This window comes from Microcoleus sp. SVA1B4 (assembly GCF_036700545.1).
Classification (GTDB): Bacteria; Cyanobacteriota; Cyanobacteriia; order Cyanobacteriales; family Microcoleaceae; genus Microcoleus.
Genome location: NZ_JAUBPB010000001.1, coordinates 57,672 through 115,342, shown reverse-complemented (window position 1 = coordinate 115,342; position 57,671 = coordinate 57,672). Strand labels below are relative to the sequence as shown.

Genomic DNA, 57,671 nt, shown 5'->3' with positions numbered 1-57,671 from the left:
AACACAAGTTCTAAATGTTTGTCTTTTGCCCATACGTAAAGGATGGCGGGTTTAACCCCAGTCAATTGATTGACACTGCTGAGAGTATCTCGAATACTTTGCTGTGTGACTGACTTTTCAGTCACAGTGCCCCCAAAGTAACGTTCAAATTCCCGCCCCTGAGTTCTATCCCTTTGCTGCACTGCGTCGATCGGATTTATTTGCGCGATCGAGTTCGATCGAGAAATCTCAGGAACCCTCACATTCCCGATACCTTCTGACGTTACCGCACTCCCCGGCTTCTGTGGAGTTTTTGCCACGCTGGCGTTTTCTGTCACCGCAGGCGCGGGCAAATTGTCTTTTAACACCGACGGCGATCGCACTACCGGGCCGGCAGCAGTCTGGTTAGACTGCGCCTCAACAGACGCAACAGCAGGTTCTGGCGAGACATTTGCGTTACTGAGCTTTGGCGCAGACACTGGGGGGCCGAGACTCACCTGAGTCACAATTTGTTGAGAATTCTCTGTAGTTTGCAGTTCCACAGTGGTAGTTGGTGCCGGAGTCGGCACGATCGCCAGCGGCCCGATCGCAGTTGAGGAAGTGGCAGTATTCGACTTCGAGTTTCCAGTCCCAACAGTCGCCGCCGTGCAGGTTCCCGACGGGCAAGAGCTTTGCAGCAGCGTCTGTGAACCCGATTGAGCCAGCCCTTCTGTAGAAATGCTGACCTGGGCGGGTTCAGCAGCCGTTCCTGTTCCCGGTGGCCGAAATGCTCCCCCAGCCTCGATCGCCACATCGCCGCCGGTATTGCCACGAGCTTTGATCGAAACAACTTCAACATCTTTCTGGCCAGTAATTTGGCTCGAACCGGCACTTCCCGATTGCGAACTCGAGTTAATCACCCCTGTAACGATCCGGCCCGGCGCGGCAATCGAAATATCTCCCCCGCTTCTGGCACCAAAAGCATCGATATTGCCGGTTTCTACCGCACCGGCGCTGCGAATATTGATAGGGCCCGCCACCCCGGAAGTTGAGCGAGATGAAACCGTACCAGCAGTCAAATTGCCTTGGGTGCTAGTGATATTAATCCCCGCAATCGAGGTAACGTCTCCGACGGCTACAGTACCGCCCATCAGAGAGATCGTGGCGTTATCAGTACCGACGATCGCACCCGTTCCCACGATCGCGCCGGTACCCGACGGCGAGCGAATCGTCATCGGATCTTGAAATGTCACCGCCACTGGCGTTGAATTTGGCGTTGAATTTGGCGTTGGAGAACCAATCGAGATCGCACCGCTACCGTCAGCGCGCCCGATCGTCATCGAAGCAAACCCATTCCGAAAAGTGTTCAATTCAGCAGCAGTCAAGTTCAGAGCTTCTGTATCGCCAGAACCTTGAATTATAATATTTTGACTAGGATCAGCCGGTTGCAGCACCAGATTGCCGTTGCTGGCGATCGAATTTTTGTCACCCGTCAAGTCAATTTCGTTGCCAGTTAAAGTAATATTTCCCGGTGTTTTCGAGCCGCCAGCTTCGATCGCCCCGGCAGTGACTCCATTGCGCCCCGTCAGCGTCACCTTCCCCGCGCGATCGCCCCTCGTGTCGATCGCCCCAGCAGTCACCGTACCCTGTGCAGTAACACTCACATCTCCCGCCGCATTACCTATATCTTCGGGAGGATTGACAGAAGTGTTGATGGTGCGAGCAGTTCCAGTAAGTAGCTGACCGGTTGTGACATTGCCTGCGGTGCTGACGATGCGAATTTCCTGATTGTTGGTAGTGATATTTCCGGTTCTAATATTGCCGTCAGCTTTGAGAGTAATTGAGGCATTGTCGGCCCCTGTCAGGGAACTTGTAGTAGTGATTGTTCCCAAACCCGCCGGCGATTGAATAATTAGCGGATCGTAAAATGTGAAATCGTTAGCAATCAGAATTGAACCGATACCGTTGCTGCGCCCGATCGTAATTCCAGCAAACCCATTTTCCAAACTTCCGAGGTCGTTTGCCGTCAGATTCAAATAAATATTAGTACCGACATCTCCAGAACCGCCGATCGCAATATTTTGACCAGGACTCCAAGGTTGCAGTACCAAAAAGCCAGTACCGCTGACTGAATTTTTGTCACCTTTAAAATTAATTTCATTACCAGTCAAAGTAATGTTTCCCGAACCCCCTGCGATCGAGCTCACTCCCAGAACATTTCGAGCCGTCACAGTGACATTTCCCGTCGCTTCCGGGCCGCTGGCATCAAGTTTTTGCGCCGTTACATTCAGGCCTTCGAGCAAAATATTTCCGCTGCTGCCAGTGCTGGGATTGGATGAAGAAATCTTGTTGGCAACAGTCGAACCCGGACTAATCAAACTAATATTTCCGCCGTTACTTGACAAATTGCCCGCTGTAATTTGACTTCCCGAAATGGTTATAGCACCGCCAGCCGTGCTAATTGTATCGGCCGCATTCATCGAAAAAGCACCCGCACCATTGCCATCCGCATCTGCTCTAAATGTTACCGAACCAGTAGTTGCTTGAAAGCTCAACTGATTGTCCGCCAAATCAGCAATTGTAATATCATTGAGCGCTTCGAGAACCACATTTGCAGTCGCCGACATACTTTCCAAAGCTCTAGCCGAAATTGTCAGCGAAGGCTCAGAATTGTTTTCCTGTCCTGGTAGCGTTCCTGTTGCCAAAATATTATTGTTAGCAATTATTTCCGCATCGCCCGCAGCTTCTGGGGAATCTGTAATGAAAATATTTTCAGGATCTAACAGCAAAGTCCCCAAACCGTTTGTCCCAGAGGTATCAACAGTACCGTTAAAAATCAATCTTTGCTTACCCGAAACTTCCACAAACCCCCCAACACCTGCGGTTCCCGTTGCAGAAACGCCATTGGCGCTGATGCTGCCCAAAAATGCTGTTGTGTTGTCAGCCCAGACAACAACTCTGCCGCCGTTGCCTGATTCAGTTGCGTTGGCTGCGATCGAACTTTTGCCATCCACGTAAGTCATCCCGGCAGTCGGCACAGTTCCCTCGCCTCGGTAATCTCCCCCGATCCGCACCGTTCCGCCACCGTCCGGGCCCGAAGCCTCAATCTTCGCTCCCAATAGCCCTACCTTGTCACCCAACACGTTGACGCTTCCTCCGACGCCCCCCCTGGCAGACACGTCTGCAGCACCCCCTACCAGAGCATTTCCAGCCCCTGCAGGCACTGTTTGGCCGCCTGTGAGCACCACTTCACCTTGAGCGTTCGTAGTTATACCCGTAGCGTGAGCCACGCCGGGGCCAGAGAGCAGCCGAGGTAAACTCAGCCCAGAGAAGGGAACAGCTTCCGAACCCGACACTGCTGCTGCCGGAGAAACTTCTAAACTCAGCAAAAGTCCGTTTTGACTCAACCGCACCAGATTTTCGCCCGGAACAGCCGCCACAGTAATTTGACCGCCTGGGGCTGAAAGTTGTCCTGTACTGATGACCGTACCGCCCAGCAAAGTCAAATTTTGCCCGGTGCCGACAGCCAAGTTACCGGCATTGACAATACTCCCCGGCTGTGGGCCAAAAGCAAAAGCATTGGGCGTTCCGACGAGGGCCGCGAAGTCGTTCGCCCCAGTACCGTTGAACCAACCGTCGTCAAAACCGATACCGCTAGCGGTGGTAGCCAAAAAAGACCCGGACACGTCGAGTCGGGCATTTGTTCCGAAGATAATGCCTGCGGGATTCATCAGCAACAAATTAGAATTGCCGCCACTAACTTGAATTAGACCATTAATTAAGGAAGCATCGCCCCCGACAACACGGCCGAGGATATTTTTAACGCTTGGGTTGGAGATGAAATTGGCAGTTTCGCCCGAATTCAGATTGAACCGAGTAAAACTGTGGAACAAATTTGCTCCGTCTCTGGAGGTAGTGCCGCCCTGAATGTCGTAGCGAGGAGGCGACGCTGTACGTGGGGCGGTGACATTGGTTCCGGTGCCGTCTGGGGCTGGAGTAATAGATTGTGCCGCAGCAATTTGAGATTGGGGATAAATTGCCACGAGTACCCATCCGTTGCTGTTTTCTTTGAGGAAAACCAGGTTGGGGAAAAAATCTAATATCAAAAATCCAGCAATGGGAATTGCTGCCAAAATCGACCGCACAGCACGTTGAGCATTCATAAGTTTGCCTCGGTCTAGACCTTAATTCGAGTTTAAAATTGAGATTTTAGGTAAAAAAGAGTCGATCGCACCCAATGCTGACACTTCCTAACGCGAACTCTCGATCGCAAATCTTAAAATTTAAGTCTAAATTTGATTGTGTCACCAACATAGCAAAGACTGACAGTAAGTGTCGAAACACAGTTCCGTTTAAACGCCTGAAAATTATGAGCGATCGAATTGTCCGTCTGATCGGTTTAACTGGGGGCATCGCCACCGGTAAAACCGCTATATCTAATTATCTGGCCGATGCCTGTGGATTTCCGATTTTAGATGCCGATATTTTTGCCCGCGAAGCTGTGAACCCCGGTTCGCCAATACTTGACTCTATTGTAAAACGATACGGCGCGGGTATTTTGCTCCCGGACGGCAATTTAAATCGGCCAGAGTTGGGAAGTATTATTTTTTGTAACGCAGACGAGCGGCAGTGGTTGGAACAACAGATTCACCCTTACGTGCGCCGCCGATTAGTTGAGGAAACTCAAAGCTACATTGCTGCATCGAGTTTGGTATCCCAAGACACACAGGATTTAGGTACAAAGACTCAAGAAACCGGCTTGTTTCACCAAAAGCTAGAACGAAGTATTGTGGAAAAAAAATCCGGTTTCTGTGCCAAGGCTGACACGTTGACTTTGGTTTTGGTAGTGCCGCTGCTGTTTGAAGCTAACATGACTGACTTGTGTACCGAAATTTGGGTAGTGTACTGTTCACCCGAAGTGCAGTTAGAACGACTAATGCAGCGAGATGGCTTAAGTTACGATCGAGCTAATGCCCGCATTAACGCCCAGTTGCCGCTAGCTCAAAAGTGTCAACAAGCTGATGTTGTTTTGGACAACTCGTCAACCCTCGACTCGCTATTCCAGCAGGTAGATGTGCAAGTCAGTCGCTGTGAGATTTGAGATGTGAGATTGACTCCGCGATAGCGGTTTTAAAACCATGTTTTTTTAATCCCTGCGCGCCAGTTAGTCCATTTTAGAGGTGAGATTTGAGATTGAATCCACGATTTTGCGAAGGGGCTTTTTTCCCTCAACCGCTTTCGACTCCTCCTTGAGAATGGCGCGTCACCGCTCTTGTCACAAAGCCAGATCAGAAAAGATCCGAAAAAATCAAAGATGCACAATTTATTTAAAAATACAAGAGCAACCATTTATGAAGTTAATGTGAAAATTAGGCATTGCCTCCTTTAAGGAATCTCATTCACCAAGATATTTATATGTAATACCAATTCTCCCAACTCTTGCAACAATTATGAGTTTTTGGTTTGTTTACGCTCACGCTTCAGGTAAGGTTCGTCGCTTGGAGATTGTCGCTCTTTTTTAGGATTGGCAGGTGGCGACGCACCCGGAGCGCTACTGTTGCATGAGTTTTGAGAATTAGTATAACGTCCTGATGGCGCGCCTGGGTACTCTCTTGTTGTGTCTGTAATCCCCGGTTGCCACTTCAACTCAATAAATTATCAAGTTAATCATAAAAGTAGTAAAACTTTACAATTGGCGCTTTTTGTTTCTTTCTTGGAAGACTGTTTCCAGAGGATTCCAGAGGCGATACCATTTTAGATTTTAGATTTTAGATTTTAGATTGGGGAATGATTTATAACTACCAGGGCTGGGAACACGGGCATAGAAGAGTAGCATTTTTTTTGTGAACATGGTCTTGAATTCTGCTGGTTGCCCGCAACTAGCAGAGAACTAGAAATTACCAGCGAAAAAGCGAGCTAGATGAGGGATTTAATCCGCTTTTAACCAAAATTCAAAAAAATTGCAGGTGCCGTCACTTACTAATTGATGATTTCACCACAATTATTTTTTTTATCCTGATAGCAGAGTACAGACTGCGTATCAAGAAGGGAAAATACACCCACCAAAATTTATGATGCGCGTTTACTCTTCCATCCTGATGTCAAGCCTGTTACTGAGTGCTGGCGCAGTTAATGCTCAAAGCTTAGAAACTCGATCGACCTTTTTTGCTCAAGACAACTCTGCTCCCGAAATTTTAACCGCCATAGCCGACTCTCAGACCTTTTACGATAAGGAGCCAGATAATAAGCCGCCACAACGAGGAAGCGGGAGATAAAGCCGAAAAAAGCGATAATTGCAGGGAATTAGGGGGAGAATGGGAGAAAAGAAAATTGGGATAAGAAGAGAAAAATTGAATATTTCGAGCCATTAATTGCGGACTTACGTACTGCGTAGCAAAAAACCGATTTTTCAGCAGTATTTGACGAGTCAAGGCATAATTGTTCGCTATTTCGATTTTTTGGCCAAGCGTCCTCAAGATATCAGACACCACCAACGGGCGGGAAATGTTGCACTCAAAAAAAAAGAAAGGTAAAGCGCGAGTAGGAATCTTACGCTTTACCTTTTTTTTTAAACTTTTGCAGATTTAATCTTCTTCCGCAGCTTCGCCACCAACAACGACATCGCGAATCCGCAAACTCGGGCCGCCGCAGCCCACGGGCAAACCGCTTTGCCCTGCCTTGCCGCAGCCCCCGGATTCATCCCAGTAGAAATCGTCGCCGATCGCCTCAATATCAGCTAAAGTGCTGAAAACATTACCCGAAAGAGTAACATCCCGCACCGGATTGTCTAGTTTTCCGTCGCGGATCATCCAAGCTTCGCCGGCACTGAAAGTAAACATTTCGCCGTTAGTCATGCCGCCTTGCCAATTGCGCGCATAAACTCCTTCTTTGATGTCCGAAAATAAGTCAGCAACTGGCGTGTCACCCCGTTCGATCCAAGTATTCGTCATGCGGACGATCGGCGGATAATGATAATTCAAACAGCGAGCATTGCCAGTAGGCGTTTCTCCCAACTTGCCCGCCGTTTCCCGCGAGTGCAGTCGCCCGACTAAAGCGCCGTCTTTAATTAACTGAGTAGTAGTCGCGGGAGTGCCTTCGTCGTCGTAGAAATAGCTGCCCCGGTGTCCCTCTGGCGCTGCACCGTCGAAAATTTGCAAGTTTTCTGGGCCGAACTGGCGGCCGAGGGTCATAATTTCCAAAATGTCGGGATTTTCGTAGGCCATGTCGGCTTCGGAAAGGTGTCCGAAGGCTTCGTGGACGAATAATCCGGTCAAAATTGGGTCGATGACGACGGTGTAGGTGTTGCCTTGGACGGGGGGTAAGGCTAGGGAATCTACGGCTCTCTGGGCGGCGCTGCGAACTTGAACATCGAGATCGGTTAAATCTTCGTAAGCTTTGCGGGAACCAGTGGTTTCGCGGCCGGTTTGTACGGTTTCCCCGCTGCGGGCTGTGGCGGCAAAGCGCATTTCCATGTCTGCCCAACCTTGTTCGAGCATGGTGCCTTCGGAGGTGGCGAGGATGATCCGCTGGGTGCTGTCGCCGTAGCGCACGGAGATTGTGGCGATGCGGGGGTCAATGCTGCGGAGGATGGCCGCGTAACGATCGCACAATTGCTTTTTGTCAATTAGGGGAACCAGACGGGGGTCTGTTCCTGTCAGCGGCAGCAAGCAAATGTCTTGTACTGGGGTGACAGGCGCCAGGATCGTTTCTTCTTCGCCGATCAGTTTGGCCGCGGCGATGGCTTCTTCGATTCTTTCGGCGAGGGTGGAAAGTCGGTTAAAACTGGCAAAGCCCCAACCACCTTTGTGGCAAGCTCTGACTTGGCCGCCAATTGAGACTCCTTCGCTGAGGGTTTCAATTTTTTCGCCCCGCAGCAGGATGTCGGTGCCTTCGGCTTCTTCCAGTCGAATTGCCAGATAATCGACTTGGTGGCGGTAGCGTGCCATTAAGTCTGACAGCAGATTTTTCGAGTCGGCGATCGAGGTGGGCATAAGGAAAGCACGGTGTTTAACTTACTTCATTTTGCACTTTTGTTAGGGCGATCGTCCAAAATATCGCCCCAAGCGCGGAGATTGCGACTTATTGGTACGGTTCTGCCAATATCCTTAGTTGACAAATGTGGATATCCTGTGAGTTAGGAGGAAGGCGCAAGAAATTATGCGGGATTTTTCGATCGTGCTGGTGCTTGACCCGGCCCAAAAACGGATACCGTGCCACGTACTCCTGTCGTGGAAAGATAAAAATTTTAGACCAAAGTTCAATCTCCCAGATTGCATCTGTGGGGTAAATCTAAAATCTAAAATCTAAAATCTAAAATCGACTGACTCCTAACTCCTGAACTTTCCTATACATAAATACTTCACCCTTCATGCCTCCGAAGGTGGGTTTATAACTGTGAATACTTACTTTTTACCGACAATAAGCGAAATTTTAGCCTCCGAAGGCCAAGAAAATGACCTCAGTCTCTTTGATGCTAAGTTGGCGGGAGGAAACAACCGCCATCGGTGTCCTGTAAGCCGTGGGGCTTCTCGGCCCAAAGCCCAACAGGAATGGTACGGGGCGATCGCAGCTTTGAATCAAATGCTCGATCGGCAAAAAGCAGGACAAAAAACAGATGCCGATCGAGCAAATGGTCGATCGACAATCTCCAATTCCTGTCAGGGATTGGTGTTGTCGGGCCCATCTTCGGTTTTGACTCACCCCGCTTTGGCCAACGGCTTTGCCAATTGGATTTTTACCAGTATTCCCGACAACGATGCAGCTTTGTGGTCTTTTCGGGCCAGACAAACTTTAGCTTTAATGCCGGCGGCTGATGTGCAAACCTCAGTACCTGCGACGGCCCCGGCTTTGGCTTTGGCAAGTGGCGATCCCTTAGCCAACGAGCAGTTTTGTTTGGTTTTAACTGCTAGTTTTAGCCTGGTGATGGTTTTGGGTGAAAATTCTGCGGGAATTCCGGCTTTTCTATTTTCTTTCGATCCGCAAGTAGTCGCCAAAGCTTGGGAAGTTTTGCGGCGCAGGGTGACTGAAAGCGAATGTTTGCTTGCCAATTCTGACGGTAGCTTCAATTTACCAGTTAGCAAATTAACTAATAATTCTACTAAATTAGACGCGCTGTTCCAGCAGTTTTTTCCTGTGGAGCCAAATTATCAAACAGTGATGCAGTTCAGCCGCTTGCTGTTGCATAATTTGCCAATTGGGAAAGATGAAGCAGGCAGGATAAAGGATGAAAGAAGTGATGATGGTTTGAACCATAGACATCACAAGTTATCGGCTACAGATATCAACTGCAAATCTCCAATGCCTCTCGCTACTAAAGAGGTGGAATTGCTACAGGCGATCGCCCACGAAGTCCGCACTCCTTTGGCTACTATTCGCACGCTGACTCGATTGCTGCTGAAACGTCCCAAACTCGATCCGGTGGTGGTCAAGCGTTTGGAAATGATTGATGCTGAGTGCACCACTCAGATCGATCGCTTCAGTTTAATTTTCCGCGCCGTGGAATTGGAAATGTCGCAAGCTAAAAATTCTGGCGTGCAGCTAACAGCAATGTCCCTCGGTGAAGTGCTACAAAATAGCATTCCCCGCTGGCAAAAACAGGCGACTGTGCGAAACCACACTTTGGAAGTGATTGTGCCGAAAAAGTTGCCGGCGGTAGTCAGCGATCCGACGATGTTGGATCAGGTTTTAACTAATTTAATTGAGAATTTTACTCGAACTTTGCCTTCCGGGAGTCGCATTCAGGTGGAGGTGACATTGGCGGGCAATCAGTTAAAGTTGCAGTTGGAATCGGAACACCTACCTGAAGGTAATGTCGCCTCGACTTTTGCACAAGCGGCGAATGCTCCTTTGCGATCGATCGGGCCTTTGTTGATGGTGCAGCCGGAGACGGGAAGTTTGAGTTTAAATTTGAGCGTGACTAAGAATTTATTTCGGGCTGCTGGCGGGAAGTTGGTAATTCGCCAGCGACCCCAAAAGGGCGAGGTGATGACGGTATTTTTGCCGCTGCAATAGTGCTTAGTCATTAGTCATTAGTCATTAGTTTTAATCAATGAAAATCTCAATGACAAACTCCGTTCCTTCTCCCAGTGCAGAAATACAACAGTCAATGAGTTTGAGTTGTTTAGTCTCAGGATTAATCAGATATAATCTAGTGCCAATCAGATTCTATCGTCCTATCAATACTTAAAAATACAACAAATTTCACAGCCCACGAACAGCTAACAGTTAACAGTTAACAGTTAACTGTTAACTGTTAACCGAATTCATTTAACCGAATTCATTCTGGCTTTCAAGGCATCTCGCGCTTGTTCTCGATCGTCAAAATGGACTTTTTCGGTGCCCAAAATCTGATAATCTTCGTGTCCTTTCCCTGCAATCAGCACGCCATCTCCCGGTTTAGCGTCCATAATAGCAGTGCGAATTGCAGCGGCTCGATCGCACATCACTATCGGCTTTACTGTGGCGGGAATTCCTGCTAAAACATCCTCCAAAATGCGATCGGGATTTTCCGTGCGCGGATTGTCGGAAGTAACAACAGCTAAATCGGCTAATTCTGCCACAATTTTACCCATGATCGGCCGCTTAGTGCGATCGCGATCGCCACCGCAGCCAAACACGCAAATCATCTTACTCGGAATAAACGGCCGCGACGCCTTCAACAAGTTCTCCAAACTGTCTGGAGTGTGCGCGTAATCGACAATAACGCTAATATCTTGGTCGGGACTAATTTGCACCCGTTCCATCCGTCCCGGAACTCCCGAAAACTGAGATAATTTCTCCACAATTGCGGACAAATCTAAACCCAATTCTAAAACAGCACCAACAGCAGCCAACATATTTGATAAATTGAACTGACCGACTAAAGGCAAAGAAAAAGCTGTTTCACCCTTGGGAGTGTGCAGCATTCCCGTAACTCCATTAGGCTGATACTGCAAATCTGAAGCATACAAATCTGCCGTTTTGTCGCTAGTGCTGTAACTCCAAACTAGGTCAGATTTGAGGGTTTCAACTATCCGCTGCCCGTAGGTATCGTCAATATTAATCACAGCGCGATTTGCGAGGTAATCCGAACCAAACAAAAGCGATTTAGCCTCAAAATAATCTTCCATATCCCGGTGATAATCGAGATGATCTTGAGTCAAATTTGTAAAGACAGCAACTTCAAAACTACACCCCAAAACTCGCTGTTGCGCTAAAGCGTGGGAACTGACTTCCATTACCCCGTGTTTGCATCCGGCGACTACAGCTTCTGCTAATTGCTTTTGCAGGTCAACTGCAAAAGGTGTGGTGTAAAGTGCAGTTTGTTGGAATCCCGGCCAGCGAGTATAAAGCGTACCAAAAATTGCCGTCGGCAACTGCATTTCATTGAGCAAAAATTCGATTAAATGAGTGGTTGTAGTTTTGCCGTTAGTCCCGGTAACGCCGACAAGTTTTAATTTGCTAGCTGGATTGCCGTAAAAAGCAGTGGCTATTTGACCGCAAACTTGAGCCATATCCGCTGCTGCGATGACGCAGGGAACCTCTTCTAGCCCCTTGCTAAGGGGGGAAGGAACCTCTTCTAGCCCCCCCTTAGCAAGGGGGGGTTGGGGGGGTGTCTTCTCGGCTGCTTGGGTGGAAATTATGGCGGCAAGTGCACCAGATTCGATCGCACTTTGCCAAAAATCTCCGCCATCTACCCGAGTTCCCGGCATTCCCAAAAACAAATCGCCCGCCTGACAAGCGTGGGAATTAGTGGATAAACCCTTGACTTCGACATCGAGGGCGGGATGTTGGGCGTCAAAGGAAATGCTGGGAACTGCTGCTAATAATTCTCTCAATTTCATCTGAAAAACTCCTCACTTGGATGTCTTGAATATGACTGGCGGAACACATTGTTTGAGCCACTCTCTACAGGTTTTTGCTGTGGGCGGTGCAAAGCCTAAGTTTTTTTGGTGCGCGGTGTAAAAGCTCTCGCCCTAGAGTAAGCTGCACACCGAGCACCCCGAAGTCAGGATTAAAACCTGAGTTTTTGGGTAAATTGTATTATTGTGACAGATCGATTTGCAAATATTTCTGTAACATTTGCTCCAATTGGGCGACACTACAGCGGGGAGAAGGACGGGGTAACACTTCTTCAGGGGAGAATGCAGCCTCGCCAACAGAATTTGTGGGCTGAGGCTGCACTTTAAACAAAACTGGAACTTCGTACTGATAAGCTTGAAACCAGTCATCGCGTTCGGTAATATCTCGGACTTCGAGTTGAAACTGGAGGCTTTCAATCTGTTCGAGTTTTTCTTGCAACCCTTCGCACAAGTGGCATCCGGGTTTGCTGTACAAAATCAATCGCATCATAACAGTAAGATTAAACTCGATCTTAAATTCTCGAACCTGCGATCGCCATTGGGCTAACTCAACGCGAGTAAGACACAACTCACGGCTTTATTGGTCGCAATGCGCGATCCGATGTTATCTTAGCATTGACGGCAAACCGATTACGGTAATTTGCCATCTCAATGTAAATACAGGTCGATCTATCCATACACTCGGTCAGTAAAAAATGCAAATTACGCCTGAAATTTCTGGGAAAATTAAATTATTACGTCTCCCCCTAATTATTGGGATTGTTACTATTCACTCGTCTATAAATTCTGTGGGATATGCTGACAAATTTTTCCAGACTTTTATTGCGAGCACTTGGGGTGGTTCCTGCGTTTCTTTTTTGTTTGTTATTTCAGGATTTCTTTTTTTCAAAACTTTTAACTTATCGCTAAATTCTTACCAAGAAAAGCTCAAGTCTCGGTTTTGGACTCTCCTGGTTCCCTATTTATTTTGGAACTTAGCTTTATTGGCAATGGTCTTAATTGTCTTGAACATACCGGCAACAAGTTCTATTATTCAAGGTCATTACAAAAAATACATTGAAGACTACAGCTTCGCCAATTTTATAGATTGTTTGACGGGGTACAGAAACGGTTATCCGATCGCATTTCATTTCTGGTATGTCCGGGACTTAATCGCGATGGTGATTCTATCTCCGGTATTTTTACTGGTAGCTAGAAAGATACCCTATCTAGGTTTGGCTTTGTTTGCCGCGCCTTGGTTGCTGAAATTACAACTTGGTTTTATTAAAATCCAGTGGTTGGGGCCACTGTTCTTTTATTTGGGATGTCTGATTGCTGTTCAAAAATTGGATTTAACTTGGATCAATCGACGAAAAAGTTTGATCGTAAGCATATACTTAGCGATGGCTGTTGTGCTGGCAATAATGCAAACATCCGAAATAGAAACTTTCCAACACCTGTTTGAATGCTGCACCAGAGTAGTAGGTACGATGGCGATTTGGTGCGCTGCCGATTTGGTAGGTGGGAAGCTGCAAAAGGTGTGTTTAAATCTTTCGGGTTTGGCATTTTTTGTTTATGCTTCTCACGAACCGACGGTAACAGTTTTGAAGGAAGTTTTTGAGAAATTGTCAAAAACGCCAAATTCGATAACTGTCATGATACACTATTTGTTGATATTGACAATTTCCACTTTACTAACGCTGGCTGCGGGTAGTCTTTTACAAAGGTACACGCCTAAATTTTTCCAAGTGATAACAGGTGCCAGGGGATAATCATACAATTTTAGATTTTAGATTTTAGATTTTAGATTTTAGATTAGGGAGGGATGATTATCATCGTTTCGCTCTTGCCTACAGTAGCATTTTTTGGGGCTACCTAATATCAATTTTAGATTGGGGATTAGAGAGTTTAGATTACTCTCTTTCTGCTCTTCCTCTGTGCCCTCTGCGCCTCTGCGGTAAAAAAATAAATCTAGTTCACCAATGAAAAAGTTAAATTTATTCACACCAACTAATTTTCCAATTAGGATTGACTAATAAATCAAGCTTTAGTATAGTATAGAAATAGCCCTACATAAAGGAGGCAGTATGGACTGCACCGAATACGCAGAAGCCAAGCGAAAAGCAGCCAAAAAAATTAGCGGCGACATTCGAGAACGCTGGAACAATCGCATTGTTCAGCGAGAATTGCACTTGATGGGAGAAGCGGGAGCAGTGCAGTATTTAGCTGATTACGGGCGCGGCATCGGTACGGCAAAAGTTATTGGTTTTGCACTGTGCGCGGAGTCGGAAGGATACCCCGAAATGGCGATCGGCTTTTGGAAAAGAGCGTTTGAATTGGAAACCGGAGAAAAGCCGATCGCCCTCAATCCTCCAAACAATTCTACCACCAATCTTGCTCCTGCTGCAAAATCAACTTCCGCCCCAAAAATAGAGACTGTTAATAACCCCGTAGTTCCCGAATTGCCGCCGCATTTGCAGCCGGGAAGGATTGTCACGATGCAGCCAGTTGACGCGCCGAGTGAACGTTCTTATTACATCGAAAATCCCGATTATTGGGGACAGCCAAAGCGCGACGGCAATCGAGTAGTGGTCATCGCGACGCCAGATAAAGCATACTACCAATCGCGATCGACTAACCTGCGGCAACAGGCATCGGTTGAGATCGATCGCACATTAATCGACACAGCCGCTAAAATTGGCACCTTTATTTTAGACGGCGAACTGTATTACAAAAGCTGTACCGGCAGCGAACACCGCACCGGCGCGCAAGCTGCTACCGTTAATATTGAAAGCGGTTTTCCCACAATCCAGCCCAACGCAATTTATGGCATTTTTAAAAGTTTGTTTTTCAAAGGAAATGATTTAACTCCCGTGGCAGAATCCGAACGAATTGCAGCGGGAGTTGAAGTTGGCGAAATGCTGGCGAATTTATCCCCAGCCTTTGAAGTTGTACCGACATTTCGCACCACCGCCGAAAAACTCGTCCTGGCAAATCAGCAGGAATCTGAAAATAGAGAAGGCGAAGTTTGGGTGTTGCACAACTGCCAATATGTCGGCGGCAAAGATGTTAAGAAATATCCGATGGTGAGGACTAAATACTGTCAAGAACACGATTTATTTATTGTGGGTTTGACGGCGACCAAAGTTGCGGGGCGGCCGTTTAGTGCCGTCAAAGTAGCGCAAGAAATTGATGGCAAATTAGTCCCAGTAGGAACCGTGGGAACCGGGTTTAGCGGGGAGGAAATGCAGGAAATTGCCCGACTCTACGAGGCTAACCCCAAAAGTGTCAAAATTAAAGTGCGATCGCAGGGTTTGACGGAAAGTGGCAAATTATGGCACGCACGATTTCTGGAGTTTTGTTAAATTTGTAGGGAAACGGCACTGCCGTTTCCTTCCCCGAATATGTGAGTTCAAACACATAGTATCAGATAAAATCATCGGAGTAAAAATCAATGGTTATCAGCAAAAATAATTTCTACATTTCTCCAGAAGAGTACCTAGAAGGCGAGCGAGTAAGCCCGATCAAACATGAGTACAGACGCGGACACGTTTATGCAATGACAGGGGCAAAAAAGCCCCATATCATTATTGCTAGTAACTTAGTAAGGCGGCTGGGAAATCATCTTGATGACACCGACTGCATCGTTTTACCATCAGATATAAAAGTCAGACTGGAAGAGGCAAATTGCTATTACTATCCTGATGTAGCGGTGACTTGCGACGAAAGGGATACCTCAACTACTGAAGATTTCATTTTATATCCATCTTTAGTAGTTGAGGTATTGTCGCCCTCAACGGCAGCTTTTGACAGAGGCGATAAATTTGCAGATTACCAAACTTCTCCGAGTTTGCAAGAATACGTACTCATAACTCAATCAGAAATCAAAATTGAGTGTTTTCGCGTCAACGCTGAGGGAAATTGGGTTTCTCAGACTTACCGACAAGGAGAGGAGTTAGAGTTAACGAGTATAGATTTTCGCTGCCCGATCGCACAAGTTTATCAAAAAGTACCCGGCCTCATATTGTGATGTATGAAAAAAAAATTTCTTTGGTTCGTAGTCAGGAATGCAAGTTTTTCTTCTGAGGACTGAAGTCCTCACTAGGAACCGAAACGATAGCTAACAAATAGAAAAAACAATGATTAAAATCTTACACCTTTCAGACATTCACATGGGCAGCGGCTTTTCTCACGGTCGGATTAATCCAGAAACCGGTTTAAATACGCGGCTGGAAGACTTCGCGGCGACGCTGAGCAAATGTATGGATAGAGCAATTTCTGAACCCGTAGATTTAGTTATATTCGGCGGCGATGCTTTCCCGGATTCGACGCCTCCACCGTTTGTTAAAGAGGCTTTTGCTTGCCAATTCAGCCGCTTGGTGGACGCGCAAATTCCGACTGTTTTGCTAGTAGGAAATCACGACCAACATTCCCAGGGACAAGGCGGCGCGAGTTTGGGGATTTATCGGACTTTGGGGATACCTAAGTTTATTGTAGGCGATCGCCTGGACACTCACCTGATTCAAACCCGCAGCGGGCCTGTACAGGTGGTAACATTACCTTGGTTGACGCGATCGACCTTAATGACACGTTCCGAGACTGAAAGCCTGTCTATGGGCGATGTTAACCAATTATTAACCGAAAAACTGACGATCGCAATGGAAGGCGAAATCCGCCGCCTCAACCCCGACATACCAACCGTACTTTTAGCGCACTTAATGGCAGATAAAGCAAGTCTGGGCGCCGAGCGTTTTTTAGCAGTTGGCAAAGGTTTTAACATTCCCGTTTCCATGCTAACTCGCCCTTGTTTTGATTACGTTGCTCTCGGCCACGTACACAAACACCAAAATCTCAATGCTTCCAACAATCCGCCCGTAATTTATCCCGGAAGTATCGAACGAGTTGACTTTAGCGAAGAGAAAGAAGATAAAGGTTTTGTGTTAGTTAATTTGGAACGGGGGAAAGCAGAGTGGGAATTTTGCGCTTTGCCAGTGCGGGTGTTTCAGACGATTAAAGTGAATGTTTCCGAATCGGAAAATCCGCAAGCCGAGTTAGTTAAAGCTATTAGCAAGAAAGAGATACAAGATGCGGTTGTGAGATTAATTTACCAATTGCGATCGGAACAATTAGATTTAATCGACAACGCAGAATTGCACACACTTCTGGGGGAAGCGCACAGCTACACAATCCAGCCGGAATTAGTCAGTCAGTTAGCGAGGCCGCGGTTGCCAGAATTGAATGCTAATAATAGTATAGAACCGTTAGAAGCTTTGAAAACTTATCTGGCAAGTCGCGAAGATTTGAAAGATGTTGCGGAGAGTATGTTAGAGGCGGCGCAGGGTTTGTTGGGCGGCACGGAGGAAGTTTTAGTTGAATTTTAGGTAACTGTCGCCCATCTAATTACAGGAGGATTTTGCTTCCAAATATTGTGGGGTGGGCATCCTGCCCGCCCTAAACATACAATTTAACTCCCAAAAACCTCACCCACCGCCAACCGAGTTCCATTGGCAAAATCCACCCCAGACTGCACCTTTTTCCCCGCTAACTGCACCTCCCGCAACAATAATAAACCATCGCCAGTTTGGACGATCGCCCCCAACCCCTTCACAACCTTAACAACTTCCCCATTTGCGCCCGACAACTGGGCTAAAACAGGCCATTCGCGTTCCAAAACTCTCAAATCCGCTGGCATTTGCAGCCAATATTCCGGCCCGACGGGCACAGTAGCAATCACCTTCAGAGAATTGCCGCGAAAACTGGTTGTGCAATCCGGGAAAAAGCCCCTAACTTGATTGTGAAGGGCGATCGCACTTTTCGACCAATCCAGCACATAATCCGCACTCTTAATCATCGGCGCATAAGTTGCCTCAGCATCATCTTGAACAACAGCTTTAACCTTATCGTCTCTCAATTTCACCAAAGTTTCTATCAACAAATCCGCCCCAACTTCCGCCAACCTATCCGCCAAAGAATCAGCATTATCCAACAGTGAAATACCAGCAAAAGCCTTCAACAGCATCGCCCCAGTATCCATCCCAGCATCCATCAGCATAGTAGTAATTCCTGTTGTCTTTTCCCCGTCAAAAAGACAGCGCTGAATCGGCGCGGCACCGCGATACTTCGGCAAAATTGAACCGTGAACGTTAACGCAAGCCAAACTAGGAATATCGAGTATTTCTTGAGAAAGAATCTGGCCGTAAGCTACCACCACAAACACATCCGCCTGCGCTTCTCGCAACTTAGCAATGGTTTCAGCATCTTTCTTGATTCGTTGCGGCTGCCAAACCGGGAGACTGTGATTTAAAGCCACATCTTTTACAGGTGAAGGCATCAATTGATTCCCTCTTCCCCGGCGTTTGTCCGGCTGAGTCACCACACCCACTACCTCAAATTCTGGATGACTCAGCAAACTGGATAAAGTAGGAACAGCAAAGTCGGGAGTGCCAAAAAAGACAATTTTCATAGATTCTTCGTTATTAGTAAGTAGTCCTCAGTCATTACTCATTAGTCGTCAATTAGGTAATGGCAAAAAACCATAGTATATTATACAGACTATTCAGCGCGTAGCAGCTATGATACAAGCGAGTTTATGAGTATTTTCACTCACCGGGCTCGTGTAATATTTATTGGTCAGCTAAAACAATAATAGTTTGCTTCTAGATTATACACTTCGAGAATTGTTCCGAGTTGTGCGATCGGCAAAAAAAATCTCGATTGATACTCAGGTGCAGCCCAACTCGATCGATCAAAACCAATGAGTTTTATAGACGCAATAACATTTGCATCTATGCTTCCCAAGTTAACTATAACTGTTTTAGTAAAAATTTTCATATAATCTACATTTTTTACTGCTAATTTCAATTTTAGCATATCTACTAGAACAGGAAAATAATTGTCGAATTTTCTGCTAAAACTCAGCCGCAGCTTATTTGCCGACACCGCCGAACAAGAAAACTTTATTCATGCCGTCACTAATCCCCAAGCTTTTAATCCTGCTATTTTGTGGCTGCAACCACAACCAACATAAAACCCATTTAATCTCGAAATTCCAGTTTCTTGGCAACCCCAATTTGTAGATAGACTAGCCTTAGAATCCCAGCCGGGAAAACATTCCTTACATCAAGCAGGACATTACAACTGTCTCGACTTTTCCTCAATTTTCGCCGCCTCCACATTGTTAACAATACCCCAGCCAATCAAACTAATCTTAGATATGTGCGCCGCCCCCGGAGCAAAAAGTATATTTGCTTGGAAAACATTGAACCCAGAACTGCTGTTGTGCAACGAAGCCATAGGTAAACGCATGGGAATGCTTATCTCTAAGGAATGAGAATTAAATAACTTCCACTCTTGAAAGTGGGATGGGCGTCCCGCCCATCCCACAATAACAATTAAAATTGTAAGTTATTTAATTCGCGAGCCTAATTTTAAACGCTGCCAAATTCAACCATCAGCCGCCGCCAACGTCGATTCAAAAATACTTGCCGAAAAGATGCCACAAACGGCTAATTTAGTAATAGTAGATGCTCCTTGTACTCGTCAATCACTCTTAGCAAAAGGAGACAAAGCACCAGGCTGCTTTCATCATGTCACCATCAACAGCAATGCCAATCGCCAAAAAATAATTTTAGCCAATTCTGCTAAAATTGTAGCGCCCCAAAGTTATCTTGCATACATGAGCTGCACTTATTCAACAGCAGAAAATGAACAAGTCAGCGAAGGGCTGTTAAGCAAATTCCCCGAATTTGGGCTAGTCACTGTTCCTCATTTAGAAAAATATCGATCGCACCTGACAGAAATTCCTTGCTATCGGATGTGGCCGCAAGATAGACTAGGAGCAGGAGCTTTCACTGTTTTGTTTCAAAACACCTCCGATGGAGAGAGAAATCAGCTACCAGCAGATTTTCGAGATTTAGCTCATTTTACCAACCTCTAACTATCCGCGTCCATCCCCGTTCATCTGCGGTTAAAAAAATCTTCTTCCCTGAATCTAAATAAAAAATGATATTATCCAAATTATCCAAAGCAATTAAAAGACCACTAAAACTAGCGCTCAGCATTTTAATTACCTTAAATCTGCTAATATTAAGCGGCTGTCAAAACAGCACAACACCCGCAGCCAAAAACGGCGAACCGATCGAACTCACACTGTGGCACGGCATCAATCCCCCGCCAAATCGCGACGTATTTCAAACCCTCACAGACAAATTCAACAAAACACATCCTAACATCCAGATCAAACCAGTTTACATCGGTCAGCCCGACCAACAACTACCAAAAATACTCACAGCAATAGTTGGAAATGCACCGCCGGATGTGCTGTGGAATGGCCCCTCAATTGCAGGAAAACTAGCAGAACTCGACGCAATTGAACCCTTAGAAAACTGGCTCGACAAATCGCCCCGGAAAGCCGAAATCGACCCGGCACTCTTCGAGTCAATGGAACTCGGCGGACACACTTGGTCAGTTCCCCTAGGCACAAATAACGTCGCCATATTTTACCGTCCCAGTTTATTTGCAGCAGCAGGAATCAAAAAAGTGCCGCAGAATTGGGCCCAATTAAAGCAAGTAGCTCGATCGCTCACGCGAGATACCAACGGAGACGGCCGCACAGACCAACACGGCATAGTGCTCCCCCTAGGCAAAGGAGAATGGACAGTATTTACCTGGCTGCCATTCATGTTCAGCGCAGGCGGCGAATTCAAAGGCGAAATACCTCAAAGTCCTGTGCCCCAAATAGATAATCCCGGTTCTCACGCCGCCTTAGAATTGTGGAGCGACTTGTTAAAAGAAGGTTCAGCAATATTGTCAGCACCCGAACGCGGTTACGAACTCGACAACTTCATCGCCGGGAAAGTGGCCATGCAAATCACCGGGCCGTGGACGCTAGCACAGTTGGAGCAAAGCGCGATCGACTACGGAGCAATGCCTTTACCCATCCTCAAACGCCCCGCAGCCGTCGTAGGGGGTGAAAACCTATTTTTAATGAAAACCTCGCCAGAACGAGAGCGAGCAGCCCTAGTATTCTTAGAATACGTTATAGGTGAAGAATTCCAAACAGCATGGGCATTGGGAACAGGTTATTTACCCATTAACTTAAAATCGAGACAGAGCCAAGCTTATCAAAGCTTTGTGGAAAAAAACCCTGTTTTGCAAGTATTTTTAGAGCAAATGAACTCAGCCAGAGCGCGACCCATTATTTCAGGTTACTCCCGCCTATCAGAAAACCTCGGTCGCGCCATAGAGGCAACCCTTCTCGGCCGCAACCCCCAAGACGCCCTTAAAGAATCTCAAGAGCGTTTGACACTCACCTTAGATATTGCAACAGCCAAGGAGAAATAGACCAGAAAAAATATTTTTATTAGCTGTAAATTATCCGCTTTCACTGTATTCGATCGCAAGACTTGAAGTCTCGATTGAGTGGTTAAAAATCTAGTGAAAATTACTACCGCCTGCACTTCTAATCAGAAACCGTGTTTCTTGCCCCAAACTTACCGAAAAGCAGAGATTTTACGTCTCTGTTATTGGTATTTTAGGTATTTTAGGTATTTTAGGTATTATTGAGCATGGTGCAAGATGTTAGGGTGCATTGAGTTACGATCGCCCGACACAAAAAGACACCCGCTGTCGCTCGGTAATAAATTTTTAACAAAAACCAAAATTTACAAACCAATTGCTTAGCCATTAGAGATATATTTACAAAAAAGCGATACTCCCGAAATTCATGGGCAGATTTGATCCAACAAAAAAACCGCTCCCTCAACGGCACCACAAAAAGTTAGCTCAAAAGCTTCTCCCAGTACCTACCACCCATGACCTACCATCACCTAATAGAAACATTTTCTCTACCCTCTGCCTGTCCCGTGCCACATACTGAGACCCCAACAACAGTCCACCTTTTCCCCAAACGACCATGCAGACAAAGTTCCTTAATGCAATCAAAGGACATTCCTGGCGGTACTTCCTCGCAGTAGGCACGATCGCCCTGGTCTACTATTGGGCGTCGCAATTCGCCATTTCCACCCTCACCCTCAGTTCAGAAATTTACCCGATGTGGCCAGCAGCAGGAATTGCCCAAGTCGCCCTGCTGCTGTTTGGGCGGCAACTGTGGCCGGGAATCGCGATCGGAGGCTTCCTGTTCAGCATGAACGTACCGTCGGCAAACATCGCCACGGCATTGATATCGGCAGGCGCCAGAAGCCTGCAAGCGTGGACGGGAACTTATCTACTCCAAGGCCTTAACTTTAGCGCCGGGCTCGATCGGCTCAAAGACGTTTTAGGAATAGTCGGACTAGCAGCCTTGGGATCTACCCTGATCAGCTCCACCATCGGCAGTATCCTCGTATGCCTGAGTGGTATATCTAGCTGGAGCGATTTTGGCACGATTTGGGGGACTTGGTGGGTCGGAGACGCTATGGGAATTGTGCTCGTCGCCCCGCTGCTACTGACGTGGCAACAAATGCCCAAAGTCCCCACCCATCGCAAACAGATAGTTGAACGAGCGATTTGGCTGCTGCTGCTACTAGCAGTCGGCTGGCTCGTCTTTTGCTCCCGCACCCGCGCCGCCTACGCCCGCTATCCCCTCGAATACTTACCATTTCCCCTAGTAGTTTGGGCTGCCTTTCGATTCGGTCAGCGCTACACCGCCCTCTCCAACTTCATCCTCTGCGGCTTCGCCATCTGGGGTATCGCCCGAGGCAGCGGCCCCTTCCTCAAACACGCCAGCAGTATCCCCCAAGCACTGTTATCCCTGCAAGCCTTCATCGCCGTCATCGCCGTCACCGGCTTAGTCTTAGCTGCCACCGTCGCCGAACGCCACCAAGCAGAAGTCTCCCTGCGCGCCAGCGAAGCCAGCCTCGCTAACGCCCAACGCATCGCCCAGCTAGGCAACTGGGACTTAGACCGCAACGCCCAGCAATTGCGATGGTCAGAGGAAATTTACCGCATCCTGGGACAGGAACCCGGAACTTTTGAACCCAGCCTGGAAGCCTTCTTGGAATACGTGCACCCGGAAGACAGAGAATTAGTCAGAACCTCGATCGAAGCCGCTTTATTTCAGCAACAGCCTTACAGCATCGACTACAGGCTCATACTCCCCGACGGTAGCAACCGCACAGTCTACGAACAAGCCGCCGTCACCTCCCTCTACATCACCAGCACCGTCCAAGACATCACAGACAGAAAGCAAGCCGAAGCCGCCCTGCGTTCTTCAGAAGAAAGATTTTCCAAAGCCTTTCACGCCTCCCCAGTCGGGATCAGCATCTGCACCCTCACAGACGGATGCTTCCTCGATGCCAACGAAAGCTTTTTGCGCTCATTAGGCTGGCTGCGGCACGAATTTCTCGGCCGCACTCCCAGCGACTTAGGAATATTTGTCAATTCAGAAGACGGGGGGCGGCTCGCCCAGATTTTGCAATCACAAAATTCGATCAGCAACCAAGAAATCAAAATTCGCACCAAAGCCGGCGAAGTGCGCGACTGGCTGCTGTCAGTGGAACTCATCCACCTCGGCAGCACTCAGTGCGTTTTAATCATGACCACCGACATCACCGAACGCTTGCGTTCCGAAGAATTCCGCCGCGCCGCATTAGCCGCCGAAGCTGCAAATAGATCCAAAAGCATTTTTCTCGCCAACATGAGTCACGAACTCAGAACCCCCCTCAACGCAATCATCGGCTACAGCGAGATCCTGCAAGAAGACGCCCGAGACCTCGGTGCCGAAGAGTTCATCGACGACCTCCAGAGAATTAACACGGCCGGCCAGCACCTACTCGCGCTGATTAAAGATATTCTCGACTTGACCAAAATTGAAGCAGGCCGCATCGACTTCGACCTCGAAACCTTCACCATTTCAACTCTGGTTGAGGAAGTAGTTGCCACGATCGCGCCGATGGCAGACAAAAATAGCAATATTGTAGAAATACAATGCCCCGATGATATTGGCTCAATGCAGACCGACTTGACTAAACTCCGGCAGTCTCTGCTCAACATCCTCAGCAATGCCGCGAAATTTACTTGCTCCGGCGCGATTACCTTCGCCGTTACCCGATCCGTCGAACCCCCCGCCGACTCTGCAAAGAAAGGCAAAACACTTGGAGCGTATAGAGGAGGTGGCCAAAATGAAAATAGCTTGTCTCTATTATCTTCCGCTCAAGATTGGATCATTTTTACGGTCAAAGATACCGGCATTGGCATGAGTCCCGAACAGTTAGCCAGAATCTTTGAGCCTTTCACCCAAGCAGATTCCTCAACTACTAAAAAGTACGGCGGCACTGGTTTGGGGCTGACGATTACTAAGAAATTCTGCGAAATGATGGGCGGAGACATTACCGCATTCAGCGAGGTGGACAAAGGTTCTACCTTTACTATTCGGCTGCCAGCTATTTTCACCGACCTTTCAATCTCAACCGAAAAGTCTGACAAATAATAATTTATTGACATTTCTTTTCGAGCGTGGCCGGTTTTATTCGCCTCCGCAATTTGCTGATTCTTTCCCTAGCGGGTATCGAGATTTTAAACATATAGCCAAATCATTAAAGCAGTTAGGATATAATTAGCGCCGTTTAAAAAGTTTTGGAGAACACAGATGCTCAATAGGCTTTTCGATCCAACCTAAGATTTGCTTGCTCCCGTAGCTTTCGACTAACTGTATAGCTGCGTATATATAATATTATTAATTAAAAAGATATACTGTAGAAAGTTGCCTACAAAGTGCCAGAAAATATGCACCCCCACCTCCAGCGCCAACTCGAACAGCTCGGTTTAGTCGGCGAGTCTCCTCCTCCCACTGCTGAGCAGTGGCAGCTTTTATTAGAGCAGGTAAGTTGTAGCTATGACAAAGCTCAGAGTCAGCAAGAACTTCAGCAGCAGGATTGCTTGAACAACGAGACAGTGGCGTTAAAGGATTTAACAGACTCGCCCCAGTCTCCTCAAGACTCTCCAACAGCTTCAGAATTCGATCGACTGCGGGCGAGTGTCAACAGTTGGGGAGCGGGATTGTGTATCCTTGACGCAAAGGGCTGTGTAATCTCGGTGAATCCAGAGGCCGAACGCTTGCTGGGATGGCGAGAGTCGGAACTTGCAGGCGTTTCCCTGCTAGAGCGCATCGGGAAGCAAAACAAAGGCAACAAATCCCAAGTTTTGACGGAGCCGAAACAGTCGGCAAGCAAGAGTGAAGATAGGCCGATCGCACCTACACTAGATTTACAACAGGCGATCGCTTCGGGTCAACCTTGCAACAATTGGGACGACGAGTTTTTGTGTCGCGACGGCAAGATTTTACCAGTTTCCTATTTTTTCCATCCCGCCGTTGAGGGCAGCGAAATATCAGTCTTGGTGTTTTTTGACATTTTTGACATTAGAGAACACAAGCAATCGCTCTCGATACTGCAAGCAGTTCTAAAATCTACAGATGCAGGAATTCTGGCGGTTGACAGAAACGGCAATATATGTAATTATAATCAGAATTTTCTAGAGATGTGGGGTTTGTCCGCCAGCCAAGGAAAGTTGAGCCGATCGACCTTCGGCACACTCACAAACACGATCGAAACAGGATTCCCCTTCGACAGGGAACAATTAAAAGACCCGCAAGGATTTCTCCAAAACGTGATCAAAGTGTCGGCAGATCCAGATACTCAAATCAGCGACTTATTAGAATTTAAAGACGGAAAAATTCTTGAATTAAATTCGTTGCCCTCAAAAGTCGGAGCGAAAACAGTCGGTAGAGTCTGGAGCTTTCGAGACGTTACCAAACTCAAAAAAGTAGAACAATCTTTGCAGTATCGAATAGAATTAGCTCAGTTGATTGCCCATTTGTCAACCCATTTCATCAGCCAGCCCTTATCAGAAATAGACAAAGGCATCGATCAAACCCTGGAAGCGATCGCCACATTGAGCGGGTTTGACCGCAGTTACATCTACCTGTTATCATTCGACAAAACCCGCGCCGACAAAACCTACGAGTGGTGCGGCGAAAGCATTCCGGCAGTCAAAAACAGCACCGACAAACCAATAGACATCGCACAAATCCCTTGGATCGCAGAAAAGCTCGATCGCGCCGAATGCCTCTATATTCCAGAAATCGGCGAACTCCCGCCCCCAGCAAAAGCCGAAATTGCCTATTTTATCGGTAAAAATCCAGCCCAATTCCAGACAGACTCCCCATCCCAAACAGTCAATCAAACAGCAACCGCCTCAATACCTGCAATGGGCGCTTCCATCAATAAATTAGAATCACAAAAACAGCTAAAAAATATCCAATCGCTGATAATTATTCCCCTAATTGGTTGTAGTAAAAACCTAGTAGGATTTCTCGGATTCGAGGGCTTAAAGCAAACAGCAGGTCGAGCAACCGAAATATCCCCACAGCTAAAAATGGTAGGAGAAATGCTCGCCAATGCCCTAGAGCGCAAGCGAGCAGAAGCAGCCTTGAGACAATCCGAAACAAAATACCGCAGCATCTTTGAAAACGCAGTCGAAGGCATATTCCAGACAACGCCTTCCGGGTACTACCTCAGCGGCAATCGCGCACTAGCCCGAATTTACGGCTACGAATCCAGTACCCAAATGCTCGCCGAACTCACCGATATCAACCGTCAATTTTACGTTAACCCCAATCGGCGCGCCGAGTTTATGGCCGAATTGGGCGCGCGCGGCCAAGTGTCAAAATTTGAATCCCAAGTATACCGCCGAGACGGTAGCACAATCTGGATTTCCGAAAACGCCCGCAGCATCTGCGACGAAAGCGGCAGCGTTTTGTACTACGAAGGCACAGTCCAAGACATCACCGATCGCAAACAGGCAGAATCCGCCATGCAGTTGGCCCTAGAAGCAGCAGAATCAGCCAACCGGGCAAAAAGCACATTTCTCGCCAACATGAGCCACGAACTTCGCACACCCCTCAATGCCATCATCGGCTACAGCGAAATGCTCCAAGAAGAAGCTGAAGAATTGGGCGATGAAGCTTTCGTCCCCGACCTCGAAAAAATCTGCAGCGCCGGCAAACACCTGCTGTCGATGATCGACGACATCCTAGATATCTCTAAAATTGAAGCAGGTCGAATGGATCTCTACTTAGAAACCTTCGACATCCATAGCTTAATTGAAAGTGCTGTTGCCACGGCCAGGCCGCTGGTAGAGAAAAACGGTAATACCCTAGAAGTGTACTTTCCAGACAACCTCGACACCATGCACGCGGACATGACCAAAGTGCGGCAAGTGCTGCTTAACTTGCTCAGCAACGCTGCCAAGTTCACACAAAACGGGAGAATTGCGATCGGAGTAGAAAGATTTAAAAATGAACAATTAAAAATGAAAAATCAAGAGGAATCTTCCCAAATTTTAATTTCCAACTCCGAATTTTTAAGTTTCCGCGTCGCCGACACCGGCATCGGCATGACAAAAGAGCAATTGCAGCAAGTTTTCCAACCTTTCACCCAAGCTGATGCCTCGACTACTCGCAAGTACGGCGGCACCGGTTTGGGACTAGCAATCAGCCAGCGCTTCTGTCAAATGATGGGCGGCAGCATAGAAGTCAGCAGCATCTTGGGCTCCGGCACCACTTTCACCGTGCTCTTGCCCAGCGCCATCAAACAGCCGGAAATCCCCAACAAAGTCCACGACAGCACAAACCCTCCCGACGCCCCCGCTGTCGGCACGGTGCTGGTAGTTGACGACGACCCGATCTCGCGGGATTTAATCCAGCGCGCCCTCAGTCGCCAAGGACTGCACGTAGAAGTCGCCGGCGGCGGCGAGCAAGCTCTCCGGCTGGCTAAGCAACTACGGCCAGACGCCATTACCCTGGATGTGATTATGCCCGGAATGGACGGCTGGGCGGTACTCTCAGCGCTGAAGGCAGATCCTGACCTTGCCGAAATTCCCGTAATCCTGCTATCCTTTGTGGGCAACAAAAGCCTCGGCTTTGCATTGGGTGCCTCGGACTACCTCACCAAACCAGTGGACGGCAAACGGCTGGCTGCCTTGTTGAACAAGTACCGACGCGACCAAGACGGCGTTGCAAGTAACAATTTGACCTGTCAGATTCTAATTGTGGAAGACGACGTTGCCACGCGCGAAATACTGCGATGCGTACTAGAAACACAAGGCTGGGCAGTAACGGAAGCTGATAGCGGACGCGCTGCTCTCGATCGGCTAAAAGTTGCTCGCCCGCACCTGATATTACTGGATTTGATGTTGCCAGAAATGGATGGTTTTGAGTTGATCGGGGAAATTCGCAAATCCCATTCGGGAGATCCTATACCGATTGTTGTGATCACGGGGAAAAATTTGACACCGACCGAAAGCCAGCAGCTAAACGGCTACGTCGAGCGGGTGCTACAAAAGGGAGTCTACAGTTGCGATACTTTGTTGCGCGATGTTCGCTCTATAGTCAATGACAGGTTCGATCGCAGGTACGACTCGAAAGGCAAGGAGAACACCAATGGCTAAAATCCTGTTGGTCGAAGATAACGAAATGAATAGGGATATGCTTTCCAGGCGTCTGGCCCGCAAGGGACACGAGGTCTTTATTGCTGTTGACGGTGCTGAGGGAGTGTCGATGGCGCTCGCGAAAGTACCGGATTTGATTCTGATGGATATGAGTCTGCCGGTTCTCGACGGGTGGCAAGCAACGCAGCAAATTAAGGCGGCTTCTGAAACTAGCACGATTCCGGTGATTGCGCTGACGGCTCACGCAATGGCGGGCGATCGTGAAAAGTGTATTGCCGCCGGCTGCGACGACTACGACACCAAACCGGTCGAGTTTCCTCGACTTTTGGGTAAGATTGAACTGCTTCTAAAAAAGGCTATGACATGAAAGGTGACGAGGGCAGCGTGCTGGTTGTTGACGACAATGAGGTAAACCGCGATTTGCTGGCCCGCCGACTTCAGCGTCAAGGCCACGTGGTGACTGTTGCTGAAGATGGTCTGCAAGCTCTGGAAATGTTGCGAAGCGATCCTTTTGATTTAGTTCTCCTAGACATTATGATGCCGCAAATGAACGGCTATCAGGTGCTGGAAAATCTGAAGGCGGACGAAAAGTTGCGCTACATCCCGGTGATTATGATTTCGGCGGTGGACGATATCGACAGTATCGTTCGGTGTATAGAGTTGGGGGCGGAGGATTATCTTTCTAAACCGTTCAATCCGGTATTGCTCAAAGCTCGGATTAGCGCTTGTCTGGAAAAGAAGCGACTGCGGGATAAGGAACAGGCCTATTTACACGAGTTGGCTCAGGAAAAGGAAAAGTCCGAGCGTTTGCTGTTAAATATTTTACCGAGGGCGATCGCACAGCGCCTGAAACACGGGGAAATTACGATCGCAGACAGTTTCGCTGAGGTGACAGTGATGTTTGCCGATTTGGTCGGTTTTACTAAGCTTTCGGCTCATTTATCGCCTGCCCAATTGGTGGAGTTGCTCAACGAAATTTTTTCGGCTTTTGACGAGTTGGCCGAGCGCTACGGACTTGAGAAAATTAAGACGATCGGCGATGCTTATATGGTAGTTGGCGGTTTGCCGACGCCCAGCGAGGATCACGCGGAGTCGATCGCCGAAATGGCGCTGGAAATTCAAGCAGCAATGACTAAGATGCGTACCAAGGGAGGTCAGCCGCTCAGCATTCGCATCGGCATCCACACAGGCCCGGTGGAAGCTGGGGTAATCGGTACTAAAAAATTTACTTACGATTTGTGGGGAGATACGGTAAATACAGCTTCCCGGATGGAATCTCAAGGCGTCCCCGGCAGCATTCAGGTGACAGTTGCTACCTACGAACGCTTGCGGGGTAAGTACGTTTTTGAGGAGCGCGGCGTGATTCCAGTGAAGGGGAAAGGCGATATGATGACTTATCTGCTTGTGGCCCGAAACGCTTAATTAATCATTGGGCATTGGGCATCGGGTATCGGTAACTAATATCAACAGTCAACAGTCAACAGTCAACAGTCAACAGTCAACAAATCATCAAATGAGCGTAAATTCTAACCTTTTAATGTACGCCCAATGGGCGGGAATTCTGACAGTAGCTTTAGCTATTCTAACAGTTATAGCATTTATCTTCAAATGGGGTTTTCGCTTCCGATTGGTAGGAGTGACAAGCTTTATGGGCGTGATTGCTGCGAGTATATTCGGTCTTGGTTTGGGACTGTTTTCCCGTACAGAAATTCCGGGTGCAGTTCGCTATTCTTTAGTTTACGATACTGGCGGCGCTCAAACAGTAGTTACTGTGCCACCTACGATCACGGAATCGGAATTAGAAGCAACGATGCAGCAAGCGGCTGCGGATTTGTACTCTCCAGGGCGATCTGGGCGCGGAAGAGACTACATGACAATCCGGGTTCGTACAGTGGTACATCCTGAACCTGGGCTGTCGCAGCCGCTGTTTTTGGGCGAGGTGAGGCGATCGCTCGCGACTCGATATGATGACAAAATGGCGATCGAAATCTTCCCCGAAAAAGTCGCAATTTTGAAAAAATATCAAGCTTAAAAGATAGCAATGTCGGACACGGAAATCCCGTTTCCCTAGCCCAAAATCATCGATCTACTCGTTCCCAGGCTCTGCCTGGTAACGCAGAGCCGGAGGCTCTGCCTCCAATTTCTCAGGCGAGGCAGAGCCTCTAGATATGGGCTCCCAGGCAGAGCCTAGGAACCAGTTAGATCGAACCTTGGGATGCAATGTCCAGTCTAGGGATTATTTAAAATAAATGATTGCAACTACCAAACAAAAATTAAAATTTAACGAATTTATTGCAATTTGCCCAGAAGATGGTATTTATGAATTGCTGAACGGAGAAATTGTCAAAATAGCAATTACCAGAAATCATGATGACGTGGCTGAATTTACAGACAGACAGTTTTATCAAGAGATCGATCGCCTGAAACTCAACTATGTAGTAAAACGAGGTATCACGATTAAAACTACCACAAAAGAAGGTACGGAACAAGGACGAGTTCCTGATGTCAGTGTTATCGATCGCACTTTGTGGCGTGCTGAACGCAAAGCTTATGTCGCACTGGAATCGCCGATTCAGTTAGCTGTCGAGGTAGTATCAACGAATTGGGAAGATGATTATGTTGATAAGCTAGATGAATACGAACGCTTGGGCATTGCTGAATACTGGATTATTGATTATTTAGCAATTGGAAAAAGAGAGTATTTGGGAAACCCGAAAATTCCGACGGTATTTGTTTTTTCGCTAAATACTGAAGGCAAATATCAGCGCACTCAATTTAGAGAAAATGAACAAATTGTTTCGCCCACTTTTCCCGAATTAGTGCTGACGGCGACTCAGGTATTGTCAGCTTAGTTCGGTTGTGTTAGTCTGGATAAACATTGAAGTTGCAAAAAATACTTTAAGATTATTAAGATTTTGCTCGGCTGATTAAAGGAATTAAGCAATTTCAAGAGAGTCTTGCACAATTTGAGCCATGAGGTGAGAAATTATGGATTGGAATGAACTGTACAATTTAGGCTTAGGCTTGTTTGAAAAAGCAACCGCCTTTTTCGACGAAGCTTTAGAAATCAAACCAGATCCCGAAGCCTATTACAATCAGGGCGTTGCACTGGGTAATTCAGGGAAATTTCAAGAAGAGCTAGCCTCCTATGACAAAGCCTTAAAAATCAAACCTGATTATCACCAAGCCTGGAGCGATCGGGGCGGTGCGCTAGGTAATTTAGGAAGATTGGAAGAAGCGATAGCCTCCTTTGACAAAGCGTTAGAAATCCAACCGAGCTATCACGGAGCCTGGTTCAATCGGGGTACTGCACTGCTTTATTTAGGAAGAACTGAAGCAGCGATCGCCTCCTTCGACAAAGCCTTAGAATTCAAAGCAGATGATTACTCAGCATGGTCTAATCGGGGAGTTTCACTGTATAACTTAGGAAGATTTGAAGAAGCAGTAGCTTCCTACGACAAAGCCTTAGAATTCAAACCAAATTTTGACTACGCTTGGAGCAATCGGGGCAATGCAATGAATAGTTTAGGCTTGTTTGAAGAAGCGATAGCTTCATGCGACAAAGCCGTAGAATTCAAACCAAATTATTACGAAGCTTGGTTCAATCGGGGCAATGCACTGCTTTATTTACGAAGATTTGAAGCAGCGATTGCATCTTACGACAAAGCTTTAGGAATCAAACCAGATTATCACGAAGCCTGGGGCAATCGGGGCAATGCACTGGGTAATTTAGGAAGATGGGAAGAAGCGATTGCATCTTACGACAAAGCCTTAGAATTCAAACCAGATTCTCACGAATCCTGGAACAATCGGGGCAATGCACTGGGTATTTTAGGAAGATGGGAAGAAGCGATCGCCTCCTGCGACAAAGCCTTAGAAACCAAACCTGATTTTCACGAAGCCTGGACTAATCGGGGCTATGCACTGGGTATTTTAGGAAGATGGGAAGAAGCGATCGCCGACTACGACAAAGCCTTAGAAACCAAACCTGATTTTCACGAAGCCTGGACTAATCGGGGCTATGCACTGGGTATTTTAGGAAGATGGGAAGAAGCGACCGCCGACTACGACAAAGCCTTAGAAATCAAACCTGATTTTCACGAAGCCTGGTACAATCGGGGTTCTGCAATGTATAAATTAGGAAGATTTGAAGAAGCGATCGCCGACTACGAAAAAGCCTTAGAAATCAAACCAGATTCATACGAAGCCTGGAACAATCGGGGCATTGCACTAGCTAATTTAGGCAGATGGGAAGAAGCGATAGCCGACTACGACAAAGCCTTAGAAATCAAACCAGATTATGACGAAGCATTCTATAATAAAGCTTGCTGCTATGCGTTACAGAGTCAGATTGACCAAGCGATTCAGAATTTGCAGCAAGCCATCAATCTGAATCCTGACAAATACCGAGAAATGGCAAAAACTGACTCGGATTTTGACAGCATTCGATCTGATGTTCGGTTTCAAGCCTTGATTCAAGAATAGGGATTTGCCCTTGGGCGGGGCGGGTTTATGAGATTGTCGGTTTTAGGCAATTATTGTTGGTAAAACCCGCCCTTACAGCATCAAAAATACTTTTCAACCGAAGCTAGTGGACACGATATGATAGAAGAATTAGTAGCGAGGTAAAAGATGACTCAACTAAATGTAACTGTAACTAATGACAGATTTTCCCAACTCATCGCCCATGTCGAGGAGACTGGAGAACGAATTGTCATAGAACAGGAAGGAAGGGCGATCGCTGCTATCATTACTTATGCAGACCTGAAGCGACTGGAAGCCCTAGAAGCTGCCCTAATTAACAAAGCAAAACTAGAAGAATATGAATGGCTAAAAGCTGCGATCGCAAATCCAGCATTTGATTCTCTGAGAGACTCAGCAGAAGATATCTACACTTTAGCTGATGGCGTGCCATTCCACGACCCTGAATGGATTAAAACAGTAGCGATCGAGCCTCATTTTGGTTCGATCGTAGACCCGGAAGAAGACATTTATACCATAGCTGACGGTAAACCATTCCATGACCAAGGGTAAGATTTTCCTAGTACCGTTTCCCTATGATGATTTATCGGCCAACAAACTACGTCCAGCAGCTTGTTTGACTAACCCTTTGGGAGCGCGGCGTCATGTTATTCTTGCTTATATTACAAGTCGCTTGCCAACAAATCTACTGGAAACAGATATCGTATTAGATGCTTCTTATCTCGACTTTCAGGCTTCAGGGCTGCGGGTGCCATCTACTATCAGGCTGCATCAACTGGTAAGTGTTTCTACAGTGGTTGTTCAGCGTGAGTTAGGTGAATTGTCATCAGATACACAGGCTCAAATTGCTGAAAAGCTCTACAATTTGCTAAGTCAGTGATCGCCGATAGGTGAAAATTATATCAGGACTTACGCAACTTTTAAAGTTTTACACTACCCGTAGTAATAAAGGCCACAATGCACTACAAATAGGGTGAATGTGTAAGTTCTGTTAGATATTGGGTGAGGTTTGTCACACCTCAGTACGATCGCCCTTTCCTCTTTTCTACGCAGTAATATAAAAAAATAGTATTAATCTATACCTACAAATCCCCGATGTAGGATTATATTGAAAAAAATTGAAAAAGTCCCCAAATTCCTGTAAAATTGCCCTAAATAACCAAAGAGTCGCGATCGAAAGCACTCAAAAGCGAAAAAGATCGCATATAAAAAAGAAAAGAATCAATTAGACAAAAAATAATGAGGTGAAACCCCTTGCAAAAATTAGCCAGCATAGAAAAGCCGATCGACTCAGGGGAAAAATCCATAGCAGTCAATACCCAAAAGGCTCAAACCTTGTACGAACGCGGCAACGCCCTAGAAGCAATGGGAAGATTCCAAGCTGCGATCAAATCTTGGGAAGAAGCGATCGAACTTGAACCAAAATTTTATGAAGCCTGGTACAACCAAGGCGTAGCCCTCAAAAAATTGGGCCAGCTAGAAGAAGCGATCGCAGCCTACAATCAATCCCTAAAAATCAAACCAAACAATCCCCAAGCGTGGTACAATCGAGCCAACGTTTTGCGGAAGCTCAACAGACTCTCAGAAGCGATCGCATCCTACGAAAAGGCGATCGAAGTCAAGCCCAGCTACCCCGAAGCTTGGACGAACCGCGGCAACACCCTCGTCAGCTTAGAAAAATTATCAGAAGCGATCGCATCCTACGAGAAAGCTATAGCAATCAAACCAGACTACTGCGAAGCTTGGTACAACAAAGCATTTGCCCTGAGAAAATCCGACGAAAATACAGCCGCGATCGCCTCTTACGACAAAGCGATCGAACTCAAACCAGACTTGCATCAAGCCTGGTACAACCGCGGCTTAGCCCTAGCCGATGAAAAACTCTACCCGGAAGCCGTCGCCTCCTACGACAAAACCCTGCAACTACGGCCGAATTCCGCTGAAGCCTGGAACAAACGCGGCACGGCGATCGCACAAATGGGACAATTTGAAGAAGCGATCGCATCCTGGGACAAAGCCCTCGCACTCAAGCCAAATGACAGCGAAACCTTTTACAACCGAGGCTTAGCCTTCGCCAACTTACAACGCTTTGAAGAAGCAATTGTCTCTTGGGACAAAACCGTAGAGTTGCAGCCAGACAACACCGAAGCCTGGTACAACCGCGCCGTCGCCCTCAAAAAAATCCAACGATTTACCGACGCGATCGCCTCCTACGATAAAATCATCGCACTCACACCCGACGATCCAAACCTGTACTATCAAAAAGCTTGCATTTACGCCCTAGAAAAAGCAGCAGGCGATCGCACAAACAGCCCCGAAGCTTTAGCAACCATCACCGACAAAGCGATCGAAAATCTGTCAAAGGCGATCGAACTCAATCCGCATAAATACCGGAAATTGTGCAAAAATGACTCTAAATTGCGTACAATACGGGAAGAAGTGCGGTTTTTAGCTTGATTTCAGGGTAGCTATGATTGATGGATACGGATGCCGCACTGCAACCTTTGTAGGCAAAACAGCACCATAAACGCCCATCATGCAAACCCTAGACAAAACTCAAGCAAAATTCGCTCAACTGGCAGCCCACCTCAGAGAAGTTAATGACATCGAATCAGTCTCGTCACTGCTGCATTGGGATCAAGCAACTTATATGCCCGCCAAAGGTGCAAGTGCCAGAGGCCGCCAGTTAGCTACACTTAAACAAATATCCCACGAAAAATTTACAGATCCAAAAATAGGTGAACTCCTAGAAGACTTGCGTTTCTACGAACAAACCCTCCCCTACGACTCCACCGCAGCCAGCCTAATCCGCATAGCCCGCAGAGACTACGATCGCGCCTCCAGAGTCCCCGCAACCTTCATGTCCGCACTCTGCCGCCACCAAGCCGACTGCTACGAAGCTTGGGCCGCGGCCAGGGCAGCCAACAACTTCGCAGCCGTTGAGCCGTATCTCGAAAAAACCCTAGAATTAAGCAGGCAATACGCCGATTTTTTTCCCGGCTACGAACACATTGCCGATCCTTTGATCGATCGTAGCGACTACGGCATGAAAGTATCGCTGTTGCGCCCGCTTTTCGCCAAACTGCGTCAAGAATTAGTGCCGATAGTCGAAGCCATCACCTCGCAACCTCCCGCCGACGACTCCTGCTTGCACCAAGACTTCCCAGAATCCCAGCAACTAGAATTCACCCGTAAAGTCGTAGAACGCATGGGGTACGACTTCCAACGGGGACGGCAAGACACCACCCTGCACCCGTTCATGACCAACTTCTCCATAGACGACGTGCGAATTACCACCCGCGTCTATGAAGACCACTTGGATCAAGCTTTGTTCAGCAGCATCCACGAAGCCGGACACGCCCTCTACGAACTCGGAAATTCCCCGGAATTTGAAGGTACCCTTCTGGCAGGTGGCATTTCCTCCGGCGTCCACGAAAGTCAATCGCGACTTTGGGAAAATATGGTCGGGCGCAGCCGCGGTTTTTGGGAATGTTTCTATCCGCAACTCCAAGGCATATTTTTGCGACAGTTGGGACACGTATCCACTGACGCATTTTACCGGGCCATTAACAAAGTCTCGCGATCGCTCATCCGCACCGACGCTGACGAAGTAACCTACAATCTCCACGTCGCCATCCGCTTTGACCTAGAATTGGCAATGGTAGAGGGAAAACTAGCAGTCCGAGACCTCCCTGAAGCCTGGAACGAACGCTATAGAACCGACATCGGCGTTGTCCCCGCCACAGACAGCGAAGGCGCGATGCAAGATGTTCACTGGTATGTTGGTACGATCGGCGGAATGTTCCAAGGTTACACCCTCGGCAACTTGATGAGCGCCCAATTCTACGAAACAGCAGTAAAACTCAATCCTGAAATTCCCGTAGAAATAGAACGGGGCAATTTTAGCGTACTCCACAACTGGCTAAAACAAAACATCTACCAGCACGGCCGTAAATACACCGCTGTCGAATTGATCGATCGCGTTACCGGTTCACCTTTAACTATCGATCCCTTTATCCGTTACATTCGCCACAAATACGGGGAGTTTTATGTCATTTGAGGGATAGCAATGTAAAATTGCAGGCTTTTAAATTACCTAAAAAAAACAGGCGATACTAACTTGTATCGCCCCCCCTTAGAGCGAATCTCAAAGAAGATATAAAATTAAGCGGCTACCTATATCAGAACTGTTTCAGGCTGTTATGGCCAGCGACAAAAAATCCGACTTGCGTCAGTTTGCCAGCAATTGACGCGCTTTGGGCAACAAATATTTGCTGCGAAACGATATAGTTAACACTTTTGTTGCCTACTGCACCAAATAGGAAAAGCCCGAACAGTTTTATCAATCTTCCCTAAATTCAACGTAGTGCCGCCGGGAGTCAACGAAAGTGTCTACTTTCCCTACACGCGGATAGAAGACCGGGTGCAAGGCGATCGCGATCGGCCGGGCGAACTGCTGTTTACTCTAGAAGACCCGGAACAAGTATTTGGAAAACTCGACGACCCGCAAAAGCGCCCTTTATTTTCGATGGCCAGGCTCGATCGCATTAAAAACATGACAGGCTTAGCAGAATTGTTCGCAAAAAGCCAGGAATTGCAAGAAAAATGCAACTTAATTCTAGTAGCTGGCAAGTTGCGAGTCGAAGAAACCGAAGACTACGAAGAAGCAGAAGAAATTAAAAAACTCTACGCAATTATCGACCAATACAACCTTCACGGTAAAATTCGCTGGTTGGGGGTGAGGCTTTCCAAAAGCCTGTCCGGCGAAATCTACCGGGTAATCGCCGACGCCCAAGGTATATTTGTTCAGCCAGCCTTATTTGAAGCTTTCGGCTTGACAATTCTCGAAGCAATGATTACCGGCATTCCCACTTTTGGGACGCAGTTTGGCGGCCCGCTGGAAATCATTCAAGATGGCGTAAATTGGTTTTATATCAACCCGACCAACAACCAGGAAACCGCCAAAAAAATACTAGATTTTTTATCGAAATGCGAAGAAAATCCCAACTATTGGTATGAAATTTCAACGCGAGGAATTGACAGAGTTTACAGCACGTATACCTGGAAAATTCACACTACCAAGCTGCTGACACTGGCCCGGACTTACGGTTTCTGGAACTACTCGTCCAAGGAAAACCGCGAAGATATGCTCCGTTACATAGAATCGCTGTTTTATCTCATTTACAAGCCAAGAGCAAAGGCTTTATTGGCAGAACACGCAAATCGATAAGTCGCGAGTTTGGCTTTTTATATCAAATCCGTTGGTATCGGAATTATTCCTCTCTCTCTTCCCTTTCTCTGTATCCTCTGCGTCAAGAGGGGTTTAATAATTCCGATACAACTGAGATGTTGTACCATTCTCAAGAACAGGCAAGATGCCTGTTCCACAAGAGATGAATTTTATTGTGGAACAGGCATCTTGCCTGTTCCTAAACAAGTAATTGAGAATGGTGCAACATCTCAGATACAACCGAAATTGATATTACGGGGAGATTAAAGGAAAAAACTTCGCCTTTCATAGATCAACTTTGTACAAAATACGCCTGTAAAGATTTGTGAATGACTGCCGACTTTGTACCATAAGACTGAGGCTAAAAGATGTGGTTTATACGAAAATGTGGGCTTTGGTAACGAAACATCTCGGAATCAATCGGCTTTATTAGGAATAATGCGAACCGGCCCTACTTCTAACAGGTAACTTCTGAGTGCTGGTGTCCCCATTGCCGAAATTCTAGAAACCGGGGCAGATATAGCAACCGCGACAGACGCTTAGAACTTTCTTAATGGCTCAAACCAATGCGGTCTATTACCCCTTCTCTCGGACTTCTTGTTACCCGATCGCGAAGTCGAAGGGCATTCTTCCTTCTTGCTTCTGCTATATGTCTCAGAAAGCTGTCCGGGTAATACAATTAGATTTAGAAACATGAAAACAGCGAAACCTTGTCAAACCTCACTAACAGGATGAAATTTATGCGTGTGACTACTGTTACAATTTTCAGCTTGATTGCTCTGCTCGCTCCCGGCTTAACCCGAAAGGCAATTGCTGCTTTTGACTCCGAACCCTTGGTGCAGGAAGAGTACCGCAGAGACTTTACGGCTCCCGCCGAGCCGGGTGCGTCAGCATCGCCGGAGGGAAAGTCCAAAGCAGATATGTTTAACAAGCCTTTTTACGCGGGCGAGCAGGCGCCAGTGAAAAAGGAAAAAACTATCTCGGCGGGTGCTGACGGGCCAGAAGTTGCAGCCATACAGCAGCGCTTGCAGGTGCACAGTTTCAAGGTGGGGACGATCGACGGTACCTATGGCTCTCGCACCCGATCGGCGGTTCGTGCTTTTCAGCAGTCTAAGGGTTTGAACGCAGATGGCATTGTGGATAAAGAAACTTGGACAGCTTTAGCAGCAGATCCAGCGTCGGCTTCTGAAACTGTGCAGAGCAATGCTCCAACTCTGAGCAATGCTGCTGTTGCCGACAATCCTCCAACTCTTCTGAATAAAGGCGCTGTCGGTTCCAAGGTGAAGACGCTACAGGTGCGTTTGGAAATGCAGGGTTACGATCCGGGCCCGATCGACGGCATTTTTGGCGCTCGCACTGCTACGGCTGTCAAGAACTTTCAGGAGTATAAGGGTTTAATGGCTAATGGCATGGTGGACGAAACAACCTGGAAGGCGCTCGGCCAAAAGTAAGTGACAAGTGAAAAATACGGAAAATTGCTGTGGCGATAACTCATCATTGAACCCGGTGTTCAAAAATGACCGGGTTTCTCGATGTTGGGCGATCGAGCAATTTGGTCATCAGCCAGCCGATTTATCAGTGGATCGCTTCCTTCAATCTAAAATCTAAAATCTAAAATCTAAAATCGATGTTGGGCGATCGAGCAATTTGGTCATCAGCCTGCGGATTTATCAGTGGGTCGCTTCCTTCAATCTAAAATCTAAAATCTAAAATCTAAAATCGATGTTGGGCGATCGAGCTATAGCGGTTCTCAAGCGTTGTGAGGTATGGGGGCGAGTCCTATGCCCTATGTCCTATGCCCGCGAGAGCACCTCATGTTAGTGATAAAGGCTATATGTGGTCATCAGCCTGCGGATTTATCAGTGGATCGCTTTCTTCAATCTAAAATCTAAAATCTAAAATCTAAAATCGATTGACCGATCGCTCTGTTGTGTGTTATAGTATTTAAATGTCAAAATGCGGATATGGCGGAATTGGCAGACGCGCCAGATTTAGGTTCTGGTTCCGAGAGGAGTGAAGGTTCAAGTCCTTTTATCCGCATACTATCTAATACTTTATAAATCAAGGGTTTGAGGTTCATGCAACCAAGAATCCCGTTTTTAGCTCATCTTTCGCTGACTCTTGCGAGTAAGGCTGTAGATCCAAACACTCTGTGCGATCGCAATGTTCGAGCATTTGCGTATCCTTGACTGTGATTTTGTAACTTCTGATGATGCCGATCAGGCGAATCAAGGGATTCCCGATCACCAGTAGAATAGTAGATGGCTAAAACAGGAAGTTTAGATATGGGACTTAATGAGTATTTTGATTTCTTAGCACCGGATGATATTCGTATTAAAGGACATCGCATCGGGATTGAGACGGTACTGTATGAGTATATTTATCGGGAACGCACCCCAGAAGAAATTCAGCAACTCTATCCCTCTCTCAGTTTAGCCGAAGTTTATACGACTATTTTGTATTATTTACAAAATCAAGAATCAGTAAGTAGATATTTGCAAGATTGGTTGGAGTGGTCGCATCAGCAGCGAAAAATGCAAGCAGCAAATCCCCATCCTGCAGCAGAAAGATTGCGAAAATTGAAAGCTGAACGGGAAAGGCAAACCGCGATCCAGGGTGCTTGAGGAATGGCACTTAAATATTTGATGGATGAGAATGTTACGCCCATTTATGCTACACAGCTTCGCCGGAAACGCAACTAATACCAAGACCGAATCATTCATCTCCCCTTAACATAAATCCACACTCCGATCGCGTTCTAGAGAATGCTTGGCGTTATTACGATCGCCATCACGAAGAAATCGATCGCCTCATTGTTGCTCATCAAACCAATGATTGAAAGCGTGAGGCTGTATTAAGAGTGAAAATTTTGCGATCGCAATCAGATGATGCGCGGGTGGCCAGAAACCGGGTTTTTGCCCAGAAGACGCTATGCAGCCGTAGAAACCGGAAAAACCCGGTTTCTTGGGTTTTTCTCCGTAACTCCTACTTGTGTACAAGCGATTTCTATCGCCGATTTTTATCTTAACTTTTTGAGTTTCTTCAAGTGCGATCGTCTCAAATTTTCCACCAACCCCCGCAACTGGTTCAAATTACCCGCTTCCCCGCCATACTTCCAGCGCACGTAAGCTTGCGAAACTTCATCAATCACCTCACCCTCATCAGTGGGATGATTCCCGCGCATAGCCTCAGCATACTCCAAAGGCGTTTGAGCGCGAGGTTTCACAAATCCCCTACTCGCCAAATCCTTCAGCATTTCCTGATAAACCCCCTCCACCGGCGGCAACTTCGCCAGCCAGCGGCGGTGGCGCCACTTGCGCCACACTTGCCAAATTAACCAGCCAATAAAGCCAAAGGCGATCGCAGCAATCAAACCAGTAAATAACCCCACCCAACCCCTAGCAAACTGTCCCAGAAACCAGCCCACAATCAAAGTTATCCAGCCAATTAGAAAACCTATAACTGAATCCAGCCCGCTTCTGAGAGGAGTCGGTAGCCAACCCGCGATCCACTTCCAAAACGATTCCAGCGCACTAAAAGTCTGGTTGTCTTCCACCGAAGCCGGAATCAGCGGATAACCGGGAATCGGATTAAAACCAAACCAGCCGTGATTGGGAAAATATACCTCCGTCATCAAAAAAGCGTCGGTATTTTTCACAACATAGTAACCAGTAAACGGGTTGAATTCCCCCGTATCGAAACCGCCAGCCAGCCGCGCCGGAATCCCGATCGATCTGAGCATAATTGTCAGTACCGTCGAAAAGTGGTCTGGATATCCCCCTGTAACTTTTTTGCCGTCCTGGGTGTTTTTGTAGCCAAACAGAAAACCCTCGACTAAATCTTCACCTTCTTCTAAGTAAGGCAAAGCTTTTTCTATTTTGTAATTCGGATTTTGCTTTAAATATTGAGCCAAATACAAAGCTTTTTCGTAAGGAGAATCTATCGGTCTTTCCGACTGAGATACTCTAGTTCTTGCCGCCAAGATTTCTTCAGTTTTTTCTCGCACCTTTTGGGCAATTTCCGGGGGCACATCCAAATAAAACTTGCGAATATTTTTCGGGTAATTAGTACCAGTTTTCCCCAACAAAGAGCGATCGCGAAAAGGCACATTAGAAATCACTGTATAAGTCACACCCTCTCCCAATTCCGCAGGCGCTCGCAAACCCCCCTCCGCATCAACGGCCACCTCTGGACTCGGAAAATAAAGCTCCTTCGGCTTGTTTAAAGCCGGAATCAAATTCGGCATTGGAGCAACAATAGTATAACTTTGAATCACCTCTTGATTCCGAGGCGCATTGGGAAACGGATTCAGATAAAATTGATAAGACCAGCTAGGTCTAGTCACCTTTTGAGCTTGTTCGTTGCGAGAAATTTCCCAACCCTGACCGGTGTATTTGTCAAAGCCTAATACTCGCCAAAAACCTGCAGCCTGCGATCGCACCCGCATCACCACTTGGGGTTTCATTTCCCCCCGCAAATTTTGATTAATGCGCTGGTTGAAACCGTAATAAAAAGTAGAGTCTACCTCTCCTGGCCCAGAGTCTGGGTTTCTCCCCGTTCCTCCGCCAGTTCCTTTTTCATTTCCCCCTCTAACATACCCCGGATTCAGAATGCTGCGCTCGTCAAACTCCCCCTGATATTCAATAGGAGCACTCACCGGAAAAGTCCGCAACTGATAGCCAGGGAGGCGTGGCAAAAACGCAAAAATAGTCAGCCCCAACCCGACAGTTATCAGCAGCAGCCAAGCAAAATACTTTGGGGATAAAGTAGCAGCAAATAGCGACAGGCTTTCATTTTTTCCTTTACCTTGTGCTTTTTCGCCAATGGCTTCTGGCTTCAAAAATCCCAAGCGCGATCGATAATCCAAAACCAAAGTTGGAAGCGCTAAAGCCAAAAACACCAACAATAGCGGCGCAAAAGTCAAGGTTTGGCTGAGAGTCGCTGCTACCCCTAACAAAATTAGCCCGATTACCATCGAATAGCCTAAATCCTTGCGGCGAGGCAAATCGAAACTGTGCAGCACTTGAAGTTGGATTAACAGTTGCGCCAAAACTAACCGCGTATCATTCAATTCTCCCACCAAGCGGCTAAAAAAAGCGAACAGGGCCACCAGCATTCCAATAGCTATGCAGAACTTAGCAGCTACATTGCGATCGCGGCGGCGGTACCAACTCCAAGTTGCTCCCACAATACTAACAGGCACAGCCCACAGGTTCAGGGCTTCTTCAGCAGCAACGTCAGTAGCTACAATCCCCACAATTACCAACAACTGAACTAGGATTCGCAGCAGCAAAGAATCCTCAATCACCGGCGGAGGCATGGCCTCAATCTGCTCCCACAGCTTACCCAAAACAGGTATATTTCGCAGGTTATCAGTTGTCATGTGCACCCATCCAACTATTTTAGATTTCAGATTTTAGATTTTAGATTGAATCCACAGATTAATCTGGATTTTACCTAATATCTAAATCTTATTTCCCTGTCAAACGATTTTAGATTTTAGATTTTAGATTTTAGATTTTAGATTGAACCCACAGATTAATCTGGGTTTTAACTAATATCTAAATCTTATTTCTCGGTCAAACCATTTTAGATTTTGGATTTTAGATTGAATCCACAGATTAATCTGGGTTTTAACTAATCTCCAAATCTTATTCCTCTGTCATTAGATTTTAGATTCACTCCACAGATGAATCTGAGGGCTTGAACTAATATCTAATTTTTTTTTGCTTTCCACGACCGAAGTCGAGGGATTGCATCTGTTTTGTGTGAGGTCAAACCACAGAGTAAAAAGCTAAATTCTTTACTCTAATTATACCTTTCTAGTTGCTATCTTGTCCTGTCCAAATTGGACGAATAGCAAACATCAAAGGTCTGGTATCGAAGTTTTGGAATCGAACTTCTAGAGCATAAGTCTTGTTAGGTTGCGGGTCAAACAACTCCACACTTAAATGCCCGGAATTCGGACGATGTGCAGTTGCTTCGGCATCTCCTCCCTTGAGTTCCAAACTTCCTGCCCCCGGAAATTGGCACTCAACTCTTAAACACGGCATTGGCTGTTCTCTGTTGCGGTTCGACAGATATTGAGCCTCCAGAGTCAGCGCACCCAAACCAGTCAGCCACTCCCGCGAAACCGGTGGCTGATTTACAGGACAATCGAGAGTTAGAGACTCAATGATTTCCTTGGCGGCCAACAGCGACAGCACCATTTGTTGATCGGTACTCGCTGCTTCGTAATTCGGGAAATCTTCTAAATCTAGAAGTCCCCGCAAAGAACCTCGGAGCACTAAACCAGCTAACTCGTTGAGTTCCTGAGACTGGCCCGGAAATAAGCCATCTACAGCGCGAACTAACTTCGAGCCTTGCCGCAGCGACGACATTACCAATTCCTGACAAGGTTCTAGCAGTTGAGCAAAAACCCCTTGGGCGATCGGAATTGGCAGGCGGCCCCACCTGATATTTTGTAGTTGGGGAGTCCAGAGGTGTAGGGGGGGAACCCATTGCGGGGCTACATCGTCTGGGTAATCGTGGTCGTAGCTTTTGAATTCTGTTTCCCAGGGGAACAGCGGCGGGTTAGATTCAATTTCGGCTCTAAGCCTTTCTTTTAACAAGGTCTGAAAACGGTCTTGCACGGTCGGTATTTCTCCAATTGTCAGCGGTTGTGCGGGTGCATTGTTGTGCGCCCCCACTTGATAGTCCAGCGGGTCTGGTTCGTCCCATTCCCAGTATTCCACCCCGGAATTGTCTTCTGTGTCGCCCCACTCTTGTGAGCGAGGGGATGGATTGAGGTTTTCCTCATCTTCGCTAGAGGCATTCGCGATCGGCGCCTGCAATATCCAGTCTAAAAAATGGCGATCGAAAGCCTCTGCATCCCTGTTCGTTTCGTTATTCATCACTAGATGCCCCTTCTCCGGAATCTGAACGATTTCGCAATTCCCACGCAAGTTCCAGCAATTTAAACCACCGCTTCTGTACCTGGGCTACCGTGCTGCCCAGGGTTTGGGCGATCGCTGACTCTGACAGACCCTGTTGTTTCAACTTTAGCAAACGCTGTCCCTCTGGGCCAATTTGCTCGCCAAACGCCTGCCACTGAGAAGGCAGCAAACCCAAATTGCGATCTAAGTCTGCTTCCAGCCACTGGTGAACGAGTTCCCAGCGGTGCGACATGGCGAACCTGAGCAAATGGTACTTGAAGCGCTGCTGCAAATAGTCTCTTTGGCGGGGAGTTATGCCCAGAAGCGACTCTATTTCATTAGTCGGCAAGTCTTGCAAGCGCAGCACGAAGTAATCGGCGCAGTCTTGTTGGTTGCGATCTTTCAAGTAAGCGACTAATTCGTCAATCACGTTTTGCCGCAGAGATTCTGACTCGTCGCCTTGGGGGCGAATTGCAGCGGAACCCTGTCCGGCCATCGCTTCCCGCACGGAGTGCACCGAGGTATCGTTCCAAGTTTGGTCGGAATCAGAAGCCCCTCCGTCGGCGGCTTGTTCCATATCTACGGAGGTTTCTTTGGGCTGCTGCTGGGAAAAGGTTTGGGCCCGTAAAATAATGAGTTGCTGGCTGCGGTTCCGAGGTAAAGGAATGCGCCGCTTGCCGAAGCGCTCTACAAAGGCCATGTACTCTGCTAGTTCTAAGCGAGTGCGGGGACTGTAGGTAGGTGGTAGTTGGGTTTCGCGCCGGAATGCCTTTAAAGCTTCCAGATAAAATCCTTGCAAAAAATCTTTGATCAGTTCTACTCGCGCCTGATAGCTAGACTGCACCTGCGGAGGGGTGATGTAGCGATAGACGATCGCGCTGAGGGTACTGTGCAATTCTACTCTACCGGGCCCGGAGCCTAAATTGTAATAGTGGAGGCATTGTTGCAAGCGGTGCTGAGCGAGGGTCTGGGCTGAACCTTCTATATCTCCAGAGGCTTGAATCCGCTGGCTTTCTGTGCATATCCTGTTGACTTCTGCTGCGAGTCGCCCTGCTACATCTTGGCAGTTCTGCTCAGACGCGCGAGTGGACTTTTTGAGTTCGTCTAACAGCCGTTCAAATATGGTTTCCACGCTCTGGCAGATTTCCCGCATGATGGTTTACAGCTAACATTGACATCCACCCCGGCGTAAACGCACGGGGATTCCTAAGACTCACGACTTAGGTTTCTGCTTCCGTCCCTGACGGGGATTTCGCACCAGCCTTAACAGATTTACTCTGTTCTGGTCTTACGGTCGCTCCACAGACTGACACGGCAAGCCCTGCCGCCAAAATATTTTTTGCCGCATTAATATCTCGGTCATGGTGAGTGTCGCAATTAGGACAATCCCATTCCCGGATATTTAACGGCATCTTGTCAACGATGTGTCCGCAATTGCCACACCGTTTAGAACTCGGAAACCAGCGATCGATCTTAATTAAAGTACGGCTGTACCACTTACACTTGTATTCAAGTTGTCCGACTAATTCCCCCCAACTTGCATCACTTATAGAAGCGGCAAGTTTGGGATTTTTAACCATATTCTTCACAGCTAAGCCTTCTACGGCGATGGTTTGGTTTTCACACACCAACCGCGTTGTTAACTTGTGAAGACTATCTTTCCTTGCATCAGTGATTTCTTGATGCACTTTCGCTACTTTAAGCCGTGCTTTGTGACGGTTGTTTGACCCTTTTTGCTTGCGACTTAAAGATTTTTGCGCTTTTCTAAGTTTGCGATATTTTGCCTTGAATCCTTTGGGATTGGCAATCTTTTCGCCAGTGCTTAGAGTGAGCAAGCTTGTAACTCCCAGGTCGATACCAACTTGACTGCCTGACTGAGGTAATGCTTCAATTTCAACATTCACCAACAGAGAAACTGACCACCTACCTGATGGTGCAAGCTTCACGCTTAAGGTTGATGGTGTTGCACCATCAGGTAGTGTCCGGCTCCAACGAATTGGTAACGCTTGTGTGCTTTTTGCTAGGTAGACTTGTCCATCTCTGAACTTAAATGCTGACTTGGTAAATTCTGCACTACCACCATTGCGTTTCTTTTTGAAGTTAGGATATTTGGCCCGCCCATCAAAAAAGTTGGTATAAGCCGTTTGTAAATGTCTCAAACATTGCTGCAATGGCACACAGCTAACTTCATTGAGAAAATTCAACTCTTCTGTTTTCTTCCATTCGGTTAACATTGAAGAAGTCTCAGCATAGCCTACCCGTTTCTGTTCTTCGTACCAAGCTTCAGTTCTTGTGGCTAAAGCACGGTTGTAGACCAAACGAACACAACCCAAAGTACGTCGCAACAAACTTTCTTGTTCCGGCGTTGGGTAGAATCGATAGCTGAAGGCTTTTAGTGTCATACTTATTTTAAGTACACCATTTCACATACTAGCACGTCTTGGGTGAAATGGTAGGTATTAACAAAAATTCATGTAAAGCCGTCCTAGAAGGACGGGGTTTCAAACCCAAATTTCTGATGAAAGTAGCACAGTTAGTAAAAGTATGGATCAATCTTTCCTACGGCTACTTTAGCCCGTATTCCCCACATAGGAAAAACTGTAATGCCCTCGATCTCCTCCTCGCTGCAAACGCTGAGGACTGCTTTTTTTTAATCTGTCCTGACACGCCATCCGCCAAAAACCAGGTTTCAACAATTGTCACTGCAACGATGGTTCATCAGAGGGTCTGGTTTGACAAAGCCTTCATGCACCTGCGGGCCCAAAACGCGGCACTGCGGTTGATACCTTCGGCTTAGTGGTGTTGGTGGTCACAGCAGCAAGTGTTCCTGAAGGTGAAGCTAGCACACAACTTCTCCCGGCGTCTACTAGATGGGACAAAGGGTTTCACGGCTGTATTTGATCTGGGTCTTCCGCCACTTTTGCCATAAAGTTTCGACGGCGATCGCCCGTCTGTTTCTTGGCAGCATCCTTGAACGTGGATTGAAGGGTTTGAGTCAATATCATTTGTAGCATCCCAATCACACAGATCAGAACCGCTCATGTCCGAAAATCTGTTTCCTAGCCTTCTAGGATATAATGGGGTGATATTTAATTGCAAGTCCGTTATGCCGTCATTTAAACCCGCCCGCACAATTAAGTGTGTGTGATGTTCGTTACCTTCGGCATAAATTCCTTAATTTTTATTAACAATCAGAGTGCAGCCTTTTTATATAGCGGGATTGAGCGGGGACTCACCTGCCGCCCAATCGGTGTGATCGCCAAACAAAGGCGCTTCGGAACAATAAGTTTGAGTGCATCTATCTAAAGGTATCAATATTGCAATTACTTTAACCTGAAAAGCAGATATTTTACTAAAGTGCGATCGTCTTCGATCGTCCTCTGGGTTGATGTAAGTGACGGGCGAAATTTGTTCTAATAGTAAAGTTAGATTTGAAGGAACAATTTTCAATGCGTAAGTTAAACATAGGTCTATCTGACGAGCAACGTGCAGGCGTTATCGAACTATTGAATCACGACTTGGCAGATGCTTATCTGCTGTTAATCAAAACCAAAAAGTATCACTGGGATGTAGTGGGCCCGCAGTTTCGATCGCTCCACCAGTTGTGGGAAGAACACTATCAGGCGTTAACACTAAATATCGATGCTATGGCTGAACGGGTGAGAACTTTAGGTGGCTATCCAATTGGTACTGCTGAGGGTTTTCTGAAGTATGGCTCGATTAAAGAACATATCGGCGATTTGCCTTTGGCTACGGAAATGGTAGCGCGTTTAGTTGATGACCACGAACTGATTATTCGCAATCTCCGCAAACACGTAGAACAGTGCGGTGAAGAGTTTAAGGATGACGGAACCGCTGACTTTTTGACGGGTTTGATGGAACAGCACGAGCAAATGGCTTGGATGTTGCGCTCGTTTATTGAAGGGGAATCCCTTGCGCCAGATGGTAAGCAGCCGCAAGCTCAAACTGCTACAGCTTCTCACGCTTAGAGAGATTAAGTAGAAGGAAGAAGGAAGAAGTAAGAAGGAAGAATGGAAAATTTAGATTTTTTTATTTAACCCTCTTTCCTCATTCTTGATCGACCAACCAGGCAGAATTAAACGCCCTCTAGCTTCCTCAAAAACCCGGTTTCTTCAAAAAACCGGGTTTTTCAATTTTGGGTTTATGTAGATTTTCGATTTCCTAAACTATTGAATCGCATTCTTTCGTATACCTGCGATGGCAACATTCTGTGAGCTTTCGTTCGCGCCTCAGTCCTAGCAACTGTCCTCCCTTCACTCGATTCTGATGCTTTTTTTAACTCTAACCCAGCTTCAGTTGGCGCTGTAACTATTATTGTTAATATACTTTTTATTGACAGCAGATACAAATTATGGCGCAAAAGTGCCATTGATAAATCTTCTTTGAACGCTCGATACAGCCAAGATAATGTACTCCGGTGATTGCCACTGCGGTTGCTTTTGACAGCTAAGGAATGAGAATTAAATAACTTCCACTCTTGAAAGTGGGACGGGCGGGACGCCCATCCCACAATAATAATTAAAATTGTAAGTTATTTAATTCGCGATCCTAAGTAAATGTAAAAGTTGCTGCTATAGCAGCGATAAATGCTGCTGGGAATTTCGGGATGTTGCTGCCGGATATCTGCCATAATTAAAGAGTGAGATTTTGCCATTGCTGCATAGGATCGCGAATTAAATAATTTACACAATGAAAGTGGGTTGGGCGTCCCGCCCCCCTTTCTGGACGGGCGGGACGCCCATCCCACAAGAACCATCACGCATTCTAAGTTATTTAATTCTCATTCCTAAGCTGGTATGATGACTGAAACTAAGGGCTGATTTAAAGTGTTTTGGAAGGTTTTCATGTAATATAAAAACTTGTTTATGTAAAAGTTTTGGTTCAAAGGGAACTAGCTAAGAGTATGTTAGCAAATTACCAAAGCTCGATCGTACAGTGTCGGAAATTTTAAGACGTATATTTAAATTATATTGCCAAAAGTCATAAAGTGTGCATTGAGTCCGCAGTCGCGATCGAGACTTGGGGCAGCAGTCACTCGCGGATGAGGTCTGTAAAAGAAATTGTACCGCGCAAGTCCTGACAGTTCGTGGGTATCCGTATAAACGATGTTGGATTTTATACGGTGTGCCTACTTATAAAATCAAAGTCTTGTGTATGGCAACACAGCCACACCAAAATGCTGCAGGGGCTTTTTCCGAAGTTTACACAAACAATGATATATTTAAAGATTTTGTAAAGGTGTTGTCTACATCAGGTCACTCTCAGCAAGAGATGGCGTAAAATAGAAGTAAGAATGGGGAAAATTAAATCGAGAATACCAGCAAAAAATATAGTTGAAGATCAACAAAAATCGAGTTATAAATAAAAAAGTAGAGCTGATTTTACCCTTTGTAAAGTAGCACCCATAAAATTCCAGCAAATTTTAGCCCCTGCAATTTAAACAATTTAGGTAATGATTTCTACCGCCGACCCCACTGTATCCGTTATTATCCCAGTCCACAACGGGGGCTCTTACTTCCGCACCTGTTTGTCAAAACTGGCTCAAACTGTGCCCAGGCCGATCGAGATTATTGTAGTAGCAGATGGTGAAAGCGACGGTTCTTGGCGTCTAGCCCAGGAATTCGGCGCCAAAGTGATCAGGATTCCCGAATGCGGAGGGCCAGCGCGCGCCAGAAATTTGGGTGCCCAGGCTGCAAAGGGAGATATTCTGTTTTTTGTGGATGCTGATGTCGCTGTTTGTCCAGAAGCTGTGGGCTATGCGATATCGGTGTTCAAAAATAATCCCTACTTAGCTGCTTTCATCGGCTCTTACGACGATGATCCTGGAGATCCTGATTTTCTATCACAGTACAGGAACTTGCTCCACCACTACGTGCACCAAACAGGTAACGAAGAAGCTTCGACTTTTTGGGGCGCTTGCGGAGTGATTCGTCGGGAAATTTTTTTGCAAATGGGTGGCTTTAATGAGAGTTACCGCCAAGCTTCGATCGAAGATATTGAGTTCGGCTACCGTTTGAAACAAGCAGGTTATAACATTCGGCTGTGCAAAACATTGCAGGTGAAGCATTTAAAGCGGTGGAAACCTATGGGTATGGTGAAAGCTGACTTTTTCTACCGAGCGCTGCCTTGGACAGAACTGATTTGGCGCGATCGCAAATTGAATAACGACCTCAACTTGCAAGTCTCGAACCGCATCAGCGTGATTTTAACTTATGCAGTCCTGCTGGCAACTTTGGGAACCTGCTGGTCGGTGAGCTTTCTGCTACTGGCTGGTTTGCTGGCAATACCGCTGGTAGCAATTAATGCACCGCTTTACCGATTTTTTCACCGTAAACACGGTATCCTATTTGCCCTGAAAACTATTCCGTGGCACTGGCTTTTCTACTTTTACAGCGGACTGGCATTCGCGATCGGCACGGGTCGCTACTTATACCAAAAAAAGCCTGTGACTGGCAAAGTTAGCTTGCCAGTATCCGCTCAATAAATCAAGGCAAATTGTCCTTCAAAATCAGGTAGCTCAATAGGTTCTCAGGGTATTCACGGGTGCATCTGTAACTTGGACAAGTTATAAATAATTGTATGGTTCGATAAAAAAGCTGGAGGTAGGCTGAGTGAAACATTATCCGGTTGCGATCGTCGGTGCAGGCCCTGCGGGCTTGACTGCTGCCTACGAGCTAGTCAAGGAAGGCATCATCCCTGTTGTACTAGAAAAAGGTGATAAAGTTGGGGGAATAGCTCGCACAGAAACCTACAAAGGCTATCGTTTCGACATTGGCGGCCACCGCTTTTATACTAAAGTTGAAGCCGTGCAGCAGTTGTGGCAAGAGGTACTGGGAAATGAGTTTATTAAAGTGCCACGATTGTCGCGAATTTTTTATCGAGGTAAATTTTTCAACTATCCGATTAGTGCCTTCAATACTCTCTTTAATTTGGGCATAATTGAGAGTACGCTGATTATTTTGAGTTATCTGAAAGTGAGAATTTGGCCACTTACGGAAGAAAAAACTTTTGAACAATGGGTTATCAATCGTTTTGGCGAACGCTTGTATAAAACATTTTTTAAGACTTACACTGAAAAAGTTTGGGGCATTCCTTGTTCGGAAATTCAAGCAGATTGGGCGGCGCAGCGGATTAAAGGATTGTCGCTGACGACAGCAATTATTAATGCTTTGTTTGGCAGCAACGACACTAAAACATTAATCAAAGAGTTTGATTATCCGGCTTTGGGGCCGGGGATGATGTGGGAAAAGTTCGCGGAAGCTGTGGAGAATAAAGACGGCAAAGTTTATCTCGATACTAAAGTGATTAGCTTTGAGCGTGAAGGTAATAAGATTAAAAGTATTACTGCGGAGCAAAACGGAGAATTAGTTCAATATTCGGCGGATAATTTCATTACGAGTATGCCGATATCGGCGCTGGTAGCAAGAATGAAACCGCAGCCCCCCGAAGAGGTGTTGCACGCCGCGCGATCGCTCAAATATCGAGATTTTTTGATTGTAGCGCTGATTGTCGATCGCAAGGATTTGTTTCCTGACAACTGGATTTACATTCACTCCCCCGAAGCCAAAGTTGGACGAATTCAAAACTTTAAAAATTGGAGCGCCGCTTTAGTTCCCGATGCCAGCAAAAGTTGTTTAGGAATGGAATATTTCTGTAGCGTAGGCGACGAGATTTGGGAAATGTCGGACGCGGAACTTATCGAATTAGCAACTCGCGAGTTGGTGGGTTTGGGGTTAGCAACAACTGCTGAGGTGGAAGATGGAGTTGTCATACGGCAACTTAAAGCTTATCCAGTTTATGATGGGGAATATCGAGGACACTTGCAGGTACTTGAAGGTTTTTTGAAGGGATTTGAGAATTTGCAGACGATCGGGCGCAACGGTATGCACCGATACAATAATCAAGACCATTCTATGCTGACGGGGATGCTGGCTGTGAGAAATATTCTCGGCGAAAAGCACGATTTGTGGGATGTGAATACGGAGCGATCGTACTATGAAGATTTTAGTGTCGATCGCTCAAAGGACAAAAAGGATTCGGATTTGATTTCGCAGTCAACATAGCCAGCCGAAATAGGGATTGCCATGAAAAAAGCGAACCTGCCAAACTTAATCGGCTTCGCAGCAAGCATCTTCGTGCTCCTGCTTTCAGTGCAGTGGTTTGTCCCTATCCAACTCGACTTAATCGAAGCGATCGCGGCGATCGCTTCTGCTTGGAGCGTTTGGCTGCTTGCTAAAAACAATCCCCTAGGCTGGTGGATCGGCTTAATCGGAGTTATCGCCTACGCTGCGGTGTTTTATCAAGTTAAACTTTACGGCGAAGTTGCGATTCAATTCTTCTATTTAATCACCAGCTTGCAAGCAATTTATATTTGGCTGCAGGGTGGCGAAAACAGCACAGAAAAACCTGTATCTCGCATGGACCAACGCTGGCTCATCCTCACCGCAGTCTTCGTTACAGTTGGTGTATTTGGCTTGCGAACAGTATTAGTATATTTGGGCGGTGCGGCACCATTTTGGGACGCCCTGACCACCATCTTAAGCGCGATCGCCCAGTTGTACCTGATGGAACGCTATCTCGAAAGCTGGTATTTGTGGATTGTTGCAGACACGATTTACGTTCCCTTGTATGCCTCGCGCGGGCTATATCTGACGAGTATTTTGTACGCGATATTTTGCTTAATGGCAATTTTCGGACTGCAAAATTTTCAGCGGATTTACTCGGAACAAAAGTTAAAACAGCAGCAATCTTTATGATACTCGGTGTTACTGTAGGCAAATTTTACCCCTTCCACAAAGGACACGACTACTTAATTCGAGAAGCTAAAAAAAAGGTTGACCGTTTAATCGTTCTCGCCTGTTACAAGACAAATCAAGCAGTTGCAGGAAGCGTTAGAGCCGACTGGATTCGGTTTTTGCATCCCGACGCAGAAGTTATCGAAGTGCTCGACGATTTGCCGGAAGCCCCCGAACCTTGGGCTCAGAGGACTCTTGAGGTGCTTTCCGGGCGAAAACCCGATATCGGTTTTACTTCAGAAGATTACGGGGAACCTTGGGCAAAACTGATGGGAGCTCAACACTGTGCAGTCGATCGCGAACGGCTCAAATTCCCGATTTCTGGAACGCAATTGCGATCGCACCTAGGCGAACACTGGCAAATGCTGACTCCCCCAGCCAAGGCCTACTTTGCCAAACGAGTCTGCGTGCTGGGTGTAGAATCGAGCGGCACAACTACCCTGGCGCGATCGCTCGCACAGCACTACCAAACTGCTTGGGTTCCCGAATACGGCAGGTGTTACTGGGAAGGCAGGCAATATTCGCCCGAACCTGAAATTTGGGACAGCTATGAATTTGTAGAAATTGCCAAGAAACAAGCTGCTATAGAAGACGATATTGCTACTCGCGCTAACAAAGTCGTTATCTGCGATACAGATTCTTTAGCTACTTGTATTTGGCACAAACGTTACGTTGGTTGGGAACACCAGATGGTCGAGCAAATAGCAGACAGCCGCCGCTACGATTTGTATATTTTGACTCAGCCGGATTTCGGGTTTGTTCCATTGGTAACAAGTTAAGCTAAGAAAGCATTTGTCAATCAGCAATTATGCTCAACATTTACTCCGATTTTGGGCATAAAACTGAGATTTGGGCGATCGAGGAATCATGCCGAGGGTGATATTTATACCTACTCCCTCTCAAATCGTGAATTTTCCACTCCTAAAAAAGCAGTTTTTTTGAGTAATATTACTGATTGACAAATGCAATTAAGTCTTAACTTGTCACCAATGGGTTTGTTCAGGATGGAACGCGAGAAAGCGAACATTTACGAATGACTATGCACCAGCAGTTTGTTGAGGTTCTTCAGAATAAAGGAAAGCGGTATATTACTGTGGGAGGAACCCACGAGTTGCGAATGTCGGAGGCAATGGGGGCGATCGATTCAGTGTTGGTGTTTGAAGCATTAAAGGATCTAGAGTAATGATTAATTATGAATATTTTAGTGCCGATCGCTGACAGGAAAAAAGGGATTCATCTTTGATTTGGCAATCAAGCTGATTTGACGCTGGGGGGTTGAAAAAGGGAAAGGAAATCTGTATTTTCCTTTCTCTTTTAAATTTTAACTGGTTTAACTGGTTTTAACTGGTTCCCACGCTCTGCCTGCAAACCCATTTCACTCTTGCTCTGCCTCGTGTGCTGGAAGCAGAGCCTCCCGGTAGGCATTCCCCGGCCGAGCCTGGGAACGAGAAACAGAGGCTGGGAACGATAGAAAACGAGAGAAACAGCTTGTTGCAGCGGTGTATCTTTAAAAGTTGGTCTAAAATTTGAAAATTTGTGCTAACCCTTGACTACATACTTAAAACAGTGGAAATATGCTAAGACGCCAGCAACAAACAAACCAACCTATGAACTTTTCCAAGAAGTCAGGGGGCAAAAGTGCCACATCCCCAACAATCAACTCAACACACAATCTCGGCGTCGGAGGATTGCGGAAATTACTTTTTGCCGCCGGCATAGCCTCTCTGTGCGCTAGCTGTCAAAATCCTGAAGCACCCACCGCCACAACTCCCGGAGGCAGCCCCGGAACCAGTCCCGCAGCCACTCCCGTCGCAGTCAGCAGCCCCGGAGACCCAAATACTGTCAAAATTGTCTCCATGCTGCCCATGACAGGCAGCGCCTTGGGTCAAGCTCAAACAATGGTCAACGGAATCCAACAAGCCCTCGCCGAAACCAACTCCAAAGCTTGCGACGGCAAAATCCAAATCCAATACGAAGTTTTCGATGACGCCACCGCCGCCGCCGGCAAATGGGACCCGGCCCAAGTAACCTCGAACTCCAACAAAGCCGTCGCTGACGCTTCGGTAGTTGCCGTCATCGGTCACTATAACTCCGGTGCCGCCAAACTTTCCATTCCCGTGCTCAACCAAGCTAACATCGTCATGATCAGTCCGGCCAACACTTATCCGGGACTGACTAAACCAGGAAAAGGTGAAGCCAAAGAACCTAACGTTTATTATCCCACAGGCACTCGTAATTTCACCCGCGTTGTCCCCGCTGACGACCTTCAAGGGGCTGTAGCTGGCAACTGGGCGAAATCTTTAGGCGTACAAAAAGTCTACATTCTCGACGACCAAGAACTATACGGCAAAGGCATCGCTGATGTTTTTGAAGCAACTGCTAAAAAGTTGGGAATTCAAGTCCTCGGAAGAGAGGGAATTGATATTAAAGCTAGCGACTACAAGGCGTTAATGAATAAGATCAAAGCTTTAAATCCCGACCTGATTTACTTCGGTGGCACTACTCAAAGCAATGCCGGACAAATAATTAAAGACATGAGAAATGTCGGAATGACGCCTGATGCAGTTAAGTTCATGGGGCCCGACGGCATTAAAGAGCAAGCTTTAATTGACGCGGCGGGCAAAGATGCCGAAGGAATTTACGCTACTTTTGGCGGCTTGCCTCCTCAAGAATTGACTGGTGCGGGCGCGAAGTGGTACGAAAGTTACAAGGCAAAATATAATGCTGAACCGGAAGCTTATGCAGCTTACGCCTATGAAGCTGCTAAAGTTGCGATCGGCGCAATTAATAAAGTTTGCAAAAATGACCGTGCTGCTATCCGCGAAGCTGTCTTGGCAACTAAAGATTTTAACGGGGTACTAGGCACTTGGAGTTTTGACACCAACGGCGACACGAGCTTGACTACAATGTCAGGAAATGTTGTTAAAGGTGGAAAGTGGGAGTTCGTGAATGCGCTCAAGACCGAATAATTAATTAGAGGACAGAGGGAAGTTAGGCAACGGATTTTATAACGGCTGTAACGGATATCGGAAAGAAGGAAGAAGGAAGAAGGGATAATAAAAAATTATGCCTTTTTCCTTCTCCCTCCAATGTCCCATGCCCGATGCCCGATGCCCAATTCCCGATTCCCAATTCCCAATTCCCGATTCCCAATTCCCAATTACTCAAAAACATGAAAAACTGGAAAAGTATTCTCTTATATCTAGGTGTAGTTTATATAGTTTTGCTATTAGGCCCGATCGCAGGATTTGATTTGCCAAAAATCCTTGGAGAAATAGTCAGCAATCCTGAAGTTTTGATTCAACAATTATTAGTTGGTCTTGTCAACGGCGCGCTGATTGCAATTATTGCTTTGGGTTACACTATGGTTTATGGCATTATTGAGTTAATCAATTTTGCTCATGGCGATTTGTATATGTTGGGTGCTTTTGCTTCCCTAACCGTGTTCGGGGCTTTTGGGATTCAAGATGGCGCACCTTTAGCTATTGCTATACCGGTGATGCTAGTTGCTTTAATTGTATGTTCCGCGTTTTGTGCTGGGCTGAATATTGTTGTGGAAAAGTATGCTTATCGACCTTTGCGAAATGCTCCCCGGTTGGCTCCTTTAATTTCAGCGATTGGAGTTTCTTTTATTTTCCAAAATATGGGGTTATTTTGGGGAGGATTAAAAGCTTTTATTCCGGTGATGGGTTCTAATTCGGCTGCGCCGAAAAGTTTTCCCGATTTGTTGCCGCGAGTTGATATTTTTAAAGCTTTGGGAATTCAAACGAGTATTGTATTTACTACGAAAGATTTAATTGTGTTGGTAGTGGCGGTGGTATTGATGGTTTTGCTTCATGTGTTTGTGCAATACACTCGTCTGGGAAAGGCGATGCGGGCAACTGCTCAAAGTCGCGATGCTGCTAAAATTATGGGGATTAATGTCGATCAGATTATTGCTCTGACTTTTTTGATTGGGGGAGCTTTGGCGGGTTCTGCGGGTATTTTGGTGGGTTTGTACAACAAT

45 protein-coding genes and 1 tRNA gene (2 of these 46 cut by a window edge) are annotated in these 57,671 nt (G+C 46.7%); 33 read left to right on the top strand and 13 right to left on the bottom strand.

Annotated features, from left to right (window positions below; genetic code table 11):
• Window positions 1–4,121, bottom strand: the 5' portion of a protein-coding gene (locus tag QT987_RS00480; RefSeq protein WP_333236328.1) for a CHAT domain-containing protein. It extends 1,027 nt beyond the left edge of the window; only the first 4,121 of its 5,148 coding nucleotides appear in the window; its start codon is at window positions 4,119–4,121; its stop codon lies beyond the left edge, outside the window.
• A 206-nt stretch (window positions 4,122–4,327) separates the two neighbouring features.
• Here QT987_RS00480 and coaE point away from each other — a divergent pair, with 206 nt between their 5' ends.
• Window positions 4,328–5,059, top strand: coding sequence for a dephospho-CoA kinase (gene coaE, locus QT987_RS00475; protein ID WP_333208307.1), 732 nt, complete (start codon window positions 4,328–4,330; stop codon window positions 5,057–5,059).
• Window positions 5,060–6,029: 970 nt separating this feature from the next.
• The gene (patX, locus tag QT987_RS00470; RefSeq protein ID WP_333208308.1) at window positions 6,030–6,233 is read left to right on the top strand and encodes a heterocyst-inhibiting protein PatX; all 204 of its coding nucleotides are present in this window, start codon (window positions 6,030–6,032) and stop codon (window positions 6,231–6,233) included.
• A gap of 309 nt (window positions 6,234–6,542) precedes the next feature.
• Here the strand turns inward: patX and QT987_RS00465 are convergent, their stop codons facing one another.
• Window positions 6,543–7,949: a TldD/PmbA family protein gene (locus QT987_RS00465; RefSeq protein WP_333236325.1), complete on the bottom strand. Its 1,407-nt coding sequence runs from the start codon at window positions 7,947–7,949 to the stop codon at window positions 6,543–6,545.
• Between the two features lie 403 nt (window positions 7,950–8,352).
• On the opposite strand from QT987_RS00465, the gene QT987_RS00460 reads away from it, so the two are divergent.
• Window positions 8,353–9,969, top strand: coding sequence for a HAMP domain-containing sensor histidine kinase (locus QT987_RS00460; RefSeq protein ID WP_333236323.1), 1,617 nt, complete (start codon window positions 8,353–8,355; stop codon window positions 9,967–9,969).
• 251 nt (window positions 9,970–10,220) lie between these two features.
• Here the strand turns inward: QT987_RS00460 and QT987_RS00455 are convergent, their stop codons facing one another.
• Complete coding sequence (locus tag QT987_RS00455; RefSeq protein ID WP_333236321.1) at window positions 10,221–11,780, bottom strand: UDP-N-acetylmuramoyl-L-alanyl-D-glutamate--2,6-diaminopimelate ligase; 1,560 nt, start codon at window positions 11,778–11,780, stop codon at window positions 10,221–10,223.
• A gap of 199 nt (window positions 11,781–11,979) precedes the next feature.
• The gene (locus tag QT987_RS00450) at window positions 11,980–12,285 is read right to left on the bottom strand and encodes a glutaredoxin family protein (protein WP_333236521.1); all 306 of its coding nucleotides are present in this window, start codon (window positions 12,283–12,285) and stop codon (window positions 11,980–11,982) included.
• Between the two features lie 208 nt (window positions 12,286–12,493).
• On the opposite strand from QT987_RS00450, the gene QT987_RS00445 reads away from it, so the two are divergent.
• The 4 genes from QT987_RS00445 (at window position 12,494) to QT987_RS00430 (ending at window position 17,158) form a co-directional block, all read left to right on the top strand.
• Entirely contained in the window at window positions 12,494–13,549 is a 1,056-nt protein-coding gene (locus QT987_RS00445) for an acyltransferase (protein ID WP_333236319.1), read from the top strand.
• Window positions 13,550–13,864: 315 nt separating this feature from the next.
• Entirely contained in the window at window positions 13,865–15,142 is a 1,278-nt protein-coding gene (locus QT987_RS00440; RefSeq protein WP_333236317.1) for an ATP-dependent DNA ligase, read from the top strand.
• An 89-nt stretch (window positions 15,143–15,231) separates the two neighbouring features.
• Window positions 15,232–15,807 carry a Uma2 family endonuclease gene (locus QT987_RS00435; protein ID WP_333236315.1) on the top strand — a complete coding sequence of 192 codons (576 nt, stop codon included), beginning with the start codon at window positions 15,232–15,234 and terminating at the stop codon, window positions 15,805–15,807.
• 109 nt (window positions 15,808–15,916) lie between these two features.
• The gene (locus tag QT987_RS00430; RefSeq protein WP_333236313.1) at window positions 15,917–17,158 is read left to right on the top strand and encodes an exonuclease SbcCD subunit D; all 1,242 of its coding nucleotides are present in this window, start codon (window positions 15,917–15,919) and stop codon (window positions 17,156–17,158) included.
• Between the two features lie 83 nt (window positions 17,159–17,241).
• Here the strand turns inward: QT987_RS00430 and fmt are convergent, their stop codons facing one another.
• Both fmt and QT987_RS00420 read right to left on the bottom strand, forming a co-directional pair.
• Window positions 17,242–18,240 carry a methionyl-tRNA formyltransferase gene (gene fmt / locus QT987_RS00425; protein ID WP_333236311.1) on the bottom strand — a complete coding sequence of 333 codons (999 nt, stop codon included), beginning with the start codon at window positions 18,238–18,240 and terminating at the stop codon, window positions 17,242–17,244.
• A 167-nt stretch (window positions 18,241–18,407) separates the two neighbouring features.
• Entirely contained in the window at window positions 18,408–18,608 is a 201-nt protein-coding gene (locus QT987_RS00420) for a hypothetical protein (protein ID WP_333236309.1), read from the bottom strand.
• A 61-nt stretch (window positions 18,609–18,669) separates the two neighbouring features.
• Between QT987_RS00420 and QT987_RS00415 the strand changes: the two genes are divergently transcribed.
• Complete coding sequence (locus QT987_RS00415; protein WP_333236307.1) at window positions 18,670–18,804, top strand: hypothetical protein; 135 nt, start codon at window positions 18,670–18,672, stop codon at window positions 18,802–18,804.
• 104 nt (window positions 18,805–18,908) lie between these two features.
• On the opposite strand, the gene QT987_RS00410 is transcribed toward QT987_RS00415, so the two are convergent.
• Window positions 18,909–19,082, bottom strand: a complete 174-nt coding sequence (locus QT987_RS00410; protein WP_333236305.1) for a hypothetical protein — start codon at window positions 19,080–19,082, stop codon at window positions 18,909–18,911.
• A 79-nt stretch (window positions 19,083–19,161) separates the two neighbouring features.
• On the opposite strand from QT987_RS00410, the gene QT987_RS00405 reads away from it, so the two are divergent.
• The 17 genes from QT987_RS00405 to QT987_RS00325 all read left to right on the top strand — a co-directional run bounded on the left by QT987_RS00405 (window position 19,162) and on the right by QT987_RS00325 (window position 40,559).
• Window positions 19,162–19,713, top strand: coding sequence for a hypothetical protein (locus QT987_RS00405; protein WP_333236519.1), 552 nt, complete (start codon window positions 19,162–19,164; stop codon window positions 19,711–19,713).
• 65 nt (window positions 19,714–19,778) lie between these two features.
• Complete coding sequence (locus QT987_RS00400) at window positions 19,779–21,119, top strand: ABC transporter substrate-binding protein (RefSeq protein WP_333236303.1); 1,341 nt, start codon at window positions 19,779–19,781, stop codon at window positions 21,117–21,119.
• A gap of 571 nt (window positions 21,120–21,690) precedes the next feature.
• Window positions 21,691–24,204, top strand: a complete 2,514-nt coding sequence (locus QT987_RS00395) for an MASE1 domain-containing protein (protein WP_333236300.1) — start codon at window positions 21,691–21,693, stop codon at window positions 24,202–24,204.
• 296 nt (window positions 24,205–24,500) lie between these two features.
• A complete protein-coding gene (locus tag QT987_RS00390; RefSeq protein WP_333236299.1) occupies window positions 24,501–28,223 on the top strand; it encodes a response regulator in 3,723 nt (1,240 codons plus the stop codon).
• Window positions 28,216–28,590 (top strand): response regulator, encoded by a 375-nt coding sequence (locus tag QT987_RS00385; RefSeq protein WP_333143834.1) that lies wholly within the window; start codon window positions 28,216–28,218, stop codon window positions 28,588–28,590. The genes QT987_RS00390 and QT987_RS00385 overlap by 8 nt, the downstream gene beginning before the upstream one ends.
• Entirely contained in the window at window positions 28,587–29,645 is a 1,059-nt protein-coding gene (locus tag QT987_RS00380) for an adenylate/guanylate cyclase domain-containing protein (RefSeq protein WP_333236297.1), read from the top strand. The genes QT987_RS00385 and QT987_RS00380 overlap by 4 nt, the downstream gene beginning before the upstream one ends.
• Window positions 29,646–29,736: 91 nt before the next feature.
• Window positions 29,737–30,255: a Ycf51 family protein gene (locus tag QT987_RS00375; RefSeq protein ID WP_333082593.1), complete on the top strand. Its 519-nt coding sequence runs from the start codon at window positions 29,737–29,739 to the stop codon at window positions 30,253–30,255.
• A 217-nt stretch (window positions 30,256–30,472) separates the two neighbouring features.
• Window positions 30,473–31,075, top strand: a complete 603-nt coding sequence (locus QT987_RS00370; protein ID WP_333236295.1) for a Uma2 family endonuclease — start codon at window positions 30,473–30,475, stop codon at window positions 31,073–31,075.
• A 136-nt stretch (window positions 31,076–31,211) separates the two neighbouring features.
• On the top strand, window positions 31,212–32,708 hold the full coding sequence (locus QT987_RS00365; protein ID WP_333236293.1) for a tetratricopeptide repeat protein: 1,497 nt from the start codon (window positions 31,212–31,214) through the stop codon (window positions 32,706–32,708).
• Between the two features lie 147 nt (window positions 32,709–32,855).
• Window positions 32,856–33,257 carry a type II toxin-antitoxin system Phd/YefM family antitoxin gene (locus tag QT987_RS00360; RefSeq protein WP_333236290.1) on the top strand — a complete coding sequence of 134 codons (402 nt, stop codon included), beginning with the start codon at window positions 32,856–32,858 and terminating at the stop codon, window positions 33,255–33,257.
• Complete coding sequence (locus tag QT987_RS00355) at window positions 33,244–33,585, top strand: type II toxin-antitoxin system PemK/MazF family toxin (RefSeq protein ID WP_333236287.1); 342 nt, start codon at window positions 33,244–33,246, stop codon at window positions 33,583–33,585. The genes QT987_RS00360 and QT987_RS00355 overlap by 14 nt, the downstream gene beginning before the upstream one ends.
• A gap of 374 nt (window positions 33,586–33,959) precedes the next feature.
• Complete coding sequence (locus QT987_RS00350; RefSeq protein WP_333236284.1) at window positions 33,960–35,162, top strand: tetratricopeptide repeat protein; 1,203 nt, start codon at window positions 33,960–33,962, stop codon at window positions 35,160–35,162.
• Window positions 35,163–35,241: 79 nt separating this feature from the next.
• Window positions 35,242–36,765 carry a carboxypeptidase M32 gene (locus QT987_RS00345; RefSeq protein ID WP_333236282.1) on the top strand — a complete coding sequence of 508 codons (1,524 nt, stop codon included), beginning with the start codon at window positions 35,242–35,244 and terminating at the stop codon, window positions 36,763–36,765.
• 249 nt (window positions 36,766–37,014) lie between these two features.
• The gene (locus QT987_RS00340) at window positions 37,015–37,935 is read left to right on the top strand and encodes a glycosyltransferase (RefSeq protein ID WP_445299698.1); all 921 of its coding nucleotides are present in this window, start codon (window positions 37,015–37,017) and stop codon (window positions 37,933–37,935) included.
• 740 nt (window positions 37,936–38,675) lie between these two features.
• A complete protein-coding gene (locus QT987_RS00335) occupies window positions 38,676–39,386 on the top strand; it encodes a peptidoglycan-binding protein (protein ID WP_333236280.1) in 711 nt (236 codons plus the stop codon).
• A 507-nt stretch (window positions 39,387–39,893) separates the two neighbouring features.
• Window positions 39,894–39,975, top strand: a tRNA-Leu gene (locus tag QT987_RS00330).
• Between the two features lie 221 nt (window positions 39,976–40,196).
• A complete protein-coding gene (locus QT987_RS00325) occupies window positions 40,197–40,559 on the top strand; it encodes a DUF433 domain-containing protein (protein WP_445243027.1) in 363 nt (120 codons plus the stop codon).
• A 395-nt stretch (window positions 40,560–40,954) separates the two neighbouring features.
• Here the strand turns inward: QT987_RS00325 and QT987_RS00320 are convergent, their stop codons facing one another.
• The 5 genes from QT987_RS00320 to QT987_RS00300 form a co-directional block, all read right to left on the bottom strand.
• Window positions 40,955–43,318: a DUF3488 and DUF4129 domain-containing transglutaminase family protein gene (locus QT987_RS00320; RefSeq protein ID WP_333236278.1), complete on the bottom strand. Its 2,364-nt coding sequence runs from the start codon at window positions 43,316–43,318 to the stop codon at window positions 40,955–40,957.
• A 439-nt stretch (window positions 43,319–43,757) separates the two neighbouring features.
• Window positions 43,758–44,828 carry a hypothetical protein gene (locus QT987_RS00315; protein ID WP_333236276.1) on the bottom strand — a complete coding sequence of 357 codons (1,071 nt, stop codon included), beginning with the start codon at window positions 44,826–44,828 and terminating at the stop codon, window positions 43,758–43,760.
• Entirely contained in the window at window positions 44,821–46,002 is a 1,182-nt protein-coding gene (gene hetZ, locus QT987_RS00310) for a heterocyst differentiation protein HetZ (RefSeq protein ID WP_333236274.1), read from the bottom strand. Before hetZ ends, QT987_RS00315 begins: the two co-directional genes overlap by 8 nt.
• A gap of 67 nt (window positions 46,003–46,069) precedes the next feature.
• Window positions 46,070–47,251, bottom strand: coding sequence for an RNA-guided endonuclease TnpB family protein (locus QT987_RS00305; RefSeq protein ID WP_333236272.1), 1,182 nt, complete (start codon window positions 47,249–47,251; stop codon window positions 46,070–46,072).
• 805 nt (window positions 47,252–48,056) lie between these two features.
• Window positions 48,057–48,299, bottom strand: a complete 243-nt coding sequence (locus tag QT987_RS00300) for a hypothetical protein (protein WP_333053252.1) — start codon at window positions 48,297–48,299, stop codon at window positions 48,057–48,059.
• On the opposite strand from QT987_RS00300, the gene QT987_RS00295 reads away from it, so the two are divergent.
• Window positions 48,299–48,838: a Dps family protein gene (locus QT987_RS00295; RefSeq protein WP_333053253.1), complete on the top strand. Its 540-nt coding sequence runs from the start codon at window positions 48,299–48,301 to the stop codon at window positions 48,836–48,838. The genes QT987_RS00300 and QT987_RS00295 overlap by 1 nt on opposite strands.
• Before the next feature lie 563 nt (window positions 48,839–49,401).
• Here QT987_RS00295 and QT987_RS00290 read toward each other — a convergent pair.
• Window positions 49,402–49,524, bottom strand: coding sequence for a hypothetical protein (locus QT987_RS00290; RefSeq protein ID WP_333053255.1), 123 nt, complete (start codon window positions 49,522–49,524; stop codon window positions 49,402–49,404).
• A gap of 798 nt (window positions 49,525–50,322) precedes the next feature.
• On the opposite strand from QT987_RS00290, the gene QT987_RS00285 reads away from it, so the two are divergent.
• The 7 genes from QT987_RS00285 to QT987_RS00255 form a co-directional block, all read left to right on the top strand.
• Entirely contained in the window at window positions 50,323–51,354 is a 1,032-nt protein-coding gene (locus QT987_RS00285) for a glycosyltransferase family 2 protein (RefSeq protein ID WP_333236270.1), read from the top strand.
• A 127-nt stretch (window positions 51,355–51,481) separates the two neighbouring features.
• Window positions 51,482–52,933 (top strand): NAD(P)/FAD-dependent oxidoreductase, encoded by a 1,452-nt coding sequence (locus tag QT987_RS00280; RefSeq protein ID WP_333236268.1) that lies wholly within the window; start codon window positions 51,482–51,484, stop codon window positions 52,931–52,933.
• Window positions 52,934–52,954: 21 nt separating this feature from the next.
• On the top strand, window positions 52,955–53,626 hold the full coding sequence (gene pnuC / locus QT987_RS00275) for a nicotinamide riboside transporter PnuC (protein ID WP_333236266.1): 672 nt from the start codon (window positions 52,955–52,957) through the stop codon (window positions 53,624–53,626).
• A complete protein-coding gene (locus tag QT987_RS00270; RefSeq protein ID WP_333236264.1) occupies window positions 53,623–54,444 on the top strand; it encodes an AAA family ATPase in 822 nt (273 codons plus the stop codon). Before pnuC ends, QT987_RS00270 begins: the two co-directional genes overlap by 4 nt.
• 254 nt (window positions 54,445–54,698) lie before the next feature.
• The gene (locus QT987_RS00265) at window positions 54,699–54,848 is read left to right on the top strand and encodes a hypothetical protein (protein WP_333236262.1); all 150 of its coding nucleotides are present in this window, start codon (window positions 54,699–54,701) and stop codon (window positions 54,846–54,848) included.
• Between the two features lie 424 nt (window positions 54,849–55,272).
• Window positions 55,273–56,634, top strand: a complete 1,362-nt coding sequence (locus QT987_RS00260; RefSeq protein ID WP_333236260.1) for a branched-chain amino acid ABC transporter substrate-binding protein — start codon at window positions 55,273–55,275, stop codon at window positions 56,632–56,634.
• A 134-nt stretch (window positions 56,635–56,768) separates the two neighbouring features.
• Window positions 56,769–57,671 carry the 5' portion of a branched-chain amino acid ABC transporter permease gene (locus tag QT987_RS00255; protein ID WP_333236258.1) on the top strand. It continues 243 nt past the right edge of the window, so the window shows 903 of its 1,146 coding nt (coding positions 1–903); its start codon is at window positions 56,769–56,771; its stop codon lies off the right edge, out of view.

Coding starts and splice junctions, on each gene's coding strand:
- coaE (WP_333208307.1), top strand. CDS start 4,328: ATGAGCGATCGAATTGTCCGTCTGATCGGTTTAACTGGGGGCATCGCC.
- patX (WP_333208308.1), top strand. CDS start 6,030: ATGATGCGCGTTTACTCTTCCATCCTGATGTCAAGCCTGTTACTGAGT.
- QT987_RS00465 (WP_333236325.1), bottom strand. CDS start 7,949: ATGCCCACCTCGATCGCCGACTCGAAAAATCTGCTGTCAGACTTAATG.
- QT987_RS00455 (WP_333236321.1), bottom strand. CDS start 11,780: ATGAAATTGAGAGAATTATTAGCAGCAGTTCCCAGCATTTCCTTTGAC.
- QT987_RS00450 (WP_333236521.1), bottom strand. CDS start 12,285: ATGCGATTGATTTTGTACAGCAAACCCGGATGCCACTTGTGCGAAGGG.
- QT987_RS00445 (WP_333236319.1), top strand. CDS start 12,494: ATGCAAATTACGCCTGAAATTTCTGGGAAAATTAAATTATTACGTCTC.
- QT987_RS00440 (WP_333236317.1), top strand. CDS start 13,865: ATGGACTGCACCGAATACGCAGAAGCCAAGCGAAAAGCAGCCAAAAAA.
- QT987_RS00435 (WP_333236315.1), top strand. CDS start 15,232: ATGGTTATCAGCAAAAATAATTTCTACATTTCTCCAGAAGAGTACCTA.
- QT987_RS00430 (WP_333236313.1), top strand. CDS start 15,917: ATGATTAAAATCTTACACCTTTCAGACATTCACATGGGCAGCGGCTTT.
- fmt (WP_333236311.1), bottom strand. CDS start 18,240: ATGAAAATTGTCTTTTTTGGCACTCCCGACTTTGCTGTTCCTACTTTA.
- QT987_RS00420 (WP_333236309.1), bottom strand. CDS start 18,608: ATGAAAATTTTTACTAAAACAGTTATAGTTAACTTGGGAAGCATAGAT.
- QT987_RS00410 (WP_333236305.1), bottom strand. CDS start 19,082: ATGCGTTTACCTATGGCTTCGTTGCACAACAGCAGTTCTGGGTTCAAT.
- QT987_RS00400 (WP_333236303.1), top strand. CDS start 19,779: ATGATATTATCCAAATTATCCAAAGCAATTAAAAGACCACTAAAACTA.
- QT987_RS00395 (WP_333236300.1), top strand. CDS start 21,691: ATGCAGACAAAGTTCCTTAATGCAATCAAAGGACATTCCTGGCGGTAC.
- QT987_RS00390 (WP_333236299.1), top strand. CDS start 24,501: ATGCACCCCCACCTCCAGCGCCAACTCGAACAGCTCGGTTTAGTCGGC.
- QT987_RS00385 (WP_333143834.1), top strand. CDS start 28,216: ATGGCTAAAATCCTGTTGGTCGAAGATAACGAAATGAATAGGGATATG.
- QT987_RS00380 (WP_333236297.1), top strand. CDS start 28,587: ATGAAAGGTGACGAGGGCAGCGTGCTGGTTGTTGACGACAATGAGGTA.
- QT987_RS00375 (WP_333082593.1), top strand. CDS start 29,737: ATGAGCGTAAATTCTAACCTTTTAATGTACGCCCAATGGGCGGGAATT.
- QT987_RS00370 (WP_333236295.1), top strand. CDS start 30,473: ATGATTGCAACTACCAAACAAAAATTAAAATTTAACGAATTTATTGCA.
- QT987_RS00365 (WP_333236293.1), top strand. CDS start 31,212: ATGGATTGGAATGAACTGTACAATTTAGGCTTAGGCTTGTTTGAAAAA.
- QT987_RS00360 (WP_333236290.1), top strand. CDS start 32,856: ATGACTCAACTAAATGTAACTGTAACTAATGACAGATTTTCCCAACTC.
- QT987_RS00355 (WP_333236287.1), top strand. CDS start 33,244: ATGACCAAGGGTAAGATTTTCCTAGTACCGTTTCCCTATGATGATTTA.
- QT987_RS00345 (WP_333236282.1), top strand. CDS start 35,242: ATGCAAACCCTAGACAAAACTCAAGCAAAATTCGCTCAACTGGCAGCC.
- QT987_RS00335 (WP_333236280.1), top strand. CDS start 38,676: ATGCGTGTGACTACTGTTACAATTTTCAGCTTGATTGCTCTGCTCGCT.
- QT987_RS00325 (WP_445243027.1), top strand. CDS start 40,197: ATGGCTAAAACAGGAAGTTTAGATATGGGACTTAATGAGTATTTTGAT.
- QT987_RS00320 (WP_333236278.1), bottom strand. CDS start 43,318: ATGACAACTGATAACCTGCGAAATATACCTGTTTTGGGTAAGCTGTGG.
- QT987_RS00315 (WP_333236276.1), bottom strand. CDS start 44,828: ATGAATAACGAAACGAACAGGGATGCAGAGGCTTTCGATCGCCATTTT.
- hetZ (WP_333236274.1), bottom strand. CDS start 46,002: ATGCGGGAAATCTGCCAGAGCGTGGAAACCATATTTGAACGGCTGTTA.
- QT987_RS00305 (WP_333236272.1), bottom strand. CDS start 47,251: ATGACACTAAAAGCCTTCAGCTATCGATTCTACCCAACGCCGGAACAA.
- QT987_RS00295 (WP_333053253.1), top strand. CDS start 48,299: ATGCGTAAGTTAAACATAGGTCTATCTGACGAGCAACGTGCAGGCGTT.
- QT987_RS00290 (WP_333053255.1), bottom strand. CDS start 49,524: ATGGCAAAATCTCACTCTTTAATTATGGCAGATATCCGGCAGCAACAT.
- QT987_RS00285 (WP_333236270.1), top strand. CDS start 50,323: ATGATTTCTACCGCCGACCCCACTGTATCCGTTATTATCCCAGTCCAC.
- pnuC (WP_333236266.1), top strand. CDS start 52,955: ATGAAAAAAGCGAACCTGCCAAACTTAATCGGCTTCGCAGCAAGCATC.
- QT987_RS00270 (WP_333236264.1), top strand. CDS start 53,623: ATGATACTCGGTGTTACTGTAGGCAAATTTTACCCCTTCCACAAAGGA.
- QT987_RS00265 (WP_333236262.1), top strand. CDS start 54,699: ATGACTATGCACCAGCAGTTTGTTGAGGTTCTTCAGAATAAAGGAAAG.
- QT987_RS00260 (WP_333236260.1), top strand. CDS start 55,273: ATGAACTTTTCCAAGAAGTCAGGGGGCAAAAGTGCCACATCCCCAACA.